The organism is Roseobacter sp. SK209-2-6 (genome assembly GCF_000169455.1).
In the GTDB taxonomy this organism is placed as follows: domain Bacteria; phylum Pseudomonadota; class Alphaproteobacteria; order Rhodobacterales; family Rhodobacteraceae; genus Pseudophaeobacter.
Genome location: NZ_AAYC01000001.1, coordinates 489,761 through 547,431 on the forward strand (window position 1 = coordinate 489,761; position 57,671 = coordinate 547,431).

Genomic DNA, 57,671 nt, shown 5'->3' on the forward strand with positions numbered 1-57,671 from the left:
GAAACCAGTCGTGCGATGCACGGTCTGGACGCATCGCGCATGTTAAAGCCAGCGGACCTTGCAAGCATCTATCTTGCGCTGGCCAAACAACCCAAATCCACATGGACACATGAATTGGATCTTAGGCCCATGGGGGAGCCATTCTGATGCAGACAGAAGTACTTATCGTTGGCGGCGGCCTGTCGGGCCTCGCCCTTGCCGATCACCTGACCCGGCAAGGCAAAGACTTCCTGCTGGTTGAGGCGCAGGACCGACTGGGCGGGCGCATCATGACCAAAGAGAGCGCCGACGGCCGGTTCGATCTGGGTCCCGCCTGGTTCTGGCCGGGTCAGCCGCGGATTGCGGCGCTGGCCCGGCGGTTCAATATCCAGGTCTTCGAACAGTTCTCAACCGGCGATCTGCTGTTCCAGGATCAAAGCGGAGCGGTCCACCGCGGGCGGGGCTATGCCTCCATGCAGGGATCTTTGCGGCTTGCCGGCGGGATGGGGTCTCTGATCGAGGCATTTTCAAACGTTCTGGACCCGGCGCGGGTGATGATCCGTACTAGGTTCACTGCCGTGGCCTGCAGCCGGGACGGGATCACCGCCACCCTTGACCAGGGCGGCATGGCGTTGACAGTGTCAGCCGGCCAGATCGTGCTGGCCGTGCCGCCGCGTGTCATAGCAGATACGGTCAGGTTCGATCCGGCGCTCAACGCCGCACAGCTTCAATCTCTGAAAGACATGCCCACCTGGATGGCAGGTCAGGCCAAGATTTTGGCTGTCTATGATACCCCCCATTGGCGCAACGCGGGCCTCTCGGGCGATGCGATGAGCCATCGCGGCCCGATGGCCGAAATCCACGATGCCTCTCCGATGGCAGGCGGCCCCTATGCGCTCTTTGGCTTTGTAGGGGTGCCTGCTGGAGCCCGCGCGGCACATAAAGAAGAGGTGATGCAGATGGCCCTTGCACAGCTGATCGCAATGTTCGGCCCGGAGATGGCCAAACCGCGCGATTTGATGCTGCAGGACTGGGCGGCAGTCCTAGAGATCGCCAGACCGCAGGATCAAAAACCGGTCGGCTACCACCCTAACTATGGCTTGCCGCAAGCGTTGCGCCCGCTTGCCGAGCACGGCGTTCACTTCGGCTCGACCGAGACTGCTGAGGTCTTTGGCGGTTTCCTTGAAGGCGCGCTGGAGGCTGCGGAATTCCTGTCTGAGCGCCTGAAGTCAGCAATTGATGCAAAAGTTTAGCCCTCCCTCCGCCCGGAGGTGATGCCCCCAGGCCGATAGCGACCACAAACTCAACGTGGAGGAGTTTCATGGCTGAAAGTTTTCTGCATGATCGATCAAAGGCGGACTTCCGGAACCGTCGACACTCTTCATCGAAGCGCAACGGATACTCGGAAGAGGCTCAGCTGCTAGATGAATCCACAGTCATTGTCAGGAATGCCTCTTTCGTGATGTGTCTTGACGACACCTACGGCTGGTTTGAGCGCGCAAGGAGCCAATCAGAAAACAATTTTGCATCGGGATGCCCGATCGCGGTTTCATGCTGGGTCAAATAGAAATTTTCCTGCGCCGGAATTTCCAGGCTAAAGGGTTTGGCGAGAGAACCTGTGGCCAGTCTCTGACGGGCCAGTGACGACCGAGTGAGAATGACACCAAAAGTGGGTGTTAAAATTTCAAAGCCGAGGTTGTTGGTGTCCACATGTAGGCATTTGTCGTCGCCTGCGCAGTCGAGCTTCGCCTCACGGAGCCAGTTTGACCAGCCTTCTGCGTAGCCAATGACGTGAATTAACGTCTGTTCGCGCAAGGAGGCCAAATTCTGCAGAGCACCACTTGCCAACAGCCCCGGATGACAAGCTGGAAATAGAGCGTCACGGGTAAGCTGGGTCACACGAAGGCCCGGCCATTCTCCATCGCCATACCGTATGTCCAGATCACAGTGGCCCTCAGATGAGTTTTCGTTCCAGACATTTGAGATGATCCGCAGCTTTATGTCCGGATGGTGGTTTTGGAAGTCATGCAGGTTATGTGCCAGCCAAAGCACACCAAACCCAATTGAGGTTCTTATGGTCAGCGCATCGTTAGGGCCTTTGGAAAAAAGCTCGTGGGTTCCATATGCCAGATCCTCAAAAGCTTGGTTCACGACCGGCAGATAAGCCTGGCCGACACGTGTGATTTCTATGCTCCTCGCATGGCGCACGAAAAGCGGGGCCTTCAAATAGCTCTCAAGAAGTTTGACCTGTTTCGAAACAGCGGCTTGCGTCAGATTTAGTTCTTGTGCCGCATGCGTGAAACTGAGGTGCCGCGCAGTCGCTTCAAATGCGCGCAACCAGATAAGGGGTGGGAATGATCTGCTCATGGCCAAATGACCTATAACTAAAACACGGGCTAAGGCAAGATATTGGTTGTTTGATTGGCTCAGAGCATTCGACTTATTTGCTCCCATACTAGGGGAGAGACAAATGTTCACAGTATTTCCAAATGCGCGTATTGCGCCTTCACCTTTCTACGATGCATGCGTCGCAGAGGGAATGGTGTCTGCCTCGATCTATAACAGCATGGTCATGCCCTCCTCGTTTGGGGACAAGGATGCTGAGTATTGGCGGGTGATCGAAGGCGTCTCTCAATGGGATGTCAGCGTCCAGCGCCAAGTGCAGTTGAAAGGGCCAGATGCCGCCAAACTGGCGCAGGCGATCTCGGCCCGGGACTTATCGAAATGCCAGATTGGTCAAGGGAAATATGCGCCAGTTTGCAATTACAAAGGCACGGTAATCAACGACCCGGTTGTGATGAAGCTGGACGAAGATTTGTTCTGGCTGTCGATCGCTGATAGCGATATCTGGCTTTGGTCCACGGCCATTGGCGCCGAACGCGGTCTGGATGTCGAGATCTGCGATCCTGGTGTTTCACCCATGGCTTTGCAAGGTCCCCGCGCCGAAGAGGTCGTCGCCGATGTGCTCGGGGAATGGGTGCATAACATCCGGTATTTCTGGTTCAAGGAAACCCAGGTCGAGGGCATTCCTATTGTCGTACAACGGGCCGGGTATTCCAAACAGGGCGGCTTCGAAATCTACCTGCGTGACAGCTCAAAAGGTACCGCACTTTGGAACATCTTTAAAGAAGCGGGTCAGCCCTATGGGATCGGGCCAGGCAGTCCGCAAACAGCAGAACGGACCGAAAGCGGGCTGCTTTCTGTTGGCAGCGACACGGACGCAACGACCAACCCCTTTGAAGTCCGTCTCGGAAAATTCACCGATATTGACTTGGAGGGAGATGTCGTCGGCCTGCCTGCATTGCGTCAGATTTCAGAGGCTGGGCCAAAACGTCACCAATTGGGCCTTGTACTTGAAGGCAAAGACCCGGCGCCTTTGGGTTTCACTTGGGATGAAATCTACAAAGACGGAGCAAAAGTCGGCGACATGACCAACTGTATTTGGTCGCCGCGCATGAAGGCCAATATCGGCTATGCGCTGATCTCTGCCGATCTCATGCCAGGACAGGAAGTCGCCGTAGTTCGAAATGGAGTCTCGGTCTCTGCAAATCTGGTTGATCTGCCGTTTTTGTGACCGAAACCGACCCAGCCCACCGTTTCGCACTAGAAAACCAGCCAAGGGGGCATAGCCTGTGCCAAAAGACACTGCCGATTTTTCAGACATCTCGCTTTCGGACAAGTACAACCTTGACGCGGATCGCGCCTATATGACGGGCACACAGGCACTGGTGCGGTTGTGCCTTATGCAATCGGAATATGATCGTTCGGCTGGGTTAAAGACTCGCGGGTTCGTCACAGGCTATCGCGGCTCACCTCTTGGCGATGTGGACCGGCAGTTTTCGAGTGCTGGCAAATGGCTGGACGAAGCGGGTGTGGTATTTCAAGAAGGTTTGAACGAAGACCTTGCTGCCACAGCTGTTTGGGGCACCCAGCAAGTCAATATGCGCGGCGAAGGCACTTGCGACGATGTCTTTGCTCTCTGGTATGGCAAGGGTCCAGGTGTTGATCGTTCGGGGGACGTGTTCCGGCATGCCAACTTGGCAGGCACCTCCGGCAATGGAGGTGTTCTGGCGCTGTTGGGTGATGATCATACCTGCGAAAGCTCCACCACCTGCCACCAAAGCGAATATGCTTTACTTGACGCGATGATGCCGGTGCTGAACCCGGCGAATATCGAAGAAATTCTTAGCTTTGGCCTGCACGGTTGGGCATTGAGCCGATACGCGGGGCTATGGGTTGGTCTGAAATGCGTCAAAGACAATGTGGAAAGCAGCGGTTCGGTCACTATCCCGCAAGGGTTTGCACCTCAAACGCCTGATTTTGACCTGCCGCCCGGCGGGTTGAGCATCCGGGCGAACGATGACCGCCATGATCAGGAAAGCAGACTCCATCAGCACAAGCTGGATGCGGCACGCGCATATGCCCGGTCAAATATGCTGGATCGTGTTGAATTTTCAGGCGGCAAGTCCCCTAAAATCGGTGTCATCAGTACTGGCAAAAGCTGGATGGACCTGGTCACAGCAATGACAATACTGGGCATTGATTCCACCCGTGCTGAAGAGATCTGCCTCGCGACTTACAAAGTCGGCATGGTCTGGCCGCTTGAACCTCAAGGCCTCAAGGCCTTTGCGGCGGGCCTCGACACATTGATCGTCGTGGAGGAAAAACGAGGCCTGATCGAGACCCAAGTGCGCGAAATCCTCTATGGCTCCTCAAATGCTCCGATGATTTTCGGAAAACGGGATGAGGTTGGACAACGGTTATTTCCCGAAGAAGGTGCTTTGGACGCGGTGATGATCGCCCGTGCATTGGCTCCACGTTTGCCAGGAATCGATGGACCAGCTGCCTTGCGCAAATATGACAGGAGCGCACCGCCAAACCTGTCAGCCAAGCGGACACCATATTTCTGTGCAGGCTGCCCCCACAATAGCTCCACCGTGCTCCCGCATGATGCGCGCGCCTATGCAGGCATCGGCTGTCACTGGATGAGCCAAGCAATGGACCGCTCTACCGAGGGCTATACACAAATGGGCGGTGAAGGCGCCAACTGGATCGGAGAAGCACCATTCTCAGCCCGCAAGCATGTGTTCCAGAATCTCGGTGACGGCACCTACAACCATTCGGGGCTGATGGCGATCCGCGCGACTGTCGCATCAGGCGTCAACATGACCTTCAAGATCCTCTACAATGACGCAGTCGCCATGACTGGCGGGCAAACGCATGAGGGCGGCCTGTCCCCCTATCAGATCGCTGCTGAGGTTTTGGCTGCAGGGGTCAGCCGACTTGAAATCATCTCAGATGAACCTGAAACGGTCGACTGCTCAAAATTTACAACCGTCTCAAAGGTTCACCACCGAGATAATCTCAATGCTATTCAGTTGGAATTGGCTGCAACCCAGGGCGTCTCTGCGCTGATCTACATTCAAACCTGTGCCACTGAGAAACGCCGCCGCCGCAAGCGGGGCTTGATGGAAGCATCAACAAAGCGGGTGATCATCAACCCTGAGGTCTGCGAAGGCTGCGGCGATTGTGGTATTCAATCCAACTGTGTAGCGATTGCGCCTTTGAGTACCTCTTTGGGTACCAAACGGGTGATTGACCAATCCAGCTGCAATCAGGATTTTTCTTGTATCAAAGGGTTTTGTCCCAGCTTTGTGGAAATCGAAGGCGGTGCTTTGCGCAAAGCTGCCAAGGACATCTCCTTTCCCAGCGAGGTGCCCGAACCTTTGAATTTGCCCAATCTCGATACCCCTTTCAGCATCCTATTGACGGGGGTTGGCGGCACGGGCGTGGTGACTATTGGGGCGCTTTTGGCCATGGGTGCCCATCTTGAGGGCAAAGGAGCCGGTGTCATCGACATGGCTGGCCTTGCGCAAAAGGGCGGCGCCGTGACTTGCCATATCCGCATTGCAGCACAGCCAGAAGACATCAAAGCGATCCGTATCGCGCAGGCCAGCGCTGATCTTATGCTTGCCTGCGATGCTTTGACTGGAGCCGATGTGCCCGCAATCACCTTACTCAAGGATGACGGGTGGATCATCGCGAATCGCGATTTGATGACCACCGGGGCCTTTGCTCGAGACCGGAATTTCAGCTTGCCCTCGGATGAAATCATCGGCGCGTTAGAAGCGGCTGTTCCTGCTGGCCATGCCATGACCGTGAATGCGTCAGAGATTGCTGAACGGATTTTGGGCGACACAATCGGTGCCAATTCATTCTTGCTGGGAGCAGCGTGGCAAAAGGGGCAGATACCGGTGTCGAAGCCTGCGCTGTATCGTGCGATTGAATTGAACGGTGTTTCGATTGAATTCAACAAAGCTGCATTTGAATGGGGTCGGGCTTGGGCGTATGACCCCGCACGCATTGAGCCATCTGGCAAACAGATGGCGGAGGGGACGCATATTGAGGCTTTGCCCTCTCTCATAGAGGATCGGGTGAACCGTCTGACCGCTTATCAAAACGCCCGGTACGGCGAGACCTACCGCCAGTTCGTGGAGCAGTTCAGCTCCTTGGACAAGAATCCGAAGAAACAGCTCTCTGTCACCGTGGCCAGAAACCTGTTCAAGCTGATGGCCTACAAGGACGAATACGAAGTCGCCCGGTTGTTGACTGATAGCAGTTTTGAGGCACGGATTGCTGAGCAATTCGAGGGCGACTACGCCATCATCTATCAATTGGCACCGCCAATGTTGCCCGGCAGAACAACTGCAACTGGCAGACCGAAGAAACGCAGCTTTGGCTCCTGGGTAAGGCCAGCGATGCACATTCTGAAACAAGGCAAGGTTTTACGCGGCACGGTTTTTGATCCGATGGGCAGAACGCAAGAACGTCAGCGAGAACGCGCCCTGATCACACAGTACCGCGACGATATCATCAAATATGCCTCTAACCCGCAGACAGCTGCGTTGGACCAACTGCTTCAGCTCGCCGCTTTGCCTGACCAAATTCGAGGTTTTGGCCCGGTCAAAGAGGCGTCGATGGTACAGGCCGCTGAAGCACGCGCTTCCCTCATTTCAGAATTGGCAGGTGCGAACGCCACCAGCGCTAACACGCTCAACGGCGCTTGAGAAAGGGACCCCAAGATGTCAGTAGAAAAAGCCATCGAGCGTCTGTCGCAGAGGTTTGGGGCGCAGCTAAGCGTCTCGCTGCCGGTGCGGCGTCAGCATGGACAGAACGAATCTCATTTCGACGAAGCTCTGCCCGATGCGGTCGTGTTTGTGGAAAATACCCAGGATGTCAGCGATCTTCTGCGCATCTGCAACGCGGAAAATTGTCCTGTCACACCTTGGGGTGCGGGCACCGCTTTGGAAGGTCAGCACCTGCCGGTATTTGGCGGCATCTCTTTGAACATGATGGCACTCAACCAGATAGTTGAAATCAGCCCCGAAGACATGCGCGTCACAGTCCAGCCCGGCATGACGCGCATGTCCCTGAATGAAGAGTTGCGGGCGACGGGATTGTTCTTTTCTGTCGATCCCGGCGCGGATGCCTCGATTGGCGGAATGCTGGCGACCCGTGCTTCAGGTACGACAACAGTGCGGTACGGAACGATAGCCGACAATGTACTGGCGCTTGAGGTGGCACTGGCAGACGGTCAGATTATCCGTACCGGTACCCATGCGCAAAAATCAGCGGCAGGATACGATTTGACGGCCTTGATGGTCGGATCCGAAGGAACGCTGGGTGTCATTACCGAAGCAACGCTGCGTCTGCATGGTGTTGCCGAAGCCGTATCGGCAGCCTCTTGCGCATTCGAAACCATTTCAGATGCAGTTCAAACCGTGATGTTGACCATGCAGATGGGTGTTCCAATAGCCCGTATTGAATTGCTGGATGAAAGCTACATTGAGGCGGTGAACGCAAATGCAAACCTTGGCCTTCCGGCGAAAACGCATCTGTTCTTTGAATTTCACGGCTCCGAAACCGGTGTGTGTGAGCAGGCAGAAACCGTCAGGGGCATTGCGGAAGAGTTCGGCGGCGGGGTTTTCACCTGGTCCGCAAACACGGATGCACGCAAGGCCCTATGGAAGGCGCGGCACAGCGCATATGAAGCGATGATGGCACAGTATCCCGGCCATACATCATTGGTAACTGATATCTGTGTACCAGTCTCAAAACTGGCTGCAGCCATCGAATTTGCCCGGCATGAGATTGCGGACTCCTCGATCAACGGCGCAATCGTTGGTCACGTCGGTGACGGCAACTTCCACGCGCAACTGATGCTGAGAGAAGGTTCGCAGGATGACCTTACGGAAGCCAAGCGTCTAGCCGATCTAATTGCTGAGTTCGCGCTGCAGCATCGTGGAACCGTCACGGGCGAACACGGAGTAGGTCTTGGGAAGCAACAGCTTTTGTCGCTTGAACACGGTGGTGCTGTAGATGTCATGCGTGCGGTGAAATCGCAACTTGACCCTAGAAACATCCTAAACCCCGGCAAGATTTTTGAAAACGCTTAACGCGCAGCGCATTCAATTTGGACCCGTATCTTGCAGGCGCAAATTCAAGGTAGCTTGACACTCAACGGGGCTCCTTACGAAGCCAGTTTGTGTCATCCATTTGAATTTCGCCAAGACTGACCGGAAAGCTCACGCTTGCGACAATTGCATATGGAATGCAGTTCACTCGGTGAGTGCTTAGGACAGGGAGCTATCCGCGTTGCAACGAAAAGACGGTTGAGATCTCGGTATCATCGTGGCTTTGATTGACCGCTCTGACGACAGAGGTTGCGATGCAAAAATGAGCGAGCCGCATCCGCAATCGAATGCTGCGACAGAGAACAACCAGAAGCGCAATGGCAGCAGTGTCCGCCGTGCTGACTTCCTCGGTGTTCAACTGCGATTGACCTAAAAGAACTTGGCCAGTTCCTGGAACAGTTCCTTCCGCTCCTCCTCGGACAAGAAAGCGCCGATTTCCACCTCTCGGCCATTTCCCTTTAGCGTGACGTAGTTCGGGACCGGGCCGCCTTCAGCATGCAGCTCAGCCCGGGTCCAGTAGCGGTTGCATTGCCAGCTTTGAGAGGAGCCATCGGCATTGCGCCGCTCCAGCTGGGCGTTGTCTTCGGTCAGTGTCAGAACCTCCAGGATCTGACCATCGCGGCGGTTGCGGTCCAGCGCGTATTTCATGCCAAAAAGCGCCAGCAGCAGAAACGGCAAAAGCGCCCAGAGGAGCGGCGAGCCCAGCAGCGGCAGTAGCGGCAGCGTGATCAAAAGCCCCGTCACAGAGAGAAACCGCGCATAGCCCCGGGGCCGCAATGATTGATGCGGCCAGAGATGCAGCTCTTTGCGGGTGTCGTCTTCTGATGGCATCCAAGCATAGGGCATGGTTCGAAGGGTTTCTTGAACAAAAAACAGGATTGCGGCGCCTATCCGGCGCGACCACAGCGAGTAGATCTCAGGGAAAATATGAACCTTTGATGCAGGAATTCAAGCGCTTCTCTTGGCGCGTTTTGCCGCAAGAAAAAGGCCCCGAAGCATCTGCTCCGGGGCCTTCTTTTTAGTCTTTAGCATCCCTTAGTGAGAGTGGGACTTGTCCCAGTCTTCCTGCTTGGGCAGGATTTCAAAGGTGTGCTCTGGCGGTGGAGAGGGCAGGGTCCACTCCAGGGTATCCGCATATTCGTTCCAGTAGTTGTTCTGGGTGACGCGGGCGCCGCGCAGCAGTGAATAGATCACCACGCCGAAGAACAGGATGAAGGAAGCGAAGGAAATGAACGCGCCATAGGACGAGATCTTGTTCCAGTAAGCAAAACCCTCTGGGTAGTCGATGTAGCGACGTGGCATGCCCTGACGGCCCAGGAAGTGCTGGGGGAAGAAAGTCAGGTTGGCACCGATGAAGAACATCCAGAAGTGAATCTGTGCGCCCAGCTCGTTGTACTGACGGCCAGTCATCTTGCCGAAGTAGAAGTAGATGCCGGAGAAGATCGCAAAGACCGCGCCCAAGCTCATCACGTAGTGGAAGTGCGCCACAACATAGTAGGTGTCGTGATAGGCACGGTCCACAGCGGCCTGGGACAGAACCACGCCGGTTACACCGCCAACGGTGAACAGGAACAGGAAGCCAAAGGCAAACATCATCGGTGCTTTGAACTCGATCGAGCCCTGCCACATGGTTGCGATCCAGGAGAAGACCTTAACGCCGGTGGGCACCGCGATGACCATGGTGGCCAACATGAAGTAGGCCTGTTGGTTCAGCGACATGCCAACGGTGTACATGTGGTGTGCCCAAACGACAAAGCCCAGAACACCAATCGCGATGATCGCCCAAACCATTGGCAGGTAGCCAAAGACGGGCTTGCGCGAGAAGGTGGCGATGACGTGAGAGATGATACCAAAGCCAGGCAGGATCACGATGTAAACTTCGGGGTGACCAAAGAACCACAGGATGTGCTGGTAGAGGATCGGGTCGCCGCCGCCTGCGGGATCAAAGAAGGTGAAGCCAAAGTTGCGGTCCATCAGCAGCATGGTGATCGCGCCCGCCAGAACCGGCAGGGACAGAAGGATCAGCCAGGAGGTGACAAAGATCGACCAGCTAAACAGCGGCACCTTGAACAGGGTCATGCCGGGGGCACGCATGTTCAGGAATGTGGTGATCATGTTGATCGCACCCAGGATCGAGGAGGCGCCGGAGACGTGCACCGCAAAGATCGCCAGATCCATCGAGAAGCCGCCCTCGGAAGTGGAAAGCGGCGGGTAGAGAACCCAGCCCACGCCTGAACCGGCCTGATCGTTGCCGCCAGGTGCCAGAACCGAAGCCACGGCCAGGGAGGTGCCTGCAACATAGAGCCAGAAGGAGAGGTTGTTCATCCGCGGGAAGGCCATGTCCGGTGCACCGATCTGCAGCGGCATGAAGTAGTTGCCAAAACCGCCAAACAGCGCCGGGATAACCACGAAGAACATCATCAGGATGCCATGCGCGGTGATCAGCACGTTCCAGAGGTGACCGTTCGGAGTACATTCGGCAGAGGCGTCAGCGAAGAAACGCGCCCCTTCCATACACATGTACTGAACGCCGGGATCCATCAGTTCAAGCCGCATATAGACGGTGAACGCGACGGAGATGAAACCAACAATCGCCGAAACGATCAGGTAGAGAATGCCGATATCCTTATGGTTCGTGCTCATGAACCAGCGGGTGAAAAAGCCCCGCTCGTCTTCGTGGCCGTGACCATGAATGGCTGCGTCTGCCATTTAGGTGCCTCCTGTTGCATAACTTCGGGCCGTGCGGAAAGACTCCGGGCGGCCTCAGACTCACCCGCGGTTTTAGAGTGTGGGCTTTGGGCCTTCAATGGCGGAGTTTGATCTGGATCAAGAATAATTGTCGCGGGGGCTTGTTTTGAGTGCTTGACGCCGCGTTTGCAGCCCTTTTTGCGTCGAATTGCTTGTGCCGCACTGCGGCATTCTTGCATCGTCACCTCAGAGGAGGAACGCACAATGGCATTTCACTACGTGACTACCGAGGAAGCACAGGCCGCAGAAGGCCTGCGGGCTATTGTCGTGGGGGGTATTCCCAGCCCCTGGGGTGAGGCCATGAAGGCTATGTTTCACGTCAAAGGACTGGAGTGGCAGGCGGTGCGGCTGGATCAGCGCGACCCAAACCAGGGGAGCTGGGCCGGTGAGGTCAGCGCGCCCGTAGTCTTCTGGCAAGACGAGGCGCCCGTATCGGATGCCCTGGGGATCCTGACCCTCTGTGAGCGGTTGGCGCCAGATCCTGGTTTGGTGCCGCAAGAGCATCGCGAAATCATAGAAAAGGCCGTGATGCGTTTGGCCGGGCCCGGTGGCCTTGGCTGGCAGCGACGACTGCAGCAAGTGCATGCGGGTCTTAGTGGTGAGGCAGGGTTCCATCCAAAGATTGCACAGTATCTGGGTCACAAATACGGCTATAGCCCCGAAGCGGGTGAGGCCGCTGAGGGTGAAATCTGCCGAATGCTGAGTGAGTTTGCGGAAATGCTGCCTGAGGGGGGGGATTACTTTATCAGCGGACAATTCACAGCGGTGGATATCTACGCAGCTGCCTTCATGGCGCTCTTTGCGCCGCTGCCGGAAGCGGAGTGCGCTATGCACCCGGTGACTCGATCAGTTTTTGAAACGCTCACACCCTCAATAGAGGCCGCGCTGGCTCCAAAGCTCTTGGCGCATCGGGATCGTATCTATCGAACACATCTGGAGTTGCCGCTGCAACTCTAGCAGCTGCATGCTTGACCTGGTGGGCGCAAGCGGTCAGAACTCTCGCGACCCGAAAAAAAGGAGACATGATCATGACGGCCTATGATCCTGAAAACATCTTTGCGAAAATCCTGCGGGAGGAGATCCCCTCCATACGGGTCTATGAAGATGATGCGACATTGGCTTTCATGGATATCATGCCCCGTTCGGATGGCCATCTGCTGGTGATCCCCAAAACGCCTTGCCGCAATGTTTTGGATGCCAGCCCGGAGCAACTCAGCGCGGTTATGTTGACCGTTCAAAAGCTGGGTCAGGCCGTGCTCAAAGCTTTTGACGCGGACGGGGTTACCATCCAGCAGTTCAATGAAGCCGCCGGCGGACAGGAGGTCTTCCATCTGCATTTTCATGTGCTGCCCCGTCATGAGGGTCTCAGCCTGCGCGCACCCGGAAAGATGGGAGATATGGAGGCAATCGCTGCCCATGCCGAAGAAATCCGCACCTCTCTTGCGATGACGTAAATTGTACCGCCCCGCAGTGCGAAATGCCGAAAAAAGAGCATTCGAGATTGACCGCTAACGGTTGTGGTTGAATTTGAGTTTTTTTTGCGTATAAGTTTCTTAAAATTGATATGGGCTTGAACATCTTCGCCAGGAGAATGTGCTAGGCTCTTGGGGAGGTTCCTGCCGGTTTCGGTAGGTAGTGAAGCAGAAAGCTGTCCTTCGAAAAATTAGATTTGTGGCTGCCCGCATCTGTGGGGAGGCGGATGTCCTGTGTCCGCTTGGTTGGTAAAGAGGGAACTGGGATGAAAGCACGGCAGCGCTCTGTGCCTTCCCGCGAACAGGTGGTCGCGGCAATCTACGAAACGGTCCTTCGCCCCGAACTGTTTGACCGTTTCGGAGGCAGGCAAATAGCAGAATGGACGCAGGAAATGCCTGCGACCCCCTGGGGGTGGAACCCCGTTTTTGAGGCGCCTGAGTTGCAGGCACATTTTGCGCGCGCACTTGAAATCCTGGAGCAAGAGTGGAACCAGCAGGGCCAACCCACACTCTTGTCATTGCCTTCCAGCAATCCGGCGATTGGTGGGATGGCGGCAGAGGGCTGTTGGGCGGTTTTTGCTCCAGATGGGACTCTGTTGCGGCATTCCGGCAGTTTTGGCCCCGTCGTCCAGCTTAAACAGGGGTTGGCGCAGGATGCTTTAGGCGCGCTGGGCGTCTCTGCGCAGGGCATGCAGATCTGGCGAGATCTTCTGTATCGGGTGCGCCAAAAATCGGAAGGTTGGCAACAAATCCGGGCTGCGGGCACAATAGATCCTGGTCGCCTCCTCATGTGTCGCCCGATCATGACTGGCGCTGGGGATATGCCAATCGCGGTTGTTGTTGAGGTGCTGGATTTTGCCAGTGGGCCTACCATCTCCAAGTTCCTGCAGGAGACCTTCTCGCTGGAAGGGGGCGAACTGCAATGCCTTGAGGATTTCTTTTGCAATGGCACCTCTCTTCAAGAGGGAGGGGGGCAGCTTGAACAGCTTTTGGCCATTGTCGCGCGAACCGGTGCACCGGGACTTGCGGAATTTGCGCGTCTGGTCAGTTTTCTGACCTGGGAATACAAAACGGACCAGGAAATCGCTGAAGGTCGGCGGCTGCCACCGCAAAGCCTGCTGGAGCATGATGGGCGGGTGACGCAGGTTTTTCGTCTGGGGGCTGACACCGGACAGCCTGTCATTTTTGCGCATGGCATAATGGATGGGCTTGCAGGGTTGCAGCGTATGCAGCCCGAGTTGAGGCGGGCGGGTTTTCGTGTCTACGCGCCAATGCGTGGCGGTTATGGTGCCTCTTCTCCTGCGCCAAAGGACGGTGAGCAGCTGCAGGCTTTTATCGATCAGGTGCACGCACTGATCGAGACTGAAAATCTGCAACGGCCAATACTCATGGGGCATCGCAGCGGCGCGATCTTTATCCGCGCGGCGGCCCTGCAGTTGCGCGATCGGATCGGGGGGGTGCTTGGGGTCGCTCCAGCGGCTGCTTTCCACAAATTTCGGCTATATGGCATGCTGCGCGGACATCAGCGCAGCCTTGCTCTGGCCGCGCAATTCGCTCCCAAGCTTATGCCTGTTGTGTTAAAAAGCTGGTCTCGCTCCGTGCAGCGACGCGGCGGTGCAACGCTGATGCGACGACAGATCAGCCGTGGGAGTCAGATCCTACCCCGCCTGAACCAGCTGGATCTGGATCGGGTGTTGACCCAGAGCCATAGCCTCACCATGCAGCAAGATGGCAGCGGGGTGACCGTGGACTTAAAGCTGCTAACCCGAGATTGGCGCCCGGAAGTGCGCGGGGCGATAAGTCAGGCGATTTTCCTTTGTGGTGAGGGCGAAGCAATGGATGCGCTTGATGGCCTCTTTTCGCGAATGGGCGAGAGGGCACAGATGCGGTTTTGTGAAGGATTGGGCGCGGTGATGCTCTATCTGGCGCCAGAATTGGTTCTTTCGGCTCTAGAAGAGCTTGCCCTGCCGCAAAAGAAACCTTTTCCGACATCCATAACGCCCAATGCGCCTACGGATGCCTCATCTGCGCTGGTATCTAAACCCTTGTAAAGTCGCCAAGCTCAAGCTGCCGCATGATCTCCAGGATCTTAACGGCAATCAGGCTGGTCCAAACTCGACCCGGCGTTTCAGCCAGCGGGGTGGTCAGAGAAGACTTCTGCAAACGCGCGTCGCAGTGCCAAATCCGCATCGGTCATACTCACTGGCAGGCCCATATCAACCAGGCTGGTCACACCGTGCTCCTGGATGCCACAGGGAACAATGCCGGTGAAATGCTCCAGATCCGGCTCAACGTTGAGAGAGATCCCGTGAAAGCTGACCCATTTGCGCAGGCGAATGCCGATTGCAGCAATCTTGTCCTCGCAAAGGCTTCCATCAGCGCGAAGCGGTTTGTCCGGGCGTTCAATCCAGACCCCGACGCGGCCGTCTCTGATATGTCCCGTCAGGTTGAACTCTGCCAGGGCCTTGATCACCCAGGTTTCCAGCTCATTGACAAAGCGGCGCACATCGCGGCCGCGTTTGCCGACATCCAGCATGACATAGACAACCCGTTGTCCCGGCCCGTGATAGGTATATTGCCCGCCGCGTTTTGTGGCATAAACCGGGAACCGCTCAGGGTCGGTCAGATCTTCGATCTTGGCGCTGGTCCCGGCGGTGTAAAGTGGCGGATGTTCGAGCAGCCAAACGCATTCTTCGGCCGTGCCCGCAGCGATGGCAGAGGCGCGCTCCTCCATGAAACGCACCGCCTCATCATAGTCGACCAGACTGTCCGAAGTGATCCATTCAACCATTAAACTTCTATCCATTTTCCAAGCCAGAGGTGCGAATTTCCGGTTGAGTAACGGATTCCCGCCTTTCTATGGGCCTATTTCGCCTCTAGGCTCAATGCAAGCTGTTCTGTTCGCTTGTATTTGGAGGTTGTACATTATGGGGAAACTAAAGCCGCTGCTCACGATCGCAATTATGGCATCACTGGCGCTTTCACGACCCGCCGCTGCTGATGTCGGAGACTTTGCCGCAGGCGCCATCATCGGTGGCATCATCGGTGGTGCAATCACCAAGGGAAACAACCGTAAGCGACAAACAACAACACGCCGCCGCAGCCGTCTGCCTTCAACCCAGGAAGGCAAGGCGATCCAGGGCGGGCTCAACTATTTTGGCTTCAACGCTGGAACTGTCGACGGCCAGCTGGGGCGCAAATCTCGCAACGCGATCTCGCAATATCAGGCCTATCTCGGCTATCCGGTTACCGGACAGCTGAATGAATTTGAACGAGAGCTCTTGTTCAGCTCGCACCAGCGTGCCCTGGCCAGCGGCTATCTCGCCACTCAGCAAGCGATGTCTCACCCAGATGGGCCCAAGGGGTTGCTGCGTATCTATCTGCAAGAGCGCATGGCGCTGCAACAGCAGCAACAGGGTTATAACCAGCTTCCGGCGACAACGATGGTGAACAACCAGGGTGCTCAGGCGGGCACCAATGCCTATGGCGCGCCACAGCAATATAGTCAGGTCGTGCCACAGCCCGGTGTGCAGCATCAGGGTGGCGTTGTGACAACCTATGGGGCCGCACAAAACGTGCAGGTCTATGGTGGCCAGGTGCAGGGTCAAGTGCAGGGCCAGTATCAGCAACAGGGACAGGTCTACCAGCCGCAAGGTCAGGTCTATCAGCAGGGGCAGGTGCCCCAGGTCCCACAACAAGGGCAGGTCTATCAACAGGGACAGGTGCCACAGCAGGGGCAAGCCTATCAGCAACAGCAAGTGCTGCAGGGGCAGGTGATGGCTTCGGTCCAGGGGCAGCAGCAACAAAATCTTGCGCTGCAGGCCGGGGGCGCAGCGGTGAGCCAAGCGGCCCTGCAGCAGGATCCGGCTATTGCGCCGCCCCTGCGACGTAGAGCTTTGGTGATTGGCGTTGATGGGTATCAAAACCTCGATGCGCTGCAGAAGGCCCGCAATGACGCACAGGCCATCAGCACAACCCTGGTTGGCCTCGGTTTTGATGTAACCACCCTCTATGATGTGGGGCGTCGGGACATCAATGGGGCGGTCTCCACCTTCTCCAACCAGATCGAACCGGGCGATGAGGTGCTCTTTTACTTTGCCGGTCACGGCGTCGAGGTGGATGGGCGCAACTATCTGCTGCCTGCCGATGTGCCGATGGTGAATTTTGGCGATGAGACCTATCTGACCGGTGAGAGCATTGCCGCGGATCGCATCCTCAACACTTTCCAGCGCCGTGGCGCGCGTTCAACCGTGATGATTCTGGATGCTTGTCGTAACAATCCTTTCCCAAGGGATGGACAAAGATCTGTCGGCGGCAGCCGTGGTCTGGTGCGCATGGAGCCACCAAAGGGCGCATTCATCCTCTATTCCGCTGGGGCGGGTCAGACCGCTTTGGACCGGCTTTCGGATCAGGACGCCAACCCGAACTCCGTCTTTACACGAGCATTGCTGCAGCGGCTGAATGAGCCGGGCATGTCCCTGCACGAACTGGCCAAACTGGTACGGCGCGACGTGCAGAAGCTGGCTTCGACCGTCAATCATGACCAGTTCCCCTCTTATTACGACCAAATGTCGGGGGAACTGATCCTTAGTCAGAACTAGCTGCGCAGGGTGCTTTCCTTTGGGGCATTGACTGCGCTAGGGGAAGCCTGACCGGCAAGAGAAACACCCGCAAAGACAGTCAGGATACCCTGGCTGTCTTTCGTCTGCTGGCCAGATTTGCCATAGGGCTACAGCGGGCGTGCATCTGCGCCGATAGGGACTGGAAAATAGTCAGAAGAAACGCATTTTGCCTCTTCACATCCCTTAGTGGCTCGTCTAATACCCCCTCACCAAGCCTAGACAGTGCGGTCGTGGCGGAATTGGTAGACGCGCAGCGTTGAGGTCGCTGTGGGGTAACTCCCGTGGAAGTTCGAGTCTTCTCGACCGCACCATTTTACACTCCGGTGAATTCACTACACTCTAGATTTTGTCGAGACGCGAATGCTTTTGAGTATTTTGCGAACCGCAGTTGGTTGGTTTCATCGCCAAGGCAGACCACAAACCCATCACAATCAATGCGCCCGAGGATTGCGGGTTGGTGGGTTGATTGACGACCTGCCTCAGTTGCGCCAGAGCGCTGTCCCAGGGTGGAACTGCGACCAGGCAAACCAGAAGGCTTGATGACTGCCGAGATCAGCCCCTTTGCCATCCACCGCCTTCACGCCGCCAGCCTCCAGCTTTAGGTGAACATTCTCATAAGAAATGCGCTGCCCCTGTTTCAGAGCTGCAATCGCAGTGCTGCGCTGGAAGGCAACGGGTTTGCCTGAGGCTGTGACGATGCCGATAATATCCTCATGGACGGGGAGGCGCGGATCGACGTCTCCTATTGGAAAGATCGGCCCCTCCGCATCCCGACCATTGCGAAAATCAAAATCCCGGCCAAGCGCCAACTCTTCAGCCAGCACGGTGGTTTCGGGATGTGCCCGTTTCCAGGTGCCCCAGTCGGTGGTCACAACCGAGGCCTGTTTGAGCGTGAGGCCGCGCTTTGCAAGCGGGCCGGTGACCGCCTTGCCGAGGAAAGTGTCAAACACTGAATAGGTATTGACGTCATACATGATCTTGTTGGATCGGATCAGCAGACCAGAGGTGCGCAGCACCGGACGTTTCACCCCTGCGGGCAATTGATCGGTGAAATAGGCCTGGGCCGAGCCGCAGAGTGTGCAATAGGGAATACCCAGGTCCCGACCGCCAAGGGTATCATTCACCATTTCGCGCACTTCCATGATGCGTCGGGGGTAGGCGCGATAGGCGCCGTTGACCTCAACCCCAAAGACAATGTCGCTGTCCTTTAGCCATGTTGCCTCTGTCGCGCTGCTGACCTTCGGGTTGTCTGCGGCGGGAATGCAGTTGCAGGCCTCATCAGTCTGGCCAAAAGGTCGGTCATCGATCAGAACACCGCCCCAGGAGACCCGTCGCCAATCGATACTGCCGGGCGCAAAAATCCGATCCCACCCCGGAACCACACCGGTAAAGATCGCGCGCTTCACGGCCAGATAGTCAGGAGGTTCTGGGATATCCCAGGCGATGAGGTGATCGGTAAGCGCGCCCCAGCTGTTGCGTTTGGACAGCCGTTTCCCAAGTAGGTCAGAGGCGGTCTCCGTCAGATCCTTGTTGATACTGCGCGCCGAGATAAAGCGCAGCATGTCGGCGATGAGCCAGGCAAGGCGCGGGTCACCTGATGCAGCGATGGTCTCCAGCGCCCGAGTTTGCTCCAGCCCCCAGGTCTGCTGCGCGATACTCTCAACAAAGGCAGTGTTTACCGCCTTGCTCAGCCCTGGAGATAGGGGGCCGCCTGAGATCTTGGGCGGCTGCCCGAATTCCTTGATCACATAGTTGGGCAGTGGCGGTCGCTCCTGCGCGGCCGTTGGTCCAGATAGGCAGACAGAGAAGATCAGCAGCGGTAGTAGGAGAATGCGACGCGAAGGAAAACAGAAGACTGAAGCCATAGCGGGCCCCTTTGTACAATTGCCTCATCTCGCCGCCGGCCCTTTGCCTCAACAAGCATTGAGGGGCTTTCTTTTGAAGCTCGCCTCCAAGCAACGATTGCTCACAGGCTAGGCAAAATGGCCGTCTGATACCAATCACACCTCTATCAAAAAAGCGTGGAAGGGCACTCTTGCATCGGTGAGGTGTTTTTGTGGAAACTTGGGGTGCTTTGGACCGAGGTGTCTGACCCAGCTTCGGTGCAAGAAAGGGGAAGCATAGAGAGTGAAACAGATAAAGACGGAATCGTTGCGTCAGTTTCACGCGGGATTTCAGTGAGGTTTCGCAAATTTCCTAAGCAAGTGTTTACCTAAACAAATTAGTTTTTGGTATATTTCGCGAGTAACGCGTATCCTGTTTTGGAGTTTTGAATGCCGGTCTGGGTTGTACAGGCAAGTGGAGGGGGGCAGCTTGCTGCCTTTCTTCTGGTGTTTGTAGCAGGCTGCCTAACGGGTGGCATGCTATATCGCCGCTTTCATGCCGCGCGAGAAAGACGATCGGCCCTGTATGAGCTTGAACGCCTGCGCATCATGTTCGAAGACGCCATTGCTGCGATCGATGATGGCTTTGTTCTCTATGATGAAGCCGACCGGATGTATATTTGCAATGATGCATTTCGAAACCAGTTCGGCTCCTCCCAATCCATTCTCAGCGAAGGTCTGACCTATGAGGAGCAGATTGAAAAGCTTGCGCGCTCTGGCATTGTTCCCGGGATAGAAGGGAAAGAGGAGGATTTTGTTCGCGGACTAATGGAAAAACGGCACAGTGAATTTGGGCTGACAAAAGTTTTTCAGACCCATGATGGCCGCTGGATCCGGCAGCGGGACAAAAAGACATCTGCAGGAAATGTGGTTGGATTGCGTACCGATATTACTGAGTTGAAGGAACGTGAACTCGAACTCGAAGAGGCGCGGCAACAGGCGGAAGCGGCTGCTGAAGCAAAGACCGCCTTCCTCGCCAATATGAGCCACGAAATTCGCACCCCGATGAATGGGGTCATTGGTATGGCTGAACTCTTGGAGGAAACGGACCTGAACGAAGAGCAGCGGATGTGTACCAAGACTGTTGTTGAATCTTCGAATGCTCTTTTATCCCTGGTGAATGATGTCCTTGACTTCTCAAAGGCAGACGCTGGGAAAATGACGGTGAACAAAGCGCCCTTTGACCTCGTTGAATGTCTTTATAGTACAGCGACTTTGCTGGCGCCCAACGCGAGTGAGAAGAGCATTGAAATCTGTTTGGACATTCCAGACGATCAACCCTGTTGGTGCCTTGGCGACCAGGGACGGTTGCGGCAGGTTCTTATTAACCTGGTTGGAAATGCGATCAAGTTCACGGAAACCGGTTTTGTCCTGATCAAATTGGAGGTGAATACCGAAAGCGATCTGATGAGATTTCTGGTCCAGGACACTGGAATAGGCATTCCGGCCTCAAAGGTAGACACCATCTTCGATGTGTTTGAGCAGGTGAATTCTGAAACAACCCGCCGCTACGACGGGGCGGGGTTGGGGCTCGCTATTTCCAAGAAACTGATTGAGTTGATGGGAGGCACGCTGGGAGTGACCTCAAAATTGGGTGAGGGATCGGAGTTCACCTTTGCCTTGCCCCTGGAATCTTGCGAGCCAGTGGAAGAGCCAAGGGTGTCTTTAGAGCAGGAGCTTCCACAAGGCATCAGGGTTTTGGTGGTTGATGATCTTGAGGTCAATCGTTTGATCTTGCAGAAAACCTTGACCTCTTGGCAGGCGCAGGTTGTGCTTGCAGAAAACGGGCCACACGCTCTGGAGTGCCTTGAAAAAGAAGAGCCGTTTGATCTAGCCATTCTGGATTTCCAAATGCCGGGAATGGATGGCAATATGCTGCTGGAGAGGTTCCGAGAGCATCCCAGCGCACAAAAAATGCCGGTTGTGCTTCTCTCTTCAGTGGACGCTGGTCTGGATTCGGGAAAAACCAAGGGGCTGGGATTTGCGGCCTCATTGTTAAAGCCGATGCGGGCAGCACGCTTGAAGCAGGTTTTGCTTGGGATCTTTGCGACCCCGTCGGCGGAGGGCTCGGTTTGCAACGAACGGAAGAGCCTGGACGATTATGATCTAAATGGTGTGCGGATTTTGGTGGCAGAGGACAACCGTACCAACCAATTGGTGATCCGAAAAATGATCGAGAAACACGGCGCCGAGGTTGAAATCTGCGCCAATGGACAAGCGGCTGTTGAGAGTTTTGCCCAGTCACCACCTGATTTGGTCCTGATGGATGTCTCTATGCCTGAGATGAATGGCTATGAGGCCACCCGCAGGATCCGCGAAGGTGAGACCCTTGCGCAACAACCGCCGGTTCCAATTCTTGCCCTCACCGCCAATGCAACGCCGAAAGACCGTGAAAAATGCCTGCAAAGCGGGATGACTGATTTCCTGTCCAAACCTGTACGCAAGGCTGTGGTCCTGCAGAAAATCGAAGAGTACCTTGCCGCGAAGGTTTCGATGAACGGGCATCAAAAGAGCGATGCCAACCTGCCAGAAGGTCCCAAAACCTGCTGCGAGAACCAGGCAACGCCTTCCGCAGTAAATCTTAGATAGGGTTTTATCCTCGGCATTTCCACGGCTGCGGATCTTTTGCCCATGATGTTATGAACTTTTTTAGGGAAAGTTGAATCAAGCTTTCTGGAGCCCCTCGAAACTGTTGGGGTCTTGTTTTGAGTTGTGTTGAGATTTTTGATTTTTCAAATGGTTGTATTTGCGGCCTACTATCTTGTTTTTATTAACTAGGGGGTTCGACTCAGCTTTCTTGCCTGATGTGGGTTGGAATTGTCGAAATAACAAAATTTTAGGCCCTCTCACCTAGGATCGCATAGCGCGCGCTAAATAGGGAATATTCCAGAATGCCAAATATAATCTACCGGCTGTCGGCTCGTATCTATCTACTGGCTGGGATAGCGATTGCTTTGGCGGCGCTGCTGACATTTTTCATCCTCAGTAGGGCGGTTCAAAACGCCTATGACATGCGGGAGCAGGAGCTGCACCAGTTGACCGATCTGGCTCTCAGCCAGCTCTCCGGCCTTGAGGCCCAGGTGCAGGCCGGAACCCTGGACGAGGCGGAAGCCCGGGAATTGGGGCGCGACAGGTTGACAGCATTGCGATTTGGAGAGGCAGGCTATTTCTATGCCTTTGATCTGGATCTTGTCATTCGGGCGCACCCGACGCGGCCCAATTGGGTGGGCACCACCCAGACGCAGATTGAGGATCTGAACGGCGTGCGGATCTTTCCCGAACTTCTGGCTGTGGCGGAAAACCAGGGTGCGGGGCCGCTGATCTATCATTTTAGCAAACCTGATTCAGATGTGGCTGAAGCCAAAATGGGCTATGTGCAGCTATATGAACCCTGGGGATGGGTTGTTGGCACCGGTGCCTATGTCGCAGATATTGATGAAGAGCTCTCCACGATGCGCCTCACAGCCGGGGTTGCCCTTCTTGTCAGCCTTGCCATCCTAGCAGTTGGCGCTGGGGTGATTACAAAAAGTGTGACCGGCCCGATCGGCGCCTTGAAAGCGCGCATGCAAAGCATGACCGAGGGCAACACCGAAGATGCGATCCCTGCGACCGACAACAAGGGCGAAGTCGGTGAGATCGCTGGAAAAATCGAGAAATTCCGCCAATCTCTGCACCGGCAGAAGGGTATGGAGCAGGAACAGCGTGAGCGGGAGCGGACCCAGGCTGAGGTGGTCGAGGTTCTGAGCAGACGTTTGTCAGCCCTGTCCGGTGGCGATTTGACCAACAAGATTGGTTCAAACTTTCCAGAGGAATACAGCCAACTTCGCTGTGACTTCAACAAGACCGTAGATCAGCTTGGGGCAACGATCTCCAAAGTGGTGGAAACCACGGGTAGCATTCGCAAAGGTGCGTCTGAAATCAGCCAAGCTTCAGAGGATCTGTCTCACCGGACGGAAAGCCAAGCTGCAACGCTGGAAGAAACGGCCGCCGCCTTGGATGAGTTGACCGCATCGGTCAAATCCGCTGCAGATGGTGCCCGCCGGGTGGAAAACACCATGGAAGAGGCGCGTCAGGAAGCTGAAAACAGCGGTGAGGTTGTCCAGAGCGCGGTTACGGCAATGACCGAGATCGAGCAGAGCTCCTCCAGCATTGCGCAAATCATCTCGGTGATTGACGACATCGCCTTCCAGACCAACCTCTTGGCCCTGAACGCCGGGGTCGAAGCCGCACGGGCTGGTGAAGCGGGCAAGGGCTTTGCGGTTGTGGCCTCTGAGGTGCGTGCCCTGGCGCAGCGCTCCTCTGATGCGGCGATGGAGATCAAGACCCTGATCGGCGACAGCTCCAAACAGGTGGAGCGTGGCGTGGATCTGGTTGGCAAGGCGGGCGATGCGCTGCACAATATCGTGGAACGCGTCAGTCATATCTCCAAGCTGATCACGGGCATCGCCGAGGGCGCGGTGGAGCAATCCACCGGCCTGGGTGAAATCAACACCGGTGTGACCCAGCTGGATCAGGTGACCCAGCAAAATGCCGCCATGGTGGAAGAGGCCAAAGCCTCCGGTCATATGCTGAACAATGATGCGGCAAAGCTGGTGGATCTGGTCGCGGGCTTCAAATTGGGAACGCATTCACATCAGGGTGGTTTTGCCAGCAAGCAGACGCCTCCTGTGCAGCCTGTGGCCCCCTCTGCTCATGGGGGCGAGGATTGGGACCAGGATGAGGCAGAGCCGACACCAGCAGCTCAGCGATCCGCGCAGGCAGGAAATACTGCAGAAGATCTCTGGCAGGAGTTCTAAAAATGTTCAAACCAGGCGGAGCGGCGAAACCTGCAGTCTCGTCGCTCTTTGCTTTTTCTCGCTTCTCAGGCGCTATGCGGTTTTGAGAAGGCGGGCCCAGGCGCGTGCAGGAAAATCAGACCTCTGCGGCTCCAGCATCTGTTGGCCCATGAACCAGTAGACATAGCGTTCGAATGGAAAATCCGTGAGAACCTCCGCCGCCCGGTGCAGGTTCTCTTGCAGCTCTTTGCTGGTGTGGCAGACCAGAGTGGCGTGGTGGTAGTCGGCTTTGGCGCAGGTCAGGACGGGCTTGCGCTGCAAAAGTGCCTCAAAGCCGACAGCGGAGTTTTGTGACAACACCACCGCTGAGGCGGCGATCAAGTCATGCACACTGGCAGTGCTCAGCTCTGCATTTCCGAGTTTTTCGCAAAGGGCTTGCAGCTGGCATAGGGCCTGAGCGTCCTGCAGCGGATGCGGTTTTATATAGACCCTGCCGGTCACAGAAGCGCAGGCAGAGGTGATCATCTCAGCAGTGTTCAGATAATGCACCGACTGGCGGTATTTTTCGATGTCCTGAACAAATATGGCTACATCCGCTGGTGCAAGCCCACCAGGTATCTGCCTGTCTTGCGCGCGTTTGGAGATATTGTGCCGCAGGACGTGATCACGCAGCTCGCTAAAAAAGCCCACTGCTGCATTGCTGTCCACCCACTGCGGGTCAAATTCCTGATCGACCAAGCTGGAATTCCAGTAGTACCCCTGCGGATCCAAATACCAGAACCCCTTTAGATAGCTGGGCTGCGCATGAAAAATATGGGCCCCCTTTGGTCGCTTGGGGCCAATGACGATTTGCCGATGGTTGCTGTCCAGCAGTTCGAAGGAGAGTAGGTTCTCCGCATGGATGAGCAGCGGTTTGTACCCCTGCGACTGCGCTGCAGCCCCGATTTTTTCAAAGAAATCGCAGTGACCTTCCAGAATATGGCGGAACCAAGCCTCTTCTGCATGCAGGATCAAGGGCCGCAAGCGACTCTCTAGCTGGCGCAGATGGTTGAGCTTTCGAAAGCTGCCCCGTTTTTGCATGAGGTAAGAGAGGTTCCTTGCTGTACGATCATAGTGCTTCTGACAACTTCCGGGCTGCTCTGCAGAACGTCAAGCCTGCCGGTTGAGAAGCGCAAAAGAAAATACCCGGAGAATACTCCGGGCATTTCTAATTCGTATCTGCCTGAGATCAGTCGATGATTGCGTTCAAGGTTGCGGAGGGACGCATAACCTTGGCTTTCAACTCAACACTGGGGCGGTAGTAGCCACCGATCTCTGCCGCTGGTCCTTGTGCTGCGGCCAGCTCTGCGAGGATGGCCTCTTCACCTTCGGCCAGCGCCTGAGCAAGAGGGGCAAATTCTGCAGCAAGAGCAGCATCTTCGCCCTGAGTGGCGAGGGCTTCTGCCCAGTAGCGCGCAAACCAGTAATGGCTGTCGCGGTTATCTGGCTGGCCAACTTTGCGGCTAGGGGAGCGGTTGTGGTCCAGAATGCCCTGGGTCGCGGCCTCAGCCGCGACACCCAGAACCCCTGCCTTGGCATTGCCCTGGCTGTCGGCGAGGAAGTTCAAGCTCTCACCCAGGGCGCAGAATTCGCCCATGGAGTCCCAGCGCAGGTGGTTTTCTTCGACCAGCTGCTGCACGTGTTTTGGCGCAGAACCACCGGCACCGGTTTCAAACAACCCGCCGCCCTGCATCAGCTTCACGATGGAGAGCATCTTGGCCGAGGTGCCAAGCTCCAGGATCGGGAAGAGGTCGGTCAGATAGTCGCGCAGCACGTTGCCGGTGATGGCGATGCTGTCCTTGCCGGCGGTGATGGTTTCCAGCGATTGGCGGGTCGCTTCGCGCGGGGCCAGGATCTGGAAGTTCTCCGCAACGCCTGCCGCTTCCAGCGCAGGGGTCACATATTTGATCAGCTCGGCGTCATGGGCACGACCTGCGTCCAGCCAGAAGATCGCTTCGGATCCGGTCAGGCGCTGGCGATCACGGGCCAGTTCGATCCAGTTCTCGATCGGTGCCTTCTTCACGGTGCAGGAGCGCCAGATATCGCCCGCTTCAACCTCATGGGAATGCAGGGTCTCACCATTGGCCAGCACGATACGGATGCTGCCATCCGCGGGGGCTTCGAAAGTGGTTGGATGAGAACCGTATTCTTCGGCCTTTTGCGCCATCAGGCCGACGTTGGCTACGGCACCGGCGGTGGTCACGTCCAGCGCACCATTGGCTTTGAAGAAATTGATGGTCTCATCATAGACGGTGGCATAGCAGCGATCAGGGATCACGCAGTTGGTGTCACCCTTGTTGCCAGCCGCATCCCAGCCTTTGCCGCCAGCGCGGATCACCGCAGGCATGGAGGCGTCGATGATCACGTCGGAGGGCACATGCAGGTTGGTGATGCCTTTGTCACTGTCGACCATATACATGGCGGGGCGTTCGGCTGTAACAGCCTCAATCGCAGCCATGATGTCTGCATTGCCTGCAACGCGGTCCAAGAGGTCACCCATGCCGGAGTTCGGGTTCACACCCAGGGCGTCCATCTCGGCGCCGAATTTTTCGAACACAGGTGCCAGCCAGGCCTTGACCGCATGGCCGAAGATGATCGGGTCAGAGACCTTCATCATGGTGGCCTTCATGTGCAGCGAGAACATGGTGCCGTCCGACTTGGTGTCCTCGATAGCGCCTGCCAGGAAGGACGCAAGTGCCTTGGCGGACATAAAGGTCGCATCCGCAACGGTGCCTTCGTCCAGCGGGTAGCTATCTTTCAGAACGGTAGTGGAACCGTCTTTGCCAACAAACTCGATCTTCGCATCACCGGCCTGTGCGGCACTGATGGTGGCGGATTTCTCATTTGCGTAGAAATCATTGCCAGGCATGGAGGAGACTTTGGTTTTGCTGTCGGAAGCCCAGTCACCCATGGAGTGGGGATTGGCCTGGGCATAGTTCTTGACCGCCTTGGCGGCGCGACGATCAGAGTTGCCTTCGCGCAGGACCGGGTTCACCGCAGAGCCCTTGATGGCGTCATAGCGGGCACGGATGGCCTTTTCCTCATCCGAGGAAGGCTCTTCCGGGTAGTTGGGCAGGTTGTAGCCCTGGCTCTGCAGTTCTTCGATTGCGGCCACCAGTTGTGGCACCGAAGCAGAGATATTCGGCAGCTTGATGACATTGGCTCCGGGTGTCTTCACCAGCTCGCCCAATGCGGCCAGATCATCGGATTGACGCTGCTCTTCGGTCAGGTTTTCGGGGAAGGTCGCGATGATGCGCCCTGCCAATGAAATATCAGGGGTGCCAACAGTGATTTCTGCGGCGGAAACGAACTTGCGAATGATCGGCAGGAATGAGGCCGATGCCAGCTCGGGCGCTTCGTCTACAATGGTATACAATATGTCGGGGTTTGATTTTTCTGCCATTTTCCACAACCTTTCAGCGATAACGGAAGCTTTTTTGACTTAGCCTGACGGCACGGTGCCCCGGAACAGGGCAGAGGAAGCCAATGGATAACAATACGACCCACATGACGATCCTTTTCTGGCCCCCGTTTAGAGCAGGAGCGCCCTCGGTGCAATCACCTGCTTGGGATTTTGCAAGCGCAGATTGACGCGGCGCGGGAGTTTGGGGGGATTTCGCATAGTTTTCTACCCATTCGAATAGGTCGCCACGCGAATGCGTCAGCAATGCTACCTCTGCCTAGCTATCAGGTCTTGGTAAACAAAAGTTAACCTTGAATTGTGGCCAGATTTGAGGCCTCAGCAACAAGGTGACATTTGATGAAGCCCAACAATAACGCCTCTTCTTTGCTTATTTATGCGCCGGTGCCGCTCTATCTGCATGAGGGTGTGTTCTACATTGAGAAGCAAGCGATAAACGGGCTTCGCCTCTGGTCAGAGCATTTCAAACCCGTCACTGCAATGATGCCTTTGGCCAAGGGCGCACCGCCTGAGGGGTGGGAGCCAATTCATGCACATTTGAAAGATCTCGAAGGGGCTCGGATTGAGCCTTTGCCCATGGCCTACCGGCCGGACCAGTTTTTGCGGGCCTTCCCTGCCGCGAAAAAACGAATCAAAAAGCTGATTTCGCAGTCAGAGTATCTGAGCTTTGCGATTGGCGGTTTGTTTGGCGATTGGGGCTCTGTGGCCTCTTTGCTCGCTCATCGCATGGGGCGCCCCTTTGCGGTCTGGACCGACAGGGTCGAATCCGAGGTGATGCGCTACGGGCGTCACGGCGGCACCTGGCGCAGCCGCCTGCGTGCGCGGCTCTATCATCGGCCGATGGCGCATCTCGAGCGGGCCGTGATTCGCCGGGCTCATCTGGGGCTGTTTCATGGGGCAGAGACCTTTGATGCCTATCGCCCCTACTGCAAGAACCCGCAGCTGGTGCATGATATCCACCTATCAGCGCGCGATCACATCAATACCTATTCGCTGACCCAGAAGCTTGTGGAGCTGGAAGATTCGCCGCTACGCATCGCCTATGCTGGGCGCGCAGATGCCATGAAAGGCCCCTTTGATTGGCTGGCGGTGCTAGAACAACTCAAAGTGCTGGGCGTTCCGTTTGAAGCGACCTGGCTGGGGGAAGGGGCGGCCCTGCCGCAAATGGATGCCCGAGCAAAGCGGGCGGGCTTGGCCGATAGGCTGCGACTTCCAGGTTTCGTCTCCTGTCGTGCCAAGCTTTTGGAAGAGCTCCAACGCGCTCATATTTTCTTATTTTGTCACAAAACACCCGAGTCACCGCGCTGCCTGATCGAGGCTCTGACAAGTGCAACACCTCTTGTTGGATACGGAGGAGCCTATGCCTGCGATCTGATTGCCGCGCATGGTGGCGGCCACCTGGTGAAGCCTGGGGATACCGAAGCGCTGGCGCAGAGGATCAACTCGCTTCACCAGGACCGTGGTGAGCTTGCACGGCTGATCAGCAATGCCGCTCTGGATGGGGACCCCTTTACCGATGATCATGTCTTTGAGCAGAGATCGCAGATCATCAAACAGTTTTTGCCCCGTTTCCCCTGCAAGCCGGAGGCGGAGGCACCCGCTTGGGTGTGCCCTCTGGCCAGATCCGCTGTGGGCTGACCAAATTTCATAGGAAGGGCAATCTTGCTTGGCGCGCGCCACTGGGGAAACCGGGCAGGGGCGTGTCGCGCGGATGGTGGTTCAAATCATCTAAGTTCCAAGCTCAGGGAGGTTAGTCCCGGACTTCTTCGGGTGCGACCCCCCAGAGTTTTGATTTCGGTGCCCAGCCGCTATAGCCGCCTGCGGTGATTTCACACCAGGCCTCGGCGCATTCGCCCAGCCGCGCAACAACCCCGTATTCAAAGGCAGCGGTAATCGGAGCCTGAGGGTTTGGATGCGCATGTACCGTCAACATGTCTTCTTGGATCAGAACGGTGCGAACGCCGGACAAAAGCGCATAGTGAACCCAGCCGCCTGCGCCATCCTGGTCACGGACGCGACGCCAGTGCCCATATTCTGCTGTGATTTCCAGTGGCATGCCTCGGCGCTTAAATACCCAATCGATCCGATGGGTCAGCGAAGGGCCGCGCCGTACATTGCCTTCCGAGGCTTTCATTGAAACATAGCGGGGCAGGGGCAGATTGGTGACCGGACCGCGCTTTCCCTTGGCCCAGGCTTCGGAGATTGGGGCGACAACAAAGATCGCCAAAGAAAGCACCGCGGCAATCCGCCGCCATCCGGTGGGTTGTTTGATCACAGCCTGTTTTACCTTGCTCGTGCTTCGCCTGTCGGCCTTGTTTTTCCAAGATCCTGCAGCGCGCCTCTCTGAATGCCTCTTTGGGGAGTTTCAGAAGAAATTTGTTCTGCTTGCCTCGGTTGTGGCGGTTGGGTTCTTGTGCCCAGTCCCGTCCTGCGCCACCATGCCACCAAGGCATGCGAATTGAAAAGCCAGGGGAGAGCAAAAGTGGCAAGAGAACGTCTGAGTGTTGTTGTTACGCGACGGTTGCCAGAGCCTGTTGAAACACGGCTTTGCGAGTTGTTTGATGTCAAGTTGCGCGGTGATGATACGCCAATGTCCCGCCAGGAGCTTGTCGCCGCGATGCAGGATGCGGATGTGCTGGTTCCGACCGTCACCGATACCATTGATGCAGGCCTATTGGGCCAAGCCGGAGAGCGGCTCCGTCTGATCGCCAACTATGGCGCTGGGGTTGATAATATCGACGTGGCCACTGCCCGCCAGCGTGGCATCCTGGTCTCCAACACCCCGGGTGTGTTGACAGATGATACTGCCGATATGGCCATGGCGCTGATCATGGCCGTGGTACGGCGCATTCCCGAAGGTCTGTCCGTGATGCAAAAGGGTGACTGGCAGGGCTGGGCCCCTACGGCGATGCTGGGCGGGCGGCTGGCCGGGCGACGCCTGGGCATTCTGGGCATGGGGCAGATTGGCCAGGCCGTCGCGCGCCGGGCAAGTGCCTTTGGCATGCAGGTGCATTATCACAACCGCCGCCGCCTGCGCAGCGAGGTTGAGACCGCGCTGGAGGCCACCTATTGGGAGAGCCTCGATCAGATGGTGGCGCGTATGGATGTCATCTCGGTCAATTGCCCCTCGACGCCTTCGACCTTCCATCTTTTGAACGCGCGTCGCCTGAAGCTGCTGAAACCCAATGCGGTGATTGTGAATACATCGCGCGGCGAGGTGATTGACGAACATGCCCTGACACGGATGCTGCGCGCCGGTGAGATCGCCGGTGCTGGCCTTGATGTTTATGAGCATGGAACCGATATCAATCCCAGGTTGCGCGAGCTTCCCAATGTGGTACTGCTACCTCATATGGGGTCTGCGACCCTCGAGGGGCGGATTGAGATGGGCGAGAAAGTCCTATTGAATATCAAGACCTTCGAGGATGGGCATCGGCCACCGGACCAGGTGGTGCCAGCTATGCTCTGACAGCCCCCGCAACGAGCCCCTGCTGAAACAGGGGTTTCACGCAGGGAGTTCAGAATGAAGTTTGCAATTTCAATTGCCATGATGTTGTCGGCCTCCGCCGCCTGGGCGCAGGAAGCCGCGGATGCGGTCGCCCCCGAAGGCGCGGGCGCAGGTGTGGTAGAGGCGATCTCCGACGCCGCCGTTGCTGCAATGCAGGCCAAAACCGCGGGTCAGGTCGTCGAGAGTGAAAACTGGATGGTTGCCGCTGCAAACCCGCATGCGGTGGAGGCCGGAGCCGCGGTGCTGCGCCAGGGGGGAAGTGCGGCGGATGCCATGGTGGCGGTGCAGACCGTCCTGGGCCTGGTGGAACCACAATCTTCAGGGCTGGGCGGCGGCGCCTTTCTGGTTTGGTATGACGCTCAAACCGGCGCCCTGACAACACTGGATGCCCGTGAGACAGCCCCGCTTGCGGCAACACCGCGTCTGTTTCAGGACGAAAACGGCGAGCCGCTAAAGTTCTTTGATGCGGTTGTGGGAGGGCGCTCTGTTGGAACACCCGGAACGCCCGCATTGTTGGAGGCCGCCCATCGCCGATGGGGAAAGGCCAATTGGGGCAGCCTCTTCGAGGCGGGCATCAAACTGGCGGATGAGGGCTTTAGGGTTTCCCCCCGTATGGCCGGATCTATTGCGCGGGATGCGGACCGACTGTCACGCTTCCCAGAGACGGCCAACTACTTCCTGCCCGGCGGGGTGCCGCTGGAGGCAGGGGCAGAACTAAAGAACCCAGCCTATGCAGAAGTCTTGAGGGTACTGGCCGCAGAAGGTGCAAAGGGCTTTTACACCGGGCCTATTGCCGCTGACATCGTGCGCGCGGTGAACATGGCACCGGGCAATCCGGGTGTTCTGTCCGAGGTGGATCTGGCGCTTTATCAGGTGAAAGAACGCCCTGCTGTCTGCGCTGAATATCGGGAGTTTGATGTCTGTGGCATGGGGCCGCCCTCTTCGGGGGCGCTGACCGTTGGGCAGATTCTGGGTATGTTGGGCGGCTATGACCTGGCCGCTCTGGGGGCCGAAAGTGCTGAAGCCTGGCGTCTGATCGGCGATGCCTCTCGCCTCGCCTTTGCGGATCGTGGCCGCTACATGGCCGATAGCGACTATGTCCCGGTGCCCACAAAAGGTCTGGTTGACCCGGCCTATCTGGCTGAGCGCGGGGCCGCTCTGCAGCAGGGCAGGGCGCTGGAGCGGGTTGCACCAGGCAAGCCAGAGTTTGACCATGCCACGCTGGAGAGGCGCTGGGCCGATGATGAGTCGATCGAGTTCCCCTCGACCTCGCATATTTCCATCGTGGACCAATACGGCAATGTGCTGTCGATGACGACAACGATTGAGAACGGCTTTGGTTCACGTCTGATGAGCAATGGCTTTTTGCTGAACAATGAGCTGACCGATTTCTCCTTCCGCAGCCATCGCGATGGGGTGCCGATTGCAAACCGGCTGGAGCCGGGTAAACGGCCGCGCTCTTCCATGGCCCCTACAATCGTCATGCGCGATGATGCGCCCGTTCTGGCCATCGGCTCCCCCGGTGGCAGCCGTATCATCGGCTATGTTGCCACCGCGATTGTCGCCTGGGCGGATTGGGGCATGAACCTGCAAGAAGCCGTGTCCTTGCCGCATCTGGTCAACCGTTTTGGCACCTATGACCTGGAAGCCGGTACCCAGGCCGAAACCCGGGCCGAAGCCTTGGAGGCCATGGGATTTGAGGTCAATATTCGTGATCTGAATTCTGGCCTGCATGCGATTGAGATTGGCGCGGGGCTAAAGGGTGCCGCAGATCCGCGTCGCGAAGGGATCGCGCTGGGCGGCTAGGCCCTTCTGAGGTAATGGCAAATTGGCATGGGCGCAGAGGGTTTCCTCTGCGCCTTTCTTCTTGGGGCAGGGTGTGGTTCAAAATCTTGCGTGTTGACATGACAACACGAACATGGCTGATTGCACTGGAATAGGGCTTTGGCCAAAGTGACGGCGGTCATAGCGGAGGCTGTGATTGTCGCAGGTCGGTGACAGTAAAGCCGCAGAACAGGGAGAGTGAAGATGGTGCAAGCAACGGCATTGCCGCGCAACGAAGCCGGGATCGCAGCGGCGATTGGCATCCTGAAGCAGCAATTTGGTGACCGTCTTCAAACCGGCGAGGCCATCCGAGAGCAACATGGCCACACCACCACCTGGATCACCAATCAGGCGCCAGATGCGGTGGTTTTCCCGACCTCCAGCGCCGAGGTTTCAGAGATTGTAAAATGCTGCGCTGAATATGGCGTTCCGGTGATCCCCTTTGGCACCGGCACTTCCCTCGAGGGCCATGTGAATGCGCCGGCGGGCGGCATCTGCGTGGACATGATGCGGATGGATCAGATCATGAGCGTTCAGCCCGAGGATCTGACTGTGGTTGTGCAGCCTGGGGTCACCCGTGAACAGCTGAATACCCATCTGCGCGACCAGGGGCTGTTCTTCCCCATCGATCCCGGCGCAAATGCCTCCCTTGGCGGGATGACAGCGACGCGGGCCTCGGGCACCAATGCGGTGCGCTATGGCACCATGAAAGACAACGTGCTGGCTCTGGAAGTGGTCATGGCGGATGGGGAGGTGATCAAGACCGCACAGCGGGCCAAGAAATCTTCTGCGGGTTATGATCTTACCCGGCTGATGATCGGTTCCGAAGGAACGCTGGGCCTGATCACCGAGATCACCCTGCGCCTGCAGGGGATACCAGAGGCGATCCGCTCTGCCCGTTGTTCCTTTCGCAGCGTGGATGAGGCCTGTCGCGCCGTGATGATGACCATCCAATATGGCATTCCCGTCGCGCGGATGGAGCTCTTGGATGAGATGAGCGTCAAGGCGGCCAATAGCTATTCAAACCTCTCTCTACCGGAAACACCGCTCCTCTTGTTGGAGTTCCACGGCTCTGACGCCGGAGTGTTGGAGCAAAGTGAAATCTTTGCCTCCATTGCAGAGGAGTTCGGCGGTTTTGACCTGGAGGCAACCTCGACCGCGGAAGAGCGCAACAAGCTCTGGCAGGCGCGTCACGACATGTATTGGGCCAGCCTGCAGATCCGCCCCGGTGCCAAAGGCATTTCAACCGACGTCTGCGTGCCGATTTCACGTCTCGCGGAATGTGTTGGCGCCGCGCGGGACAAGGCCGAAGACATGGGGCTGCTGGCGCCGATGGTGGGCCATGTGGGTGACGGCAACTTCCATGCGCTTTTGCTGACCGACATGGAGAGTGAAGAGGAAAAGCAAAAGGCGGATGCCTATATCGGTTGGCTCAATGATATGGCCATCGAGATGGATGGCACCTGCACTGGTGAACATGGGATCGGCCAGGGAAAGCGCCCCTATCTGCAAAAGGAACTCGGGGCGGCGACCCGCTATATGGCAGCAATCAAGGCGGCGCTGGACCCGGAAAACATTCTGAACCCCGGTAAGATTCTGGAGATGTGAACCTCTTCTTCGCCCCATAAGTGCGCGCCATAATTTTGCACTCTTTCAAGGATAAGATCTCCGCCAGGGGGCATTCCGAAGGGGCGGGATATGTGGCTAAGCAATTCAATCAGTATTGTGATGATCTCAACCCAGATGGTTTTCGCGGCCGACTACCTATTGCAGTCCCGTAAACTGGGCTTGTCACCGGGCGCGCTGAGCATGGCCGAGTATCGTACCATAGTTGGAGCCCGTTTTGATCGCGGCATTGTCCTGCGTCAAGAATTTCAGCAACCCGCTGTCTACGCACGCCCCAGTGCTTGGGCGCAGATCAGCCTGGACTCTGAGGACGGGCAGCAGGCGGAGAAGCCGAGCGAGGATCCCGGCACCGGAATCTGCGTGCGCCGGGGCATGGAACGCATCTGCGAGTAGCTGCAGCGCAGCATTCGCAGGCTGCGATTCCGTCCCGAACACTGCTGATTTTCGACTTTCTAGACAGATATGTCGATTTTTTAGGGACCAACTTGCCCTTTGCGGCAGGAAAGGTCGGTTTTTGGAGTTTTTGGGTCGGATGGATTTCGCGCGAAACCCTGTGCTTCGGCATAAACAATCACCAAGAATCTCACAAATCCGGAGAGCGGGCTAATGAAAACCCAAGTCAAAGCACTTGTTGTGGGCGGCGGTGCCGTCGGCACCTCGATTGCCTATCACCTCGCCAAAGCGGGCTGGGACGACGTCATGCTGATTGAGCGTGACGAGCTGACCTCAGGCTCCACCTGGCATGCGGCTGGCCTTCTGCCGCTCTTCAACATGTCCTATGCGACAACCCATATCCACAAGTACTCGGTGGATTTCTACAAGCAGCTAGAAGAAGAGACCGGTCTGAACGCTGGTTTCGCCGTGGTCGGCAACCTGCGCATGGCGCAGACCCAGGAGCGTATGGACGAATACATGCTCTATGCTTCCACCGCAGAGACCTGCGACGTGGACTATGAGTGGCTGACCCCTGACCAGATCAAAGAGCGCTGGCCGCTGATTGAAACCGGTGATCTGAAGGGTGCGATTTACCACACTGAGGATGGCTACATTAACCCGGCAGACGTGACCCAGGCGATGGCTAAGGGCGCGCGTCAGCGCGGCGTTGAGATCCACCGCAAGATGCAGGCCGATGCCTTCCACTGGACCGGTACCCATTGGGAAGTCACCTGCACCAAGATGGTCGAAAAGGGCGGCAACCTGGTGCCTTCCGACGAGCAGGTGGTGATCACCGCTGAGCACGTCGTGACCGCTTCCGGCAACCACGCGCAGCGCACCGCCAAGATGCTGGGCATCAAGATGCCTGCGATCCCAGTCGAGCACACCTTCATCGTCATGGACAAGGACCCTGAGCTGGTCAAATGGCGTGAAGCCGGCAACCCCGAGCACCCCGTTGTGCGCGACGCCGACAACGAATCTTACGCGCGCGAAGAGCGCGGCGGCTGGATCCTGGGCATCTACGAGCGCGGCGCGCCCGCACAGTTCGAGCACGGCGTGCCGGACAGCTTCCGCGCTGACCTCTTCCCGCTGGATCTGGACCGGATTGCCGAGCAGTACATGGCGATGGCGGAGCGCGTTCCCTCCTGTGCCGAAAGCGGCCTCAAGGACGACTTCAACGGCCCGATCTGCTACACCCCCGACGGCAACCCGCTGGTTGGCCCCGCACCGGGTCTGCGCAACATGTGGCTGGCAGAGGGCTTCTCCTTCGGCATCACCGCCGCGGGCGGCACCGGCTACTACCTGGCGCAGATGATGGTCGACGGCGAAGCCGAGATCGACATGGCGAGCCTCGACCCCAAGCGCTACTCCTCCAACTGGATGACCACCGAGTTCGCGGCGCGCAAGAACGAAGAGTGCTACGAGCACGTCTACATCCTGCACCACCCGGACGAAGAGCGTTCGGCTGCCCGTCCGCTGCGCACCGCACCGGCTTATGACCGCCAGAAGGCCCGCGGCGCACAGTTCGGCTGGGTCAACGGCTGGGAACGCCCGAACTACTTCGGCCCCGTCGATGCACCGCAGAGCTATGACCACGATGGCCGTTCCTTCCGCCGCGGCGGCTGGTGGCAGCACGCGGTTGACGAAGCCAAGGCGATCCGCGAGGGCGTGGGCCTCATCGACGCAACCGCCTTCACCAAGCATGTCGTCAAGGGCCCCGGTGCCACGCAGTTCCTGGACTGGTTCACCTGCAACAAACTGCCAAAAGTTGGCCGCATCAACCTGACCTATGCGCTGACCTCCGCAGGCACCACCCGCACCGAATACACCATCGTGCGCAACGGCGAGAATAACTACTACCTGGTCTCCGCCGGTGCCTGGACCGAGTATGACGCGGACTTCCTGCGCAAGGCCGCCGAAGACAAGATGGAAGAGTTCGGCTACATCGAGATCCAGGATGTCACCACCCAGTGGGGCGTCTTTGCCATCGCCGGCCCCAAGTCGCGCGACGTGCTGAAAGAGATCATCGTCGATGCGGACAAGGAAACCGCTCTGTCCAACAAGCGTTTCCCCTGGCTGTCGGCCCGTCAGATCGAACTGGGCATGTGCCCGGTGAATGCGATCCGTGTGGCCTACACCGGTGAGCTTGGCTGGGAGCTGCATCACCCGATCGAGATGCAGAACTACCTCTTTGATCTTTTGGAAAAAGCTGGCGAGAAGCACGGTATGAAGCTCGTGGGCGCTCGCGCTCAGAACTGGCTGCGCCAGGAGAAGAGCTACCGTGCCTTCGGTACCGAGCTGGGCCGCGATGCGACACCGGCCGAGGCCGACCTGCCGCGCTTCATCGATCTGGAAAAGGACTTCCACGGCAAGGAAGCCATGGTCAAAACCGGCGTGCGCTTCAAGTGCTGCACCATTCTGATCGACGGACCTGCGGATGCAGACCCCTGGGGCCGCGAGGCGATTTACGCTGAGGATGGCATCACCCGCCTGGGCCGCCTGACCTCCGGCGGCTACTCCGTTGCCTTCGAGAAATCGATCGGCATGGGCTACCTGCCGCCGGAATTGGCGGTGGAAGGCACCAAGGTGAAGATCAAGATGCAGGACAAGCTCTGGGATGCGGTTGTCACCTGCGACAGCCCCTACGACCCCAAGAACGAGACCATCCGCGTCAACGGCTAACCGGCCGCCGACACGAAAAACAACAAAGCCCCGGTCCAATAGGCCGGGGCTTTTCTTGTGGCACTTTCAGAAACCCCTGCGCGCAGAAGCCCGTGGCGAAGCAGTTTTCGGGACAAACGGGTCTTTCGCAATTCATGGACCAACGGGTTCTCAGCCGCGAGCCAGCGCCTCTCGGATTTCTTCGGCAAGAGGGCCGATGTCAAAACCTCCTTCGGTTTCCGCCTCTACGAGAACACCAATCCCAAGTGGAAATCGGCGCATCCATGAGGCCATTTTTCGCGAAAGCAGGTCGATGTCGCATTGCCGGTCCAGGTGGCCCGGATGCCTCGATCTGGAAAGAAATCTCATTTGGGCGGTTTCCGGAGAGCACAGGCAGCAGACCTCGACGATACGGCCGTATTCTAGAGACAGCCAATCCGAGGGCGTGCCGCTCTCGTTGTTGTCACCCAAAGCACGCCAATGCGATACGAGAACAGCGGAGCCAGCTTGGAGGGCTGCTGCTTTGAAAGCATGGTCACTCTGCCGACTAAGCCGGGTTCGATCTTCCGCCGAACGGACTTCAAAGCGTTCAAACAGGCTTTCAAGGAAATCGTCCTTGTCGAGCAATTCAAAACCCAAGCGCTGTGCCAGTTCGCGGGCGATTGTTGTTTTGCCGCCGGCCGGAAGACCCGTCACAACCACTGCACACTTCATGATACGCAAAAGCCTTTCAAAACCGCGCGCTCCGGCGAGCGGGCTAGGGGCACACCTAGGGTTGAAAGGGACATAACATCCGAAGGTCCCAACCAAAAGCCAGCTTACGCGCAACGCGCAGAGCTAGGGTGTTATGCTGGAAGAAGACCAGCACATCAGCGGCCAAAGCCTTTCCACTAACGGAAAAACCCATACTCAGACACAGTAGCAATCAGCAGGGCTAGCTGCTGCGCCGCTTAGACCGCCTCTCTTGAAGCGCATAATCAAAGCGGCAGCTCCGGCGTGGCCTTTTCGGTAGCGACCACAATCGAGGTCCTGAACTTGCGGACATTCTTGTCGGCAAAGAAGAACTCATGGGTAAAAGCCTCATAGCCGGCCATGTCTTTGGCCATGACGATCATGATGAAATCCGCGTCCCCTGCGATGCAGTAGAAATGGGTGACCTGGGGGTGGTGGCGCGCCTTGCGCTTGAAGGCATCGATCTGGTCCAGCCGGTCGCGCTCCAGCTCAACCCCGACGATTGCAGTGATGCCCAGGCCCAATTTCTGTGGATCCAGGATGGCGCTTTCTCGCTGGATCACCCCGCTGTCCCGCAGTGCCCGCAACCGCCGCTGCACTGAGGCGGTGGAGGCGCCGGTCTCCTGCGCCAGCTCCTGAATCGGTGTCTTGGCATTTTTCTGCAGCCGGGCAAGAAGTTTGCGGTCAAGCGTATCCATTATTTCAAAAGTCCAATTGTTGGGAGAATATGATTTGATAGTATCGGGAAATTTGAGTTTTTGCAGTGTATATGATCATGGCCTCTGAGTAAGATTTCCTCATGAAACATGGTGCTATTGCAATTCTCCCCCTGGCCGCCGGCGCGGCGCTCTACGGTTTTGCCTTTGGACTTTTGGCGGCGCAGACTGGATTCCACTGGTGGGGGATCGGGCTGATGAGCGCCACGGTCCATGCGGGCTCTTCGCAGATCGTGGCGGTTGAGCAATTCGCCCAGGGCGGTGCCGCCGCCGGGTCGGTTCTCGGCGCGGTGCTGGCCGGGGCGGCGCTCAATCTGCGTTACATTGGCATTGCTGCTTCGCTTTCCGGGATGTTGGCGCATCTGCCGCTGGCGAAAAAATTGCTGGCGATCCATATGACCGGGGATGAGAACTGGGCCCTGACCATGGCGGAGCGGGCCAAATCCCCAAAGGTGGGCGCGGAATTTTTGCTGGGCTCAGGGCTGGTCATGGTGCTGGTTTGGAGCCTTTCCACCAGTCTGGGCGGTATTGCGGGCACGCTCCTGCCAGATCTGGATGCACTGGGGCTCGGCTTTGCCTTTACCGCCGCCTTTATCGCCATGGCCCGCAGCCTCTGGCGCGGGCGGGCAGGCGCGCTGCCCTGGTTTGCAGCCTTCGCCTGCAGCCTTGCCGCGGTGCTTCTGGGCCTGCCGCAGGCCTATGCCATTGTGGCTGGCGCAGTCACTGGCCTGGCAGCTTCCGCCCTGCTGCGCAAAGCGGGGAGGGTCCTGGCATGAGTATCGAACATTGGATCCTGATCCTCGCCCTGGCCGCAGCCGCGCTGTCGATTCGGGTGCTGGGGCTTCTGGCCGGAGACCGAATCCGCGCCTCGCGCCATGCCTGGATGCTGGAGGAGCTGCCTGGCTTGATCATCGTCAGCTTGGTGGCCTCTTCGCTGGCCGCGCAGGACTGGGCTGCATGGGGGGCTGCGGCAATAGCGCTGGCCGTGGCCTGGATCAGCAATCATGTCATCCTGACCATGTGTGCAGGCATGGCAGCTTTTGCCGCTCTGGGCTGGTTGATCGCCTTTTTCACCTAGACACAAAGGGGCCAGACCCTGTGCCGCCAAGTTTGGGGTGGGCATTCAAAGGAACTGCGAACACATTGATGAGAATGGCCTCGAAGCCACCACCGCAGAGGGAGCCCATGCAATCATCAATGCCGGAGAGTTCCATGCAGACCGCTGTGCCGGCACTAAGGTATGCACCAATATCCTGGATGCTAAGGGCGCGCGCGGCCGGGCCCTCCGGCGATGGGCATAGCCCGGCGCAATCCCTCTTTGACTTGCGGTCAGTCTTCGGCTGTTTCCGCCAATTCCATATGCCCCCAGCCGCGGGACAGGACCCGGCGTAGGATCGGTTCAAAGAACTCCAAGGGCTTTGTGGGATAATCGGGGTCAAAGGCGCATTGATCATAGGTTTCGCAGAAATACCGGCAATCCTCCCAATAGGGGCTGTCGCGGTATTTGTCGCGGGCGTTTCGGTCGCCGCCAAAGTGGTGGTTGTAGTAAAACCCCTGGAACACGCAGTGATGCTTCAGGATCCAATAGCATTTTTCGCTGACATAGGGCTTCATCATCGCCGCTGACAATTCGCCGTGGTTGTAGGGCGACAGGATATCGCCGACATCATGCACCAGGGCTGCGACCACGATCTCATCCTCCGCTCCATCCGCATGGGCGCGGGTGGCGGCCTGCAGAGAGTGCTGGTAGCGGTTCACCGGATAGGGGGTCCAATCCTCATCCAGCGAACGGATCGCATCCAGGATCCGCTCCGGTAGAGCCGCGTTATAGTCCTCTTCGTATTTCTCCACCGCAGCCCAGTCCTCGGGCGTGGCCTCGGTGAAACTGGTCCAGTTTGGCTTGTGGCTTTTGTCCAGCATGTCGCGTGTCCTCTGGTTGATCTGAAGAGAGGGTAGCGAAAGAGTGGAAAGCGGAAAAATAAATTGTTTCGCTTGAGTCGAACAAGAAAACCGCTCTCTTAGGGGGGGCTGGGCCCTCGAACTGTCCAATGTCCAGTTTCGGTTCGAAGCCACAGTCCTTCCCGACCATCCCTCCCAAAGAGAGGAATGGGGGAGTGTTTCGGTAACTCGGCTGGTTTGTAGGCTGGGGCGAAGTCCAGGTTACTGGCTCAGCTCATCAAAACAGGTCATGGCCTTGGCTGCATACATCATCGCAGGCCCACCGCCCATTTGGATCGACATCGCGAGGACATCCCCGACTTCGTCACGGCTGGCGCCCGCCCGGATCAAGGCCTCAACGTGCAGCCCGATGCAGTCCTCGCAGCGTAGGGCCACAGCGATGCCCAGAGCGACAAATTCCTTTTGCTTGAACTCCAGCACGCCGCCCTGTTTGACCGCCTTGCCCAGGCCTCCAAAGGCTTGCGCCGCCTCGGGAATCGCCTTGTTGAGATTGCGCAGCCCCTGACGGGTGGTTTCCAGTTTTTCGCTCCAGGCCATATGGGCACCTTCAATTATATTCCAATTGTCGAAGGTGTATTGTGCTGAATTGGTGCAGGCTTTGATCCAGGTCAGCTTCGCGCGCCGGGTTTGGCAAAAACCAGAGCAAGATTATTGGCGGGCATTTCCGCCACCTGCAGCGAGGTCAGCCCCTGAGCTGCTGCCCAATCAAGGATCGAGCTTGTATCTTTGTAGCCGATTTCAGGATCATGAGAGGTGAGCGAGTCGTGAAAACTCCGATCGCCGGAACTGGTCAGTTCGCCATCGCGTTTGAAAGGTCCATAGATCACGAAACATCCTCCAGGGGCTAGGGCGGCAGCGGCTTCTGCGATCAAGCAATGGGCTTCCTTTTCGCTGACAAGATGCAGGAGATTGCTCAGAAGGATCAAATCCTGCGGTGCGACGCCCTTACTCCAGCCCGGTGCCGTGGCATCCATCAACATGGCAGGGCGGATATTGGCTGTTGCACTATCCGCAACATAGGCGTCGATGCTGCGCCGCCGCCCCTCATCGACCTCGCTGGGTTGCCAGGCCAGATTTGGAAAAGCGGCGGCGAAACCAACGATGTGCTGCCCGGTGCCGCTTGCGATTTCCAGAGCCGAGCCTTCTGGCGGGGCGCAGCTTTGCAACAGGTCACAGATAGGAGCGAAGTTCCGCGCTGCCGAGGGGGCAAAGAGCTTTCCATTCTCTGCCGCTTGCGCGTTTGACGCGGTGTCAGGAACTGGGCGGACAGGCATCAGCGCAGCCTTGCTGGGGTCAAAGCTGCGACATCTGCCTGATCCAGCTCTGGGGAGCGGCCCGCGACAAGATCGGCGACCAACTGCGCTGCAGCGGGTGAGGTCTGCACGCCATAGCCTCCTTGACCAGCACTCCAGATGAATTCGGGGCAATTAGGATCCGGTCCCAGTACCAGGCAACCGTCCGGGGCAAAGCTGCGCAGACCCGCCCAGTTGCTTTCAACCCGCGTTACCGGTTCTGTCACGTTTTCCTCATAGCGAGCCAGCCCCTCGGCAAGCACCATGTCATCGGCATAGGCGTCATGGGGCTCTACGGGATCGGCCTCAGCGGGAGAGACCAAGAGCTTGCCGGCATCGGGCTTGGCGTACCAGGTTTCGCCCGCGCCCATGATCATGGGCCAGGAGGTGACATCATGGCCGCCAGGGGCGGGTAGACGCGCCATGGAGCGGCGCTTGGGCTGCAAGCCTATGGGTGCCACGCCTGCAAGGGCCGCAATCTGATCGGCCCAGGCGCCCGCGGCATTGACCAGCTGGCGGGCTTCAAAAACTTGATCTCCAACGGTGACTTCCCAGCTGGAGCCATTGCGGGAGATTGCGCTTGCTGTCTTGCGTGTGACGATTTCCGCACCGTTTGCGCGCGCCGATTTGGCAAAGCCCTGCAGCAGGAGATCTGCATCCAGATCCTGAGCCTCTTCATGCCAACCGGCCATGGTCACATGTTCCGGGTGCAAAATCGGAACTTTGGCGCGGGCTTCCTCTGCGGTGATCGGTTCGAGTGCGAGGGCCTGCATATCCTGGGCAAAGATCTCAGCATTTTGTGGCCCGCCCACCAGCATGAACCCGCGTGGAGAGAGGCAGCCGTTGCTGCGATGGTGTTCCGCGCTGGCGCGGGAGAGCGCGCAGACAGCCGCTGGGCCGTAGTTTTCTTCAAACATGGCGGCGGAGCGGCCAGAGGCGTGATAGCCAAGCGCCTCTTCCATCTCCAGAATAAGAATGCTGCCGAGGCTGGAAAGTTTGGCTGCAGCTCCGATGCCGGCAAGGCCGCCGCCAATCACCAGAAAATCATAGATCATGTGCTTATTCCTGTTCTTCCAGACGGTCGGTGGCGGGGGCCGGGCGCGGGCTGAGGCCGGAGATCTCCGCGTAGAGTTCCGCATCCATGTCAAACTCAAGGGCGGCGAGCGAGGGCGCCAACTGTTCGGCATTGCGGGCAGAGATGATTGGCATCGGGTTTGCGGGATGGGCTGCAGCCCAGGCCACGGCCAGTGTTGCGGGGTGAACCTGGTGATCCTGCGCTAGTCGGGCAAGATCTGCTGCCGCCTGCCGCATCCAATCCTGTCCATAGCGACTGTTGTAGCGTTCGTCTTCACTTAGTCGGCCCTGTCCATCACCCGCCGCATATTTTCCGGTCAAAAGCCCGCCACCAAGCGGAGAATAGGGGGCAATGGCAATGCCCTGATCGGTGCACATTGGCAGGATCTCAACCTCTGCCTGGCGCTTTACCAGGGAATACATCGGTTGCAGAATATCTGCTGTAAGGCCAAATTGCACACCGAGCATCTGGGCTTTCATCACCTGCCAGGCGGCAAAGTTTGACAGGCCCAGGTAACGGATTTCACCGGCCTCCTTGCGGGCGGCAAACCACTCCAGGATCTGTTGCAGCGGGGTCTCTGCATCAAAGCGGTGCAGATAGAGAATATCAATGCAATCCAGCTTCAGGCGCTTACGGCTGGTGTCAAATTGGGCCTGCAGATTGGCAGCGCCCGCACCCCCGCTGTAGCCGACCTTGCTGGCGATGATCAGGCGGTCCCGCTCTTCTTTGATGAGATCGCCCAGAATCTCCTCGCTTTGGCCGTCGGTATAGACCCAGGCCGTATCAAAGTGATTGAGGCCCGCCTGGCGGCAGGCATTATACATCGCGGCAGAGGCGACCTTATCAGCGCGCCCGCCGAACTGCATGGTTCCAAAGGCAAAGCGGCTGGCGGGGGTGCCGTCGGGGCTGGTCAGATGTGCTGTCATGGGCGGAGATTTGCACGCTTACCGTTCTAGCAAAAGTGCTTTTTCCCGCGTGTCGACAAAAAGCAGGAGGCCTGTGAAAACACAGGCCTCCTGTAACATGCGTTCGGGGCAGGTTTACTGCGGGATGTCGCCTTCGATGCCTTCGACATAGAAGTTCATACCCGCCAGGGTACCGTCATCTGCGGTTTCACCTTCAGCGAGCCAGGGGGTGCCGTCCTGCTTGTTCAGCGGGCCAGTGAAGGCATGGTAGACGCCATCTGCCAGCGTCGCCTTGACCGCGATTGCCGCGAGTTTTGCATCTTCCGGAACCGCATCGGAGATCTCGCCGATGCCAACCATGCCGGCACCAATGCCGTGCCAGGTGTCAGTTGTCTCCCAAGTGCCGTCCATCACCGCTTGGGTGCGGGCGATGTAGTAGTGCGACCAGTCGTCGATAATCGAGGAGACGCGCGGGAAGGGCGCATATTCGGACATATCGGAGGCCTGGCCGAAGGTGACAACATTGCCAGCGGCCTGGGCTGCCGCCTGCGGTGCGGTGGAGTCGGTGTGCTGCAGGATCACGTCGGCGCCCTGTTCGATCAGCACCTTGGCCGCATCGGCTTCTTTGGCTGGGTCAAACCAGGTGAAGGCCCAGACGATCTTGAACTGGACGTCAGGGTTCACTTTCTTGGCGTGGATATAGGCCGAGTTGATGCCGCGGATCACTTCCGGGATCGGGTAGGAGCCGATATAGCCGATGACGTTGGACTTGGTCATATGGCCAGCAATGGTGCCCTGAACCGCGCGGCCTTCGTAGAAACGGGCCGAATAGGTCGAGACGTTGTCAGAGCGCTTGTAGCCGGTGGCGTGTTCGAACTTCACGTTCGGGAATTTCTGCGCCACGTTGATGGTGGGATCCATATAGCCGAAGGAGGTGGTGAAGATCAGGTCTGCACCTTGCAGCGCCATCTGAGTGATCACGCGCTCGGCGTCGGGGCCCTCGGCCACGTTTTCCACATAGACGGTTTCGACCTTGTCGCCAAACTCTGCTTCAACCGCGAGGCGGCCCTTGTCGTGCTCGTAGGTCCAGCCGCCGTCGCCGACGGGGCCGACGTAAACAAAGCCGACCTTGGTGGGATCTTCCGCCATGGCGGCGGTTGCCAGGCCCATCGCCATGGCTGCGCTTGTCAGAAGTTTTGTCAGTTTCATCAAAGGGATCTCCCTGTTTTGGTTATTGTTGCGCCCGGTTCTCCGGGCAGGTTGTGCACTCCCCCCGCTGCGATCAGCGGGAGGCGTGGAAGTTGCGGCCGAGCGCGGCAGGCGCGCTGCTCTTGTCGGCGGAAAGAATGACCAGCACCAGGATGGTGATGAGATAGGGCGACATTGCCAGATACTCGACGGGAATGGCAACGCCTGCGGCCTGCAGATTGAGCTGCACCACGGTTACCCCGCCAAAAAGATAGGCACCTAGCAGCACGCGCCAGGGTTTCCAGCTGGCAAAGACCACCAGAGCCAGGGCAATCCAGCCGATACCGGCAGTCATGCCTTCGGTCCATTGGGGTACGCGGATGAGGCTGATATAGGCGCCGCCAAGGCCTGCGCAGGCACCGCCGAAAAGGATCGCCAGGATGCGAATCTTGATCACCTTGTAGCCCAGGGCATGGGCGGCGTCGTGGTTCTCACCCACCGCACGCAAGATCAACCCAACACGGGTGAATTTGAAAACGGCCCAGACCGCAGCGGTCAGCGCTATGCCAAAGTAAAGCATCAGGTCATGGCCAAAGAGGATCGGTCCGATCACCGGCAGGTCGCTCAGCACCGGGATATCCAGCTTGCCCATCTGCGGCGGCTTGATGCCTACATAGGACTGGCCCATCAGCGCCGAGAGGCCCAGGCCAAAGAGCGTCAGCGACAGGCCGGAGGCCACCTGGTTTGCCTGGGCAAACTGGGTGAGCAGGGCAAAGAGCACCGAGAGAGCCGCGCCAGCGATGGCGGCGGCAACAAAGCCCAGGAGCGGCGAGCCGCTCTCGACTGCGGTGGCAAAACCGGCGATGGCGCCGATGATCATCATCCCCTCGACACCGAGGTTCAGAACGCCCGCCTTTTCCACCACGGTTTCACCGATGGCCGCCAGAAGGAGCGGCGTGGCCGCCACCATGAGTGAGGCAATGAGGAGGACGGGATTGATTGCAGAAAGGTCCATGATTCACACCTCGTCAATCAGAGAAAAAAGAATGGCAGCCCCTGGAAGCAGGGTCACGAACATTGGAACAACCCTGGTCGCAAAGGAATGCTGTGTTGGGGCTGGACCGCTCAGGAGTTTTGTTGCGGCATTCATTGGATGGATTGCAATGCCAACGGCGGCGGTTGTGACGCCAGTGGCAGCCTGGACTGTGGTGGTGAAATCACGCGCTACATGAAGTGCTAGCGTGGCGAGGAGAGGGATGCTGGCGCCAAGCGCAAGGTTAGCAACAACACCTTTCCAATCCGATTTTATAGAGGCAGCAAGTGTTCCCATCACGCGGCCTCCGGTTTGCCGATTGCGATGCGGAAATTGGTCAGGAGGTCAAAGGCCAGGAGGAAGAACAGCAGCATGCCCTGGAAGACCTGGATGGCCGAGGACGGCAGCTGCAGGTTCGACTGGGCGATATCGCCGCCGATGTAAGTCAGCGCCATCAGCCCGCCTGCCAGCAGAATGCCGACCGGGTGCAGACGCCCCAGGAAGGCCACGATAATGGCGGTGAAACCATAGCCGACGTTAAAATCGATGCTGACCTGGCCGGAGGGGCCGGAGACCTCAAATAGACCTGCAAGACCTGCCAGGATACCGGAGGTGCCGAGGCAAAAGAGGATCAGCCGCGCGGGGTTCACGCCGGCGAATTTGGCGGCGCGCGGCGCCTCGCCGGTGAGGCGGATGTGATAACCGGTCATGTGCCGGTTCAGCAGAACATAGGCAAAGATCACCGCAATCATCGCTGCAACCACACCCCAGTGCATGCCGGCGTTTTCGCTGATCCAGCTGTTGGCGCTTTCATAGCTGTTGAGGTTGCGCGAGCCGGGGAAGCCGTGGCCTTCGGGGTTGCGCAGCAATCCCAGGGACATCGAGGCGAGGAACTGTTCGGCCACATAGACCAGCATCAGCGAGACCAGGATCTCATTGGTGCCGAAACGAGTCTTGAGGATGGCCGGGATCATTGCCCAGATCCAGCCGCCAAAGCCGCCTGCGATCACCATCAGCGGGAAGATATACCAGGCCTCCAGCGGGTAGAAGGCGAGGCCGACACCGGCGCCGAAGAGGGCGCCCATGATATACTGGCCCTCGGCACCGATGTTCCAGATGCCCGCCTTAAAGCCCAGCGACAGGCCGATGGCGATCAGCACCAATGGGGCGCCCTTCACCAAAAGCTGCGGGCGGTAGTAGAAGGCGAACTCGCCAAAAAGCGGCTCCCAGAAGATGGTGGCGATGGCCTCGAAAGGGTTTTTGCCAAGAAGGGCAAAGAGCAGCCCTCCGAAGAACATGGTGGCCAGAACCGCTACCAGCGGCGTGGCCATGGACCAGGCGCGCGAGGGCTGAGGCCGTTTTTCAAGCCGTATCATTTTGCGGCTCCCTGTTTAATCGTGTTTCTTTGTGGGGCGGTGGGGGCAGGGGAGTGCGCGTCAGACATGCGCCACCTCCATGCCATGGGCACCGCCCATCATCAGGCCGATTTCTTCGACGCTCAGGCCCGCTGCCGGGCGCGGCGCGCTCAGGCGGCCTTCGTTCAAGGCGGCAAAGCTGTCGGAGATCTCCATCAGCTCGTCCAGATCCTGGCTGATGCAGATGATCGCAGCACCCTTGGCCGCGAGATCCAAGAGCGACTGCCGGATCGAGGCTGCCGCCGAGGCATCCACGCCCCAGGTCGGCTGGTTCACCACCAGCACTTCCGGGTTCTGCAGCACTTCGCGGCCAATCACGAATTTCTGCAGGTTGCCGCCCGAAAGCGAACGCGCCGCGTTTTCCGGCCCAGGTGTGCGGACGTCGAAATCCTTGATGATCCGCTCGGCGAACTCCTTGGTGGCCGCCCAGTTGAGGAAGCCGTTTTTCTCCAGCTTTTCGCGCACCGATCCAGTGAGCATGGCGTTTTCCGTCAGGCTCATATCGGGCGCTGCCGCATGGCCCAGACGTTCTTCCGGTGCCGCCAGGACACCCAGTGCGCGGCGTTTGGTGGGCCCCAGCTTGCCGATCGGCTGGCCGTGCAGCTTCACCGCGTCATTTGCGGTCAGCGTCTCGCCGGACAGAACCGACAACAGCTCATCCTGGCCATTGCCGGCCACACCGCCGATGCCGAGGATCTCGCCCTTGCGCACGGTGAGGTGCACATTGCGCAGCGCGGTGCCGAAGGCGGAGGGCGAGGGCACTGAGAGGCCGGAAATATCCATCGCCATCTCGCCGAACTCGCGGCTGCCGCGCTCCGGCGGGGTGAGGGCGCTGCCGACCATCAGTTCCGCCATCTCGCTGGCCGAGGTCTCTGCCGGAACGCATTCGCCGACATTCTTGCCAAGGCGTAGAACCGTGGCATGGTCGCACAGCGTGCGGATCTCTTCCAGCTTGTGGCTGATATAGAGGATCGAAGTGCCCTCGGAGCGCAGTTTTTCTAGCGTCTGGAACAGGATGTCCACTTCCTGCGGGGTCAGAACCGAGGTCGGCTCATCCATGATCAGCAGCTTTGGATCCTGCAAAAGGCAGCGGATGATCTCGACCCGCTGACGCTCACCGGCCGAGAGATCACCGACGGTGCGGTAGGGGTCCAGCGGCAAGCCGTAGTTTTCCGAGACCTCCCGGATCCGCGAGGCAAGATCGGCCATCGGGGGCGGGTTTTCCATGCCAAGGGCGATGTTTTCGGCCACATTGAGGGCGTCAAACAGCGAAAAGTGCTGGAACACCATAGCGATGCCATCGGCCCGCGCCTGGCGCGGTTCCGCTGGTGCATAGGGCTTGCCGCGCAGGGTCATCTCGCCGGTATCCGGTTTCACCAGCCCGTAGATCATCTTCACCAGGGTGGATTTTCCGGCACCGTTTTCGCCCAGCAAGGCGTGAACCTCGCCTTCGCCGATATCAAAGGAGACGGTATCGTTCGCCACCACTCCGGGATAGGCCTTGGTCAGGCCTTTCAAGCTTAAGAGTACGTCAGTCACGCGCGCCGGTCCTCTCTTATAGTGTTGTAGTTTTCTCGCTGCAGCAGCTGGGCCGCGACGCCGACCGCAATCATTTGCGGGTGTTTTCCCAGGGCGGGGTCGCCGATGGGGCAGGTGATACGGGCAATCTCTGCCGCACTGTGGCCAAGCCCCGCCAGACGGGAGCGGAAGCGCGCCCATTTTGTGGCAGAGCCGATGAGCCCGGCAAAGGTAAAGCCGCGGCTCAAAAGCGCATGGCAGAGCGCCAGATCCAGATTATGGGAATAGGTCAGGATCAGGTGCTGGGCATCCGCTGGCGCATGGGCGGCCAGCAGGGCCGGATCCGCTGCGGGCAGCATGGTGACGCCTGCGGGGATTTCATCCGGAAAACGCTCCGGCGCGGTATCCACCCAGGTGATCGCCAGATCCGGCAGCGGCGATAGCACGTCAACCAATGCACGGCCCACATGTCCCGCGCCCCAGATCCACAGATCTGTTTGCGGCTGATGCACCGGCTCGATCAGCCAGCCGTCCACCAGCTGCGCCTCAGGGCGCTGGCCCTGATTGCGGGCCTGGGCGACAATGCGCGACACCGACAGGGGCTGCGCCTTGGCGGCAGTGCTGCCTGCGGGGCGCAGGATGATGTCCGCATCCAGCCTATTCAGATCCGCAGTGGTATAGACCTCGCTCACCAGGGTGACAGAGCCACCGCAGCACTGGCCCAGATCCGGACCCAGGGCATGGGTGCCCAGGACCGATTTCTGCTCCTGCTTGCGGGCCGCCTCTGCGGCCTCGAATTCCAGCGCGCCGCCGCCGATGGTGCCGGACTGGCCGTCCTGCCAGACCAGCATCGCAGCGCCGACCTCGCGCGGGGAAGAGCCGCGGATGGCGGCAATCACCACCCGCGTGACCCGGCCATGGGCCTTGACGGCCTGGCGCAGATCCTGCAGATCAAAGCTCATTGCGCTGCCTCCGCACCCTGCGCCAGACCTCTTCCGAGGTGGCAGGCGCATCCAGTGCCGGATAGCCAGGGCCGAATTGCGCAACAGCATCGCTCAGCGCCAGCCAGGCAGATATCCCCAGCATAAAGGGCGGCTCGCCCACGGCTTTGGAGCGGTAGATGGTATCTTCGCGGTTCTGCCCGTCATAAAGCGCCACGTTGAAGGTATCGGGGCGGTCCGAACAGGCCGGGATCTTGTAGGTCGAGGGCGCATGGGTGCGCAGCGCGCCCTTGCCGTCCCAGACCAGCTCTTCGGTGGTGAGCCAGCCGGCGCCCTGCACATAGCCGCCCTCTACCTGGCCCTTGTCCAGATCCGGGTTCAGCGAGGCGCCCGCGTCATGCAGAATGTCGGTGCGCAGAATGCGGTTCTCACCGGTGCGGCGGTCGATGGCCACCTCGGTGATGGAGGCGCCATAGGCAAAGTAGAAGAACGGACGGCCTTCGCCCTTGATCCGGTCCCATTGCAGGCTCGGGGTCTTGTAGAAGCCGGTGGCGGAAAGGCTGATACGCCCCTCGTAGCACTGTTTTGCCGCCTCATCGAAGCTGATCTCATCCGCGCCGATACGCACCCGGTTGCCCTCGAATGCAACCGCATCGGCGGTGGTCTGGTGACGCTCCGCCAGGAATGTGGCCATACGGTCCCGGATGGTGTCGCAGGCGGCCTTTACGGCCATGCCATTGAGGTCGGACCCGGAGGAGGCCGCAGTCGCCGAGGTGTTCGGCACCTTGGCGGTGTCGGTGGCGGTGATCTTCACCTTCTCCATGGCGATGCCAAAGCGGCTGGCTGCCACCTGCGCCACCTTCTGGAACAACCCCTGGCCCATTTCGGTGCCGCCGTGGTTCAGATGCACCGAACCGTCCTGATAGACATGCACCAGAGCGCCGGCCTGATTGAGGTGGGTCAGGGTGAAGGAGATGCCGAATTTCACCGGAGAGAAGGCGATGCCGCGCTTCAGATCGCTGCTGGTCTTGTTCCACTCGGCGATTTCCGCCTTGCGGGCGGCATAGTCCGAGCTTTCCAGCAATTGATCGGTCAGCTCATGCAGTTCAAAGTCGCTGACTTCCATACCATAGGGCGTGGTATTGTCGCCAGTCACATTGCCGGGGGCCGCATAGTAGTTGCGGCGGCGCAGCTCAACCGGGTCGATCCCGCGCTCAAAGGCAATGTGATCCATTACCCGTTCGATGCCGACCATACCCTGTGGCCCGCCAAAGCCGCGGTAAGCGGTGGCGCTTTGCAGGTTGGTCTTGAGCCGGTGGCTCTCGATGCGGATTGCCGGGATCGCATAGGCGTTGTCGCTGTGCAGCATGGCGCGGTCAGCCACCGGCAGTGACAGATCCTGAGCCCAGCCGCAGTTGACCAGATGCAGGAATTCCACCCCGGCCAGGCGGCCTTCGGCGTCATAGCCCGCGCGGTAGGAGATGCGGAAAGCGTGGCGCTTGCCTGTGATGACCATGTCGTCATCGCGGTCATAGCGCATCTTGCAGGTCTTGCCGGTGAGGCGTGCCGCAACGGCGCAGGACACGGCCAATGCGTTGCCCTGGCTTTCCTTGCCGCCAAAACCGCCGCCCATGCGCCGGGTCTCAACCCGCACCGCATGCATCGGCAGACCGATGGCATCAGCGACCTTGTGCTGGATCTCGGTCGGGTGCTGGGTCGAAGAGTTGACCAGCATGGCGCCGTCATCCTGAGGCTGGGCCATTGCAGCCTGGCCTTCCAGGTAGAAATGCTCCTGGCCGCCAAGCTCAAAAGTGCCTTCGATCTGATGCGGCGCGGCGGTGATGGCGGTAGCGGCGTCGCCCTTTTGATAGATGCGCGGGCCGTCCTCAAAGCGGCTGTCGGCCGCCAGAGCCTGATCCAGGGTCAGCAGTGCCTCTTCCTCGGCATAGTCGATTTTGCCTTTGCGGGCAGCAACGCGCGCGGCGCGGTGGCTTTGGGCCACCACCAGAAAGATGGGCTGGCCCAAGTGGTTGACGGTGCCGTCGGACAAGAGCGGCTCGTCATAGATCGAGGGCGAGACGTCATTTTCAAACGGCAGGTCCTCAGCGGTCAGAACCGCAACCACGCCTTCGCTGGAATTCACCTCAGAGAGGTCCATCGCGGTGATGCGGCCCTTGGCGATGGCGGAAAGGCCAAAGGCCAGATGCAGGGTGCCGCGCGGGCTGGGGATGTCATCCACATAGCGCGCTTGGCCGGTCACATGCAGTTTGGCGGCGTCATGGGGCAGGGGTTTTGCTACGCTCATGCGCTCACCTCCAATACGGAATGGGTGCCGCCGGCAAGATCGGCAAAGTAGCGGTCCAGCATATTGCGGGCAGAGCCCAGCCGGTATTCGGCAGAGGCGCGCATGTCATCCATCGGGGTGAAATCCTTGCCCATCTCCGCAGCGGCTGCAGTGACTGTCTCTTGGGTCCAGGGCTGGCCCAGCAGAGCGGCCTCCACATGGGCGGCGCGCATCGGCGTGCCGGCCATGCCGCCAAAGGCAATGCGGGCGGTGGTGACCTTGCCATCGGCCACGGTCACATTGAAAGCGCCAAGCACCGCAGAGATATCCTGGTCAAAGCGCTTGGAGAGCTTGTAGACCCGCAGGCTGTCCTCCTGGCGTGGAATGCTCACCGCTTCGACAAATTCACCCGGCGCGCGGTCCTGCTTGCCGTATTCGATGAAGAAGTCCTCGATGGCGATCGCGCGGCGGGCATCGCCCTTGCGCAGATGCAGTGTGGCGCCCAATGCGATGAGAGCTGGCGGGTTGTCCCCGATGGGGGAGCCATTGGCGATATTGCCGCCCACGGTCGCAGCGGCGCGCACCTGCTGGCTGGCAAAACGGCGGATCATCTCACCATAGGAGGGATGCAGCGGCGCAATCACCTCACGCATGCGGTTCATGTCTACCATGGCACCCAAACGGACTTCGCTGTCGCTGACAGAGATCTCTTTCAGATCCGCGCAGCCATCCAGGAAGATCATCTCGCCCAGGTCACGCAGACCTTTGGTGACCCAGAGGCCCAGATCGGTGGCGCCGGCCACCAGGCGGGCATCGGGCTTGGCGGCATAAAGCGCCGCCAACTCATCAGAGCTGGTCGGCATATTGGGCGCATCGCCCGCCGCGGGCAGCTCTTCCTTGGCGATCCACTGCGGCACCGGCATCTCCTCGACCGCCTCGGCGGCGCGGATGATCGGCGCATAGCCGGTGCAGCGGCACAGATTGCCTGCCAGCTGGTTGTCGTGATCCGTGTCGCCGTTCTTGTGAGCGGTGACCATCGACATCACAAAGCCGGGGGTGCAAAAGCCGCACTGGCTGCCGTGATGGGTGATCATCGCTTCTTGGACGGGGTGCAGCGTGCCATCGGCATCAGCGGCGCCCTCGACGGTGCGGATGGATTTGCCATTGAGCTGCGGCAGGAACAGGATGCAGGCGTTCAGAGGCTTTGACCCCTGGCCATCCGTCACCATGACGGTGCAGGCGCCGCAGTCCCCCTCATTGCAGCCTTCCTTGGTGCCGGTCAGCCCCTGCTCTTCGCGCAGAAAATCAAGCAGAGTCGCCGAAGGATCCCCGTCCTTCAGCGAAACCTCTTCACCATTCAGATGAAAGGTGATTGTCATCGTGTGAAACCCGTCGCCTTACCTAGTCCGCCCGTTATGCCAGTCCTTCGATGCGACGTAGAAGAGATGGCGGGCCTTGCATATGCTTGCTGCAAACAGCCTAGAAAGGCGGTGCTTGCTCTGGCAAGAAAAAGCGACTCTGCCATGCAGAATTTCTGCAGCGCAACATTTTCTCCGTAGGAACTGGTATTTCGTTATTTTTAAAGTGTTTTCCCTGCCGAATCCAGATGAAAACACCTCCACTGAGAAAGCACTTTCAAAACCGGTTTGATAATCCAGCACTTTGATTTGATGTTTTTGTGAGGCGGATTTTGCTGTCGGAGTGCCGCAGTTCCGCTCTTATCCTGGGCGCGGGGATCAGATAGCTTGGCTCTCATGACCAACACACCCCGATTCATTCACCTGCGCACCCATACGGAATATTCCCTGCTTGAGGGCGCTTTGCGCCTGAAAAAGCTGCCGGATCTGTGCAAGAAACACGAGATGCCCGCGATTGCGGTCACCGACAGCAACAACCTGTTTTCCGCATTGGAGTTTTCGGTCTCTGCCAGCGGTGCCGGGGTGCAGCCGATCATCGGCTGCCAAGTGGATCTGCGCTACTTTGAACCTGCGCCGGGCGAGCGGCCGAAACCGCCGGCCCCTCTGGTGCTGCTGGCCCAGAATGAGGCGGGCTATGAGCATCTGATGAAGCTCAACTCCTGCCTTTACCTGCGCCAGGGCGGTGAGCTGCCGCATGTGACCCTGGAGGAACTGGCGGAACTGGCTGGCGATGTGATCTGCCTCAGCGGCGGGCCGGATGGGCCGGTGGGTCGGCTGCTGCAGCAGGGGCAGCGCCCGGCTGCCGAAGAGCTGATGCAGCGGCTGAAGGCGATCTTCCCGGACCGGCTCTATGTGGAGCTGCAGCGCCATCCGGGCGAGCAAGGCCAGCCAGAGGCCGAAAAGCTGAGCGAGCGCGGCCATGTGGAAATGGCCTATGCCATGGACCTGCCGCTGGTCGCCACCAATGATGTCTACTTTCCAAATACGGAAATGTACGAGGCCCATGACGCGATGATCTGCATCGCTGAGGGCGCCTATGTGGACCAGGCAGAGCCGCGCCGCCGCCTGACCGCGCAGCATTACTTCAAAAGCCAGGAAGAGATGGTCGCGCTGTTCGCGGATCTTCCGGAGGCGATTGAAAACACCGTCGAGATTGCCAAGCGCTGCGCCTTCATGGCCTACCGCCGCGACCCGATCCTGCCCAAGTTTGCCGATGATGAGGTGGCTGAGCTGCGCCGCATTGCCAACGAAGGCCTGCAGCAGCGTTTGGCGGTGATCCCCCATGCGGTCAGCGTCGAGGAATACCAGGAACGGCTGGATTTCGAACTCGGCATCATTGAGGGCATGGGTTTCCCCGGTTACTTCCTGATCGTTGCCGACTTTATTCAATGGGCCAAGGATCACGATATTCCGGTGGGGCCGGGGCGGGGCTCGGGTGCGGGCTCTCTGGTGGCCTATGCGCTGACCATCACCGACCTTGATCCGCTGCGCTACTCATTGCTGTTCGAACGCTTCCTCAATCCGGAACGGGTCTCGATGCCCGACTTCGACATCGACTTCTGCATGGACCGCCGCGAGGAGGTGATCAAATACGTGCAGGAGAAGTATGGCCGCGACAAGGTCGGTCAGATCATCACCTTCGGTGCGCTCTTGTCCAAGGCGGCGGTGCGCGACATGGGCCGGGTTCTGCAGATGCCCTACGGCCAGGTTGATAGGCTGTCGAAACTGATCCCGGTCGAGGGCGTCAAGCCGATGTCCATCGTGGACAGCCTGAAGGAAGAGCCGCGCCTGCGCGAAGAGGCCGAAAACGAAGAGGTTGTCGACCGCCTCTTGAAATACGGCATGCAGGTGGAGGGGCTCTTGCGCTCTGCCGGTACCCACGCTGCGGGTGTGGTGATTGGTGACAGGCCCTTGGACGCGCTAGTGCCGCTCTACCGTGATCCGCGCTCTGACATGCCCGCGACCCAGTTCAACATGAAATGGGTGGAGCAGGCGGGGCTGGTGAAGTTCGACTTCCTGGGCCTCAAGACCCTTACCGTCATTCAGAACGCCATGGATCTGATCTTCCAGTCGGGCCGCGATCTGCATGTGGCCGAGGATGGCAGCCAGCTTTATGAGCCGCCCGAGGGGGCGGCAAATCAGATCAACGCCATCCCGCTGGATGACGCTGTGACCTACAAGCTCTACTCTGCGGCCAAGACGGTTGCGGTGTTCCAGGTGGAATCCACCGGCATGATGGATGCGCTGAAGCGCATGAAACCCAACTGCATCGAGGACATCGTGGCCCTGGTGGCGCTCTACCGGCCCGGTCCGATGGAGAATATTCCCACCTATTGCGAGGTGAAGAATGGTCTCAAACAGATCACTTCGGTGCACCCGCTGATCGACCATATCCTGGAAGAGACCCAGGGCATCATCGTCTACCAGGAACAGGTGATGCAGATTGCCCAGGTGATGGCGAATTACACGCTCGGTGGCGCCGACCTGCTGCGCCGCGCCATGGGTAAGAAGATCAAAGAGGCGATGGACGCCGAGCGCCCGAAGTTCGAGAAGGGTGCCGCAGAAAACGGCGTCGACAAGAAAAAAGCCTCGGAGGTTTTCGACCTCCTGGAGAAATTCGCCAACTACGGCTTTAACAAATCCCACGCCGCCGCCTATGCGGTGGTCAGCTACCAGACCGGCTGGCTCAAGGCGAACCACCCGGTGGAGTTCATGGCGGGCGTCATGAACTGCGATATCCATCTGACCGAGAAGCTGGCGATCTATTTCGAAGAGGTCAAAAAAGGCCTCGGCCTGCCTTATGTGCCGCCTTGCGTGAACCGCTCTGAAGCCACATTTAACGTGGTCAACGGTGAGCTGGTCTATGCGCTGGGCGCGCTGAAAAACGTTGGCGTTGATGTGATGCGGCTGGTGGCCGAAGCCCGGCGCGAAGACGGGCAAGAACGCCCCTTTGTCAGCATTTTCGACTTTGCCCGCCGGGTGAATCTGAAGAAGGTCGGCAAGCGCCCGCTGGAGATGATGACCCGTGCTGGTGCCTTTGATCAGCTGGACCGCAACCGCCGCCGGGTTTTTGAAAGCCTGGAGGCCTTGGTCAATTACTCTGCCGCCGTGCATGACCAGAAAAACTCCAATCAGGTCTCGCTGTTCGGCGAAGCCGGCGACGATCTGCCGGAGCCGCGCCTGGCGGGTACACCGGACTGGCTGCCGGCCGAGCGGCTCTCCGAAGAATTCAAGGCGATTGGCTTCTACCTCTCCGGTCACCCGCTGGACGACTATATGCCCGCCCTGAAACGCAAGGATGTGATGACGCTGGATGAGGTCATGGCCAAGGCCGAGCGCGGACCCTTCATGGCTAAGATGGCAGGGGTTGTGGCCGGGCGACAGGAGCGCAAGTCGCAGCGCGGCAACCGCTTTGCCTTTGCGCAGCTTTCGGACACCACCGGCGCCTATGAGGTGACGATCTTCTCTGATGTTTTGGAAAAGGCACGGGAGTATCTGGAAACCGGAAGTAAGGTGGTGATCACCGCTGAGGCCACCATGGAGAGCGATCAGCTGAAGCTTTTGATGCGCTCTGCCGGTCCGGTGGATGCGGCCATCGCCGATGCCGGTCGTTCTTCGCTGCGGGTGTATCTGGAAGATGCCACGGCAGTATCCACTGTGGCGCGGGTGCTGGGGGATGCGAAATCCGCCGCCAAAAGCGCCAGCCCAGGTGCTATTTACCTCTATCT

The 57,671-nt window shown here is 58.5% G+C and carries 43 protein-coding genes and 1 tRNA gene (2 of these 44 running past the window's edge); 21 read left to right on the forward strand and 23 right to left on the reverse strand.

The window, feature by feature from the left end; translation table 11 throughout:
- Together RSK20926_RS02495 and RSK20926_RS02500 are read left to right on the forward strand one after the other, a co-directional pair.
- Window positions 1-147, forward strand: the end of a protein-coding gene (locus RSK20926_RS02495; protein WP_008204177.1) for an SDR family NAD(P)-dependent oxidoreductase. Its footprint begins 528 nt before the window's first position; only the last 147 of its 675 coding nucleotides appear in the window; its start codon lies off the left edge, out of view; the stop codon is at window positions 145-147.
- Window positions 147-1,232, forward strand: coding sequence for a flavin monoamine oxidase family protein (locus RSK20926_RS02500; protein WP_008204178.1), 1,086 nt, complete (start codon window positions 147-149; stop codon window positions 1,230-1,232). Before RSK20926_RS02495 ends, RSK20926_RS02500 begins: the two co-directional genes overlap by 1 nt.
- Window positions 1,233-1,458: 226 nt before the next feature.
- Here RSK20926_RS02500 and RSK20926_RS02505 read toward each other — a convergent pair whose 3' ends face one another.
- Window positions 1,459-2,433, reverse strand: coding sequence for a LysR substrate-binding domain-containing protein (locus RSK20926_RS02505; RefSeq protein ID WP_083805714.1), 975 nt, complete (start codon window positions 2,431-2,433; stop codon window positions 1,459-1,461).
- A 16-nt stretch (window positions 2,434-2,449) separates the two neighbouring features.
- Between RSK20926_RS02505 and RSK20926_RS02510 the strand changes: the two genes are divergently transcribed.
- From RSK20926_RS02510 to RSK20926_RS02520, 3 genes are read left to right on the forward strand one after another with little or no spacing between them, the layout of a single operon-like run.
- Window positions 2,450-3,553: a glycine cleavage T C-terminal barrel domain-containing protein gene (locus RSK20926_RS02510; RefSeq protein ID WP_008204180.1), complete on the forward strand. Its 1,104-nt coding sequence runs from the start codon at window positions 2,450-2,452 to the stop codon at window positions 3,551-3,553.
- Between the two features lie 58 nt (window positions 3,554-3,611).
- Window positions 3,612-7,046, forward strand: a complete 3,435-nt coding sequence (locus RSK20926_RS02515) for an indolepyruvate ferredoxin oxidoreductase family protein (protein WP_008204181.1) — start codon at window positions 3,612-3,614, stop codon at window positions 7,044-7,046.
- Between the two features lie 15 nt (window positions 7,047-7,061).
- The gene (locus RSK20926_RS02520; RefSeq protein ID WP_008204182.1) at window positions 7,062-8,435 is read left to right on the forward strand and encodes an FAD-binding oxidoreductase; all 1,374 of its coding nucleotides are present in this window, start codon (window positions 7,062-7,064) and stop codon (window positions 8,433-8,435) included.
- Window positions 8,436-8,822: 387 nt separating this feature from the next.
- Here RSK20926_RS02520 and RSK20926_RS02525 read toward each other — a convergent pair whose 3' ends face one another.
- Both RSK20926_RS02525 and ctaD read right to left on the reverse strand, forming a co-directional pair.
- Window positions 8,823-9,299, reverse strand: coding sequence for a DUF2244 domain-containing protein (locus tag RSK20926_RS02525; RefSeq protein ID WP_008204184.1), 477 nt, complete (start codon window positions 9,297-9,299; stop codon window positions 8,823-8,825).
- A gap of 189 nt (window positions 9,300-9,488) precedes the next feature.
- Window positions 9,489-11,162: a cytochrome c oxidase subunit I gene (ctaD, locus tag RSK20926_RS02530; protein ID WP_008204185.1), complete on the reverse strand. Its 1,674-nt coding sequence runs from the start codon at window positions 11,160-11,162 to the stop codon at window positions 9,489-9,491.
- Between the two features lie 243 nt (window positions 11,163-11,405).
- Here ctaD and RSK20926_RS02535 point away from each other — a divergent pair, with 243 nt between their 5' ends.
- The 3 genes from RSK20926_RS02535 (at window position 11,406) to RSK20926_RS21990 (ending at window position 14,724) form a co-directional block, all read left to right on the forward strand.
- Window positions 11,406-12,158 (forward strand): hypothetical protein, encoded by a 753-nt coding sequence (locus RSK20926_RS02535; RefSeq protein WP_037253336.1) that lies wholly within the window; start codon window positions 11,406-11,408, stop codon window positions 12,156-12,158.
- Window positions 12,159-12,229: 71 nt separating this feature from the next.
- Entirely contained in the window at window positions 12,230-12,655 is a 426-nt protein-coding gene (locus RSK20926_RS02540) for an HIT family protein (RefSeq protein WP_037253573.1), read from the forward strand.
- 284 nt (window positions 12,656-12,939) lie between these two features.
- Window positions 12,940-14,724: an alpha/beta fold hydrolase gene (locus tag RSK20926_RS21990; protein WP_157133017.1), complete on the forward strand. Its 1,785-nt coding sequence runs from the start codon at window positions 12,940-12,942 to the stop codon at window positions 14,722-14,724.
- Between the two features lie 77 nt (window positions 14,725-14,801).
- Here the strand turns inward: RSK20926_RS21990 and lipB are convergent, their stop codons facing one another.
- Window positions 14,802-15,464, reverse strand: coding sequence for a lipoyl(octanoyl) transferase LipB (gene lipB, locus RSK20926_RS02550; protein WP_008204189.1), 663 nt, complete (start codon window positions 15,462-15,464; stop codon window positions 14,802-14,804).
- A 136-nt stretch (window positions 15,465-15,600) separates the two neighbouring features.
- Between lipB and RSK20926_RS21995 the strand changes: the two genes are divergently transcribed.
- Window positions 15,601-17,274 carry a caspase family protein gene (locus RSK20926_RS21995; RefSeq protein WP_008204190.1) on the forward strand — a complete coding sequence of 558 codons (1,674 nt, stop codon included), beginning with the start codon at window positions 15,601-15,603 and terminating at the stop codon, window positions 17,272-17,274.
- Window positions 17,275-17,519: 245 nt separating this feature from the next.
- Window positions 17,520-17,606: transfer RNA gene (locus RSK20926_RS02560), tRNA-Leu, on the forward strand.
- Between the two features lie 168 nt (window positions 17,607-17,774).
- On the opposite strand, the gene RSK20926_RS02565 is transcribed toward RSK20926_RS02560, so the two are convergent.
- Window positions 17,775-19,160, reverse strand: a complete 1,386-nt coding sequence (locus RSK20926_RS02565) for a DUF3179 domain-containing (seleno)protein (protein WP_008204192.1) — start codon at window positions 19,158-19,160, stop codon at window positions 17,775-17,777.
- 408 nt (window positions 19,161-19,568) lie between these two features.
- Here RSK20926_RS02565 and RSK20926_RS02570 point away from each other — a divergent pair, with 408 nt between their 5' ends.
- Entirely contained in the window at window positions 19,569-21,767 is a 2,199-nt protein-coding gene (locus tag RSK20926_RS02570; RefSeq protein ID WP_008204193.1) for a response regulator, read from the forward strand.
- A gap of 302 nt (window positions 21,768-22,069) precedes the next feature.
- Entirely contained in the window at window positions 22,070-23,974 is a 1,905-nt protein-coding gene (locus RSK20926_RS02575) for a methyl-accepting chemotaxis protein (protein ID WP_008204194.1), read from the forward strand.
- Between the two features lie 72 nt (window positions 23,975-24,046).
- Here the strand turns inward: RSK20926_RS02575 and RSK20926_RS02580 are convergent, their stop codons facing one another.
- Together RSK20926_RS02580 and RSK20926_RS02585 are read right to left on the reverse strand one after the other, a co-directional pair.
- Complete coding sequence (locus RSK20926_RS02580; RefSeq protein ID WP_008204195.1) at window positions 24,047-25,033, reverse strand: capsular polysaccharide export protein, LipB/KpsS family; 987 nt, start codon at window positions 25,031-25,033, stop codon at window positions 24,047-24,049.
- 148 nt (window positions 25,034-25,181) lie between these two features.
- Complete coding sequence (locus RSK20926_RS02585; RefSeq protein WP_008204196.1) at window positions 25,182-27,395, reverse strand: NADP-dependent isocitrate dehydrogenase; 2,214 nt, start codon at window positions 27,393-27,395, stop codon at window positions 25,182-25,184.
- A gap of 357 nt (window positions 27,396-27,752) precedes the next feature.
- Between RSK20926_RS02585 and RSK20926_RS02590 the strand changes: the two genes are divergently transcribed.
- Window positions 27,753-29,051, forward strand: coding sequence for a glycosyltransferase (locus RSK20926_RS02590; RefSeq protein WP_008204197.1), 1,299 nt, complete (start codon window positions 27,753-27,755; stop codon window positions 29,049-29,051).
- Between the two features lie 112 nt (window positions 29,052-29,163).
- Here RSK20926_RS02590 and RSK20926_RS02595 read toward each other — a convergent pair whose 3' ends face one another.
- Window positions 29,164-29,688 carry an SH3 domain-containing protein gene (locus tag RSK20926_RS02595; RefSeq protein WP_008204198.1) on the reverse strand — a complete coding sequence of 175 codons (525 nt, stop codon included), beginning with the start codon at window positions 29,686-29,688 and terminating at the stop codon, window positions 29,164-29,166.
- A gap of 207 nt (window positions 29,689-29,895) precedes the next feature.
- Here RSK20926_RS02595 and RSK20926_RS02605 point away from each other — a divergent pair, with 207 nt between their 5' ends.
- The 5 genes from RSK20926_RS02605 to RSK20926_RS02625 all read left to right on the forward strand — a co-directional run bounded on the left by RSK20926_RS02605 (window position 29,896) and on the right by RSK20926_RS02625 (window position 37,488).
- Window positions 29,896-30,882: a 2-hydroxyacid dehydrogenase gene (locus RSK20926_RS02605; protein WP_037253340.1), complete on the forward strand. Its 987-nt coding sequence runs from the start codon at window positions 29,896-29,898 to the stop codon at window positions 30,880-30,882.
- 54 nt (window positions 30,883-30,936) lie between these two features.
- Entirely contained in the window at window positions 30,937-32,727 is a 1,791-nt protein-coding gene (ggt, locus tag RSK20926_RS02610; protein ID WP_008204201.1) for a gamma-glutamyltransferase, read from the forward strand.
- Between the two features lie 222 nt (window positions 32,728-32,949).
- The gene (locus tag RSK20926_RS02615; protein WP_008204202.1) at window positions 32,950-34,353 is read left to right on the forward strand and encodes an FAD-binding oxidoreductase; all 1,404 of its coding nucleotides are present in this window, start codon (window positions 32,950-32,952) and stop codon (window positions 34,351-34,353) included.
- Between the two features lie 90 nt (window positions 34,354-34,443).
- Window positions 34,444-34,764, forward strand: coding sequence for a hypothetical protein (locus RSK20926_RS02620; RefSeq protein WP_008204203.1), 321 nt, complete (start codon window positions 34,444-34,446; stop codon window positions 34,762-34,764).
- Window positions 34,765-34,977: 213 nt separating this feature from the next.
- Complete coding sequence (locus RSK20926_RS02625) at window positions 34,978-37,488, forward strand: GcvT family protein (protein WP_008204205.1); 2,511 nt, start codon at window positions 34,978-34,980, stop codon at window positions 37,486-37,488.
- A 150-nt stretch (window positions 37,489-37,638) separates the two neighbouring features.
- Here RSK20926_RS02625 and RSK20926_RS02630 read toward each other — a convergent pair whose 3' ends face one another.
- Together RSK20926_RS02630 and RSK20926_RS02635 are read right to left on the reverse strand one after the other, a co-directional pair.
- Window positions 37,639-38,181, reverse strand: a complete 543-nt coding sequence (locus RSK20926_RS02630) for an AAA family ATPase (RefSeq protein WP_008204206.1) — start codon at window positions 38,179-38,181, stop codon at window positions 37,639-37,641.
- A gap of 263 nt (window positions 38,182-38,444) precedes the next feature.
- Window positions 38,445-38,897 (reverse strand): Lrp/AsnC family transcriptional regulator, encoded by a 453-nt coding sequence (locus RSK20926_RS02635; RefSeq protein ID WP_008204208.1) that lies wholly within the window; start codon window positions 38,895-38,897, stop codon window positions 38,445-38,447.
- A 101-nt stretch (window positions 38,898-38,998) separates the two neighbouring features.
- On the opposite strand from RSK20926_RS02635, the gene RSK20926_RS02640 reads away from it, so the two are divergent.
- Window positions 38,999-39,691 carry an AzlC family ABC transporter permease gene (locus tag RSK20926_RS02640; RefSeq protein WP_008204210.1) on the forward strand — a complete coding sequence of 231 codons (693 nt, stop codon included), beginning with the start codon at window positions 38,999-39,001 and terminating at the stop codon, window positions 39,689-39,691.
- Window positions 39,688-39,993: an AzlD domain-containing protein gene (locus RSK20926_RS02645; RefSeq protein WP_008204211.1), complete on the forward strand. Its 306-nt coding sequence runs from the start codon at window positions 39,688-39,690 to the stop codon at window positions 39,991-39,993. The genes RSK20926_RS02640 and RSK20926_RS02645 overlap by 4 nt, the downstream gene beginning before the upstream one ends.
- A gap of 251 nt (window positions 39,994-40,244) precedes the next feature.
- Here RSK20926_RS02645 and RSK20926_RS02650 read toward each other — a convergent pair whose 3' ends face one another.
- From RSK20926_RS02650 to xdhA, 13 genes are all read right to left on the reverse strand, one after another.
- Complete coding sequence (locus RSK20926_RS02650) at window positions 40,245-40,835, reverse strand: HD domain-containing protein (protein WP_008204213.1); 591 nt, start codon at window positions 40,833-40,835, stop codon at window positions 40,245-40,247.
- A gap of 240 nt (window positions 40,836-41,075) precedes the next feature.
- On the reverse strand, window positions 41,076-41,411 hold the full coding sequence (locus RSK20926_RS02655; protein ID WP_008204214.1) for a carboxymuconolactone decarboxylase family protein: 336 nt from the start codon (window positions 41,409-41,411) through the stop codon (window positions 41,076-41,078).
- Window positions 41,412-41,482: 71 nt separating this feature from the next.
- Window positions 41,483-42,148, reverse strand: a complete 666-nt coding sequence (locus RSK20926_RS02660) for a DUF938 domain-containing protein (RefSeq protein WP_008204215.1) — start codon at window positions 42,146-42,148, stop codon at window positions 41,483-41,485.
- Window positions 42,148-43,221: an NAD(P)/FAD-dependent oxidoreductase gene (locus RSK20926_RS02665; RefSeq protein ID WP_008204216.1), complete on the reverse strand. Its 1,074-nt coding sequence runs from the start codon at window positions 43,219-43,221 to the stop codon at window positions 42,148-42,150. Before RSK20926_RS02665 ends, RSK20926_RS02660 begins: the two co-directional genes overlap by 1 nt.
- A 4-nt stretch (window positions 43,222-43,225) precedes the next feature.
- Window positions 43,226-44,167, reverse strand: coding sequence for an aldo/keto reductase (locus RSK20926_RS02670; protein ID WP_008204218.1), 942 nt, complete (start codon window positions 44,165-44,167; stop codon window positions 43,226-43,228).
- Between the two features lie 114 nt (window positions 44,168-44,281).
- Complete coding sequence (locus RSK20926_RS02675) at window positions 44,282-45,355, reverse strand: BMP family ABC transporter substrate-binding protein (RefSeq protein ID WP_037253343.1); 1,074 nt, start codon at window positions 45,353-45,355, stop codon at window positions 44,282-44,284.
- A gap of 73 nt (window positions 45,356-45,428) precedes the next feature.
- Complete coding sequence (locus RSK20926_RS02680) at window positions 45,429-46,349, reverse strand: ABC transporter permease (protein ID WP_008204220.1); 921 nt, start codon at window positions 46,347-46,349, stop codon at window positions 45,429-45,431.
- A gap of 3 nt (window positions 46,350-46,352) precedes the next feature.
- Complete coding sequence (locus RSK20926_RS02685) at window positions 46,353-46,664, reverse strand: hypothetical protein (RefSeq protein WP_008204221.1); 312 nt, start codon at window positions 46,662-46,664, stop codon at window positions 46,353-46,355.
- On the reverse strand, window positions 46,664-47,743 hold the full coding sequence (locus RSK20926_RS02690) for an ABC transporter permease (protein ID WP_008204222.1): 1,080 nt from the start codon (window positions 47,741-47,743) through the stop codon (window positions 46,664-46,666). The genes RSK20926_RS02685 and RSK20926_RS02690 overlap by 1 nt, the downstream gene beginning before the upstream one ends.
- A 60-nt stretch (window positions 47,744-47,803) precedes the next feature.
- The gene (locus tag RSK20926_RS02695; protein ID WP_037253346.1) at window positions 47,804-49,321 is read right to left on the reverse strand and encodes an ABC transporter ATP-binding protein; all 1,518 of its coding nucleotides are present in this window, start codon (window positions 49,319-49,321) and stop codon (window positions 47,804-47,806) included.
- Window positions 49,318-50,262, reverse strand: a complete 945-nt coding sequence (xdhC, locus tag RSK20926_RS02700; protein WP_008204224.1) for a xanthine dehydrogenase accessory protein XdhC — start codon at window positions 50,260-50,262, stop codon at window positions 49,318-49,320. The genes RSK20926_RS02695 and xdhC overlap by 4 nt, the downstream gene beginning before the upstream one ends.
- Complete coding sequence (gene xdhB / locus RSK20926_RS02705) at window positions 50,252-52,546, reverse strand: xanthine dehydrogenase molybdopterin binding subunit (protein WP_008204225.1); 2,295 nt, start codon at window positions 52,544-52,546, stop codon at window positions 50,252-50,254. The genes xdhC and xdhB overlap by 11 nt, the downstream gene beginning before the upstream one ends.
- A complete protein-coding gene (gene xdhA, locus RSK20926_RS02710) occupies window positions 52,543-53,904 on the reverse strand; it encodes a xanthine dehydrogenase small subunit (RefSeq protein ID WP_008204226.1) in 1,362 nt (453 codons plus the stop codon). The genes xdhB and xdhA overlap by 4 nt, the downstream gene beginning before the upstream one ends.
- Window positions 53,905-54,279: 375 nt before the next feature.
- Between xdhA and dnaE the strand changes: the two genes are divergently transcribed.
- Window positions 54,280-57,671 carry the 5' portion of a DNA polymerase III subunit alpha gene (gene dnaE / locus RSK20926_RS02715; protein WP_008204227.1) on the forward strand. The gene runs 121 nt beyond the window's last position, so the window shows 3,392 of its 3,513 coding nt (coding positions 1-3,392); it begins with the start codon at window positions 54,280-54,282; its stop codon lies beyond the right edge, outside the window.

What these genes read in the sequence shown, in the direction of transcription:
- RSK20926_RS02590 (WP_008204197.1), top strand. Translation starts at nt 27,753, where the DNA reads ATGAAGCCCAACAATAACGCCTCTTCTTTGCTTATTTATGCGCCGGTG.
- lipB (WP_008204189.1), bottom strand. Translation starts at nt 15,464, where the DNA reads ATGGTTGAATGGATCACTTCGGACAGTCTGGTCGACTATGATGAGGCG.
- RSK20926_RS02660 (WP_008204215.1), bottom strand. Translation starts at nt 42,148, where the DNA reads ATGCCTGTCCGCCCAGTTCCTGACACCGCGTCAAACGCGCAAGCGGCA.
- RSK20926_RS02535 (WP_037253336.1), top strand. Translation starts at nt 11,406, where the DNA reads ATGGCATTTCACTACGTGACTACCGAGGAAGCACAGGCCGCAGAAGGC.
- RSK20926_RS02570 (WP_008204193.1), top strand. Translation starts at nt 19,569, where the DNA reads ATGCCGGTCTGGGTTGTACAGGCAAGTGGAGGGGGGCAGCTTGCTGCC.
- xdhC (WP_008204224.1), bottom strand. Translation starts at nt 50,262, where the DNA reads ATGAGCTTTGATCTGCAGGATCTGCGCCAGGCCGTCAAGGCCCATGGC.
- RSK20926_RS02670 (WP_008204218.1), bottom strand. Translation starts at nt 44,167, where the DNA reads ATGACAGCACATCTGACCAGCCCCGACGGCACCCCCGCCAGCCGCTTT.
- RSK20926_RS02690 (WP_008204222.1), bottom strand. Translation starts at nt 47,743, where the DNA reads ATGATACGGCTTGAAAAACGGCCTCAGCCCTCGCGCGCCTGGTCCATG.
- RSK20926_RS02615 (WP_008204202.1), top strand. Translation starts at nt 32,950, where the DNA reads ATGGTGCAAGCAACGGCATTGCCGCGCAACGAAGCCGGGATCGCAGCG.
- xdhA (WP_008204226.1), bottom strand. Translation starts at nt 53,904, where the DNA reads ATGACAATCACCTTTCATCTGAATGGTGAAGAGGTTTCGCTGAAGGAC.
- RSK20926_RS02575 (WP_008204194.1), top strand. Translation starts at nt 22,070, where the DNA reads ATGCCAAATATAATCTACCGGCTGTCGGCTCGTATCTATCTACTGGCT.
- RSK20926_RS02525 (WP_008204184.1), bottom strand. Translation starts at nt 9,299, where the DNA reads ATGCCCTATGCTTGGATGCCATCAGAAGACGACACCCGCAAAGAGCTG.
- RSK20926_RS02680 (WP_008204220.1), bottom strand. Translation starts at nt 46,349, where the DNA reads ATGGACCTTTCTGCAATCAATCCCGTCCTCCTCATTGCCTCACTCATG.
- RSK20926_RS02580 (WP_008204195.1), bottom strand. Translation starts at nt 25,033, where the DNA reads ATGCAAAAACGGGGCAGCTTTCGAAAGCTCAACCATCTGCGCCAGCTA.
- RSK20926_RS02685 (WP_008204221.1), bottom strand. Translation starts at nt 46,664, where the DNA reads ATGGGAACACTTGCTGCCTCTATAAAATCGGATTGGAAAGGTGTTGTT.
- RSK20926_RS02665 (WP_008204216.1), bottom strand. Translation starts at nt 43,221, where the DNA reads ATGATCTATGATTTTCTGGTGATTGGCGGCGGCCTTGCCGGCATCGGA.
- RSK20926_RS02565 (WP_008204192.1), bottom strand. Translation starts at nt 19,160, where the DNA reads ATGGCTTCAGTCTTCTGTTTTCCTTCGCGTCGCATTCTCCTACTACCG.
- RSK20926_RS02585 (WP_008204196.1), bottom strand. Translation starts at nt 27,395, where the DNA reads ATGGCAGAAAAATCAAACCCCGACATATTGTATACCATTGTAGACGAA.
- ctaD (WP_008204185.1), bottom strand. Translation starts at nt 11,162, where the DNA reads ATGGCAGACGCAGCCATTCATGGTCACGGCCACGAAGACGAGCGGGGC.
- RSK20926_RS02520 (WP_008204182.1), top strand. Translation starts at nt 7,062, where the DNA reads ATGTCAGTAGAAAAAGCCATCGAGCGTCTGTCGCAGAGGTTTGGGGCG.
- RSK20926_RS02635 (WP_008204208.1), bottom strand. Translation starts at nt 38,897, where the DNA reads ATGGATACGCTTGACCGCAAACTTCTTGCCCGGCTGCAGAAAAATGCC.
- RSK20926_RS02500 (WP_008204178.1), top strand. Translation starts at nt 147, where the DNA reads ATGCAGACAGAAGTACTTATCGTTGGCGGCGGCCTGTCGGGCCTCGCC.
- RSK20926_RS02510 (WP_008204180.1), top strand. Translation starts at nt 2,450, where the DNA reads ATGTTCACAGTATTTCCAAATGCGCGTATTGCGCCTTCACCTTTCTAC.
- RSK20926_RS02620 (WP_008204203.1), top strand. Translation starts at nt 34,444, where the DNA reads ATGTGGCTAAGCAATTCAATCAGTATTGTGATGATCTCAACCCAGATG.
- RSK20926_RS02540 (WP_037253573.1), top strand. Translation starts at nt 12,230, where the DNA reads ATGACGGCCTATGATCCTGAAAACATCTTTGCGAAAATCCTGCGGGAG.
- RSK20926_RS02655 (WP_008204214.1), bottom strand. Translation starts at nt 41,411, where the DNA reads ATGGCCTGGAGCGAAAAACTGGAAACCACCCGTCAGGGGCTGCGCAAT.
- xdhB (WP_008204225.1), bottom strand. Translation starts at nt 52,546, where the DNA reads ATGAGCGTAGCAAAACCCCTGCCCCATGACGCCGCCAAACTGCATGTG.
- RSK20926_RS02625 (WP_008204205.1), top strand. Translation starts at nt 34,978, where the DNA reads ATGAAAACCCAAGTCAAAGCACTTGTTGTGGGCGGCGGTGCCGTCGGC.
- RSK20926_RS02645 (WP_008204211.1), top strand. Translation starts at nt 39,688, where the DNA reads ATGAGTATCGAACATTGGATCCTGATCCTCGCCCTGGCCGCAGCCGCG.
- ggt (WP_008204201.1), top strand. Translation starts at nt 30,937, where the DNA reads ATGAAGTTTGCAATTTCAATTGCCATGATGTTGTCGGCCTCCGCCGCC.
- RSK20926_RS02630 (WP_008204206.1), bottom strand. Translation starts at nt 38,181, where the DNA reads ATGAAGTGTGCAGTGGTTGTGACGGGTCTTCCGGCCGGCGGCAAAACA.
- RSK20926_RS02640 (WP_008204210.1), top strand. Translation starts at nt 38,999, where the DNA reads ATGAAACATGGTGCTATTGCAATTCTCCCCCTGGCCGCCGGCGCGGCG.
- RSK20926_RS02675 (WP_037253343.1), bottom strand. Translation starts at nt 45,355, where the DNA reads ATGAAACTGACAAAACTTCTGACAAGCGCAGCCATGGCGATGGGCCTG.
- RSK20926_RS21995 (WP_008204190.1), top strand. Translation starts at nt 15,601, where the DNA reads ATGGGGAAACTAAAGCCGCTGCTCACGATCGCAATTATGGCATCACTG.
- RSK20926_RS21990 (WP_157133017.1), top strand. Translation starts at nt 12,940, where the DNA reads ATGAAAGCACGGCAGCGCTCTGTGCCTTCCCGCGAACAGGTGGTCGCG.
- RSK20926_RS02505 (WP_083805714.1), bottom strand. Translation starts at nt 2,433, where the DNA reads ATGGGAGCAAATAAGTCGAATGCTCTGAGCCAATCAAACAACCAATAT.
- RSK20926_RS02650 (WP_008204213.1), bottom strand. Translation starts at nt 40,835, where the DNA reads ATGCTGGACAAAAGCCACAAGCCAAACTGGACCAGTTTCACCGAGGCC.